The organism is Polyangium sp. 6x1 (assembly GCF_029946515.1).
Taxonomy (GTDB): domain Bacteria; phylum Myxococcota_A; class Polyangia; order Polyangiales; family Polyangiaceae; genus Polyangium.
In genome coordinates this window covers 1-57671 of sequence record NZ_JARZHH010000058.1, presented here as the reverse complement: position 1 = coordinate 57671, position 57671 = coordinate 1, and the positions used below count along the sequence as shown (strand labels likewise).

43 protein-coding genes and 1 pseudogene (1 of these 44 running past the window's edge) are annotated in these 57671 nt (G+C 67.8%); 26 read left to right on the top strand and 18 right to left on the bottom strand.

Features of this window, described 5'->3' with window-relative positions; all coding sequences use genetic code 11:
- Positions 1-579 carry the 5' end (the start) of an aldehyde dehydrogenase family protein gene (locus QHF85_RS37425; RefSeq protein WP_281332204.1) on the bottom strand. It extends 1056 nt beyond the left edge of the window, so the window shows 579 of its 1635 coding nt (coding positions 1-579); the start codon lies at positions 577-579; the stop codon falls past the left edge of the window.
- 444 nt (positions 580-1023) lie between these two features.
- Between QHF85_RS37425 and QHF85_RS37420 the strand changes: the two genes are divergently transcribed.
- A complete protein-coding gene (locus QHF85_RS37420) occupies positions 1024-1467 on the top strand; it encodes a hypothetical protein (RefSeq protein WP_281332203.1) in 444 nt (147 codons plus the stop codon).
- A 38-nt stretch (positions 1468-1505) separates the two neighbouring features.
- Here QHF85_RS37420 and QHF85_RS37415 read toward each other — a convergent pair whose 3' ends face one another.
- Positions 1506-2846, bottom strand: coding sequence for an MFS transporter (locus QHF85_RS37415; RefSeq protein ID WP_281332202.1), 1341 nt, complete (start codon positions 2844-2846; stop codon positions 1506-1508).
- A 49-nt stretch (positions 2847-2895) separates the two neighbouring features.
- Complete coding sequence (locus QHF85_RS37410; RefSeq protein WP_348652792.1) at positions 2896-3678, bottom strand: glycoside hydrolase family 6 protein; 783 nt, start codon at positions 3676-3678, stop codon at positions 2896-2898.
- A gap of 448 nt (positions 3679-4126) precedes the next feature.
- On the opposite strand from QHF85_RS37410, the gene QHF85_RS37405 reads away from it, so the two are divergent.
- From QHF85_RS37405 to QHF85_RS37375, 7 genes are all read left to right on the top strand, one after another.
- Positions 4127-6067 (top strand): hypothetical protein, encoded by a 1941-nt coding sequence (locus tag QHF85_RS37405; RefSeq protein WP_281332200.1) that lies wholly within the window; start codon positions 4127-4129, stop codon positions 6065-6067.
- Positions 6068-6237: 170 nt separating this feature from the next.
- Positions 6238-7821, top strand: a complete 1584-nt coding sequence (locus QHF85_RS37400) for a hypothetical protein (RefSeq protein WP_281332199.1) — start codon at positions 6238-6240, stop codon at positions 7819-7821.
- A gap of 48 nt (positions 7822-7869) precedes the next feature.
- Complete coding sequence (locus QHF85_RS37395) at positions 7870-9561, top strand: hypothetical protein (RefSeq protein WP_281332198.1); 1692 nt, start codon at positions 7870-7872, stop codon at positions 9559-9561.
- A gap of 8 nt (positions 9562-9569) precedes the next feature.
- Positions 9570-10337 carry a carbohydrate binding domain-containing protein gene (locus QHF85_RS37390; RefSeq protein ID WP_281332197.1) on the top strand — a complete coding sequence of 256 codons (768 nt, stop codon included), beginning with the start codon at positions 9570-9572 and terminating at the stop codon, positions 10335-10337.
- 26 nt (positions 10338-10363) lie between these two features.
- Complete coding sequence (locus tag QHF85_RS37385; RefSeq protein ID WP_281332196.1) at positions 10364-12724, top strand: glycoside hydrolase family 9 protein; 2361 nt, start codon at positions 10364-10366, stop codon at positions 12722-12724.
- A 132-nt stretch (positions 12725-12856) separates the two neighbouring features.
- Positions 12857-13645 (top strand): carbohydrate binding domain-containing protein, encoded by a 789-nt coding sequence (locus QHF85_RS37380; RefSeq protein WP_281332195.1) that lies wholly within the window; start codon positions 12857-12859, stop codon positions 13643-13645.
- An 8-nt stretch (positions 13646-13653) separates the two neighbouring features.
- Positions 13654-14841 (top strand): glycoside hydrolase family 5 protein, encoded by a 1188-nt coding sequence (locus QHF85_RS37375; protein ID WP_281332194.1) that lies wholly within the window; start codon positions 13654-13656, stop codon positions 14839-14841.
- Between the two features lie 132 nt (positions 14842-14973).
- Here the strand turns inward: QHF85_RS37375 and QHF85_RS37370 are convergent, their stop codons facing one another.
- The 7 genes from QHF85_RS37370 to QHF85_RS37340 form a co-directional block, all read right to left on the bottom strand.
- Complete coding sequence (locus QHF85_RS37370) at positions 14974-16344, bottom strand: GH1 family beta-glucosidase (protein WP_281332193.1); 1371 nt, start codon at positions 16342-16344, stop codon at positions 14974-14976.
- A gap of 15 nt (positions 16345-16359) precedes the next feature.
- Positions 16360-17367 (bottom strand): ABC transporter ATP-binding protein, encoded by a 1008-nt coding sequence (locus QHF85_RS37365; RefSeq protein WP_281332192.1) that lies wholly within the window; start codon positions 17365-17367, stop codon positions 16360-16362.
- On the bottom strand, positions 17364-18329 hold the full coding sequence (locus tag QHF85_RS37360; protein WP_281332191.1) for an ABC transporter ATP-binding protein: 966 nt from the start codon (positions 18327-18329) through the stop codon (positions 17364-17366). Before QHF85_RS37360 ends, QHF85_RS37365 begins: the two co-directional genes overlap by 4 nt.
- Entirely contained in the window at positions 18322-19221 is a 900-nt protein-coding gene (locus QHF85_RS37355) for an ABC transporter permease (RefSeq protein ID WP_281332190.1), read from the bottom strand. Before QHF85_RS37355 ends, QHF85_RS37360 begins: the two co-directional genes overlap by 8 nt.
- Before the next feature lie 19 nt (positions 19222-19240).
- On the bottom strand, positions 19241-20218 hold the full coding sequence (locus tag QHF85_RS37350) for an ABC transporter permease (RefSeq protein ID WP_281332189.1): 978 nt from the start codon (positions 20216-20218) through the stop codon (positions 19241-19243).
- Between the two features lie 28 nt (positions 20219-20246).
- Entirely contained in the window at positions 20247-21923 is a 1677-nt protein-coding gene (locus QHF85_RS37345; protein WP_281332188.1) for an ABC transporter substrate-binding protein, read from the bottom strand.
- Between the two features lie 264 nt (positions 21924-22187).
- Positions 22188-22466, bottom strand: a complete 279-nt coding sequence (locus QHF85_RS37340) for a hypothetical protein (protein WP_281332187.1) — start codon at positions 22464-22466, stop codon at positions 22188-22190.
- Between QHF85_RS37340 and QHF85_RS37335 the strand changes: the two genes are divergently transcribed.
- The 5 genes from QHF85_RS37335 to QHF85_RS37315 all read left to right on the top strand — a co-directional run bounded on the left by QHF85_RS37335 (position 22438) and on the right by QHF85_RS37315 (position 25556).
- Positions 22438-22884: a cellulose binding domain-containing protein gene (locus QHF85_RS37335; RefSeq protein WP_281332186.1), complete on the top strand. Its 447-nt coding sequence runs from the start codon at positions 22438-22440 to the stop codon at positions 22882-22884. The two genes, QHF85_RS37340 and QHF85_RS37335, sit on opposite strands and share 29 nt — an antisense overlap.
- Positions 22881-23933: a glycoside hydrolase family 5 protein gene (locus tag QHF85_RS37330; protein WP_281332185.1), complete on the top strand. Its 1053-nt coding sequence runs from the start codon at positions 22881-22883 to the stop codon at positions 23931-23933. The genes QHF85_RS37335 and QHF85_RS37330 overlap by 4 nt, the downstream gene beginning before the upstream one ends.
- Before the next feature lie 117 nt (positions 23934-24050).
- Positions 24051-24638: a biopolymer transporter ExbD gene (locus QHF85_RS37325; RefSeq protein WP_281332184.1), complete on the top strand. Its 588-nt coding sequence runs from the start codon at positions 24051-24053 to the stop codon at positions 24636-24638.
- Positions 24639-24693: 55 nt separating this feature from the next.
- Complete coding sequence (locus QHF85_RS37320) at positions 24694-25341, top strand: hypothetical protein (protein WP_281332183.1); 648 nt, start codon at positions 24694-24696, stop codon at positions 25339-25341.
- Between the two features lie 71 nt (positions 25342-25412).
- The gene (locus QHF85_RS37315) at positions 25413-25556 is read left to right on the top strand and encodes a hypothetical protein (protein WP_281332182.1); all 144 of its coding nucleotides are present in this window, start codon (positions 25413-25415) and stop codon (positions 25554-25556) included.
- Between the two features lie 8 nt (positions 25557-25564).
- Here QHF85_RS37315 and QHF85_RS37310 read toward each other — a convergent pair whose 3' ends face one another.
- Positions 25565-25906 (bottom strand): hypothetical protein, encoded by a 342-nt coding sequence (locus QHF85_RS37310; RefSeq protein WP_281332181.1) that lies wholly within the window; start codon positions 25904-25906, stop codon positions 25565-25567.
- Positions 25907-26020: 114 nt separating this feature from the next.
- On the bottom strand, positions 26021-28087 hold the full coding sequence (locus QHF85_RS37305; protein WP_281332180.1) for a response regulator: 2067 nt from the start codon (positions 28085-28087) through the stop codon (positions 26021-26023).
- A gap of 274 nt (positions 28088-28361) precedes the next feature.
- Here QHF85_RS37305 and glgB point away from each other — a divergent pair, with 274 nt between their 5' ends.
- The 8 genes from glgB (at position 28362) to QHF85_RS37265 (ending at position 39233) form a co-directional block, all read left to right on the top strand.
- Complete coding sequence (gene glgB / locus QHF85_RS37300) at positions 28362-30734, top strand: 1,4-alpha-glucan branching protein GlgB (RefSeq protein ID WP_281332179.1); 2373 nt, start codon at positions 28362-28364, stop codon at positions 30732-30734.
- A gap of 441 nt (positions 30735-31175) precedes the next feature.
- Positions 31176-32441 carry an NAD(P)-binding protein gene (locus QHF85_RS37295; RefSeq protein ID WP_281332178.1) on the top strand — a complete coding sequence of 422 codons (1266 nt, stop codon included), beginning with the start codon at positions 31176-31178 and terminating at the stop codon, positions 32439-32441.
- Entirely contained in the window at positions 32438-32917 is a 480-nt protein-coding gene (locus QHF85_RS37290) for an NUDIX domain-containing protein (protein ID WP_281332177.1), read from the top strand. The genes QHF85_RS37295 and QHF85_RS37290 overlap by 4 nt, the downstream gene beginning before the upstream one ends.
- Positions 32914-33600: an HAD-IB family phosphatase gene (locus QHF85_RS37285; RefSeq protein ID WP_281332176.1), complete on the top strand. Its 687-nt coding sequence runs from the start codon at positions 32914-32916 to the stop codon at positions 33598-33600. Before QHF85_RS37290 ends, QHF85_RS37285 begins: the two co-directional genes overlap by 4 nt.
- Positions 33597-35015 carry an MFS transporter gene (locus tag QHF85_RS37280; RefSeq protein ID WP_281332175.1) on the top strand — a complete coding sequence of 473 codons (1419 nt, stop codon included), beginning with the start codon at positions 33597-33599 and terminating at the stop codon, positions 35013-35015. The genes QHF85_RS37285 and QHF85_RS37280 overlap by 4 nt, the downstream gene beginning before the upstream one ends.
- A gap of 522 nt (positions 35016-35537) precedes the next feature.
- Positions 35538-35936, top strand: coding sequence for a hypothetical protein (locus tag QHF85_RS37275; RefSeq protein WP_281332174.1), 399 nt, complete (start codon positions 35538-35540; stop codon positions 35934-35936).
- Between the two features lie 247 nt (positions 35937-36183).
- On the top strand, positions 36184-36510 hold the full coding sequence (locus QHF85_RS37270) for a hypothetical protein (RefSeq protein WP_281332173.1): 327 nt from the start codon (positions 36184-36186) through the stop codon (positions 36508-36510).
- A gap of 65 nt (positions 36511-36575) precedes the next feature.
- Positions 36576-39233 carry a serine/threonine-protein kinase gene (locus QHF85_RS37265; RefSeq protein WP_281332172.1) on the top strand — a complete coding sequence of 886 codons (2658 nt, stop codon included), beginning with the start codon at positions 36576-36578 and terminating at the stop codon, positions 39231-39233.
- 343 nt (positions 39234-39576) lie between these two features.
- On the opposite strand, the gene QHF85_RS37260 is transcribed toward QHF85_RS37265, so the two are convergent.
- A complete protein-coding gene (locus QHF85_RS37260; RefSeq protein WP_281332171.1) occupies positions 39577-41403 on the bottom strand; it encodes a sigma 54-interacting transcriptional regulator in 1827 nt (608 codons plus the stop codon).
- Positions 41404-42400: 997 nt separating this feature from the next.
- Between QHF85_RS37260 and QHF85_RS37255 the strand changes: the two genes are divergently transcribed.
- Genes QHF85_RS37255 through QHF85_RS37245 form a run of 3 tightly spaced genes read left to right on the top strand, consistent with a single transcriptional unit; the run spans position 42401 to position 44967 of the window.
- A complete protein-coding gene (locus QHF85_RS37255) occupies positions 42401-43156 on the top strand; it encodes a hypothetical protein (protein ID WP_281332170.1) in 756 nt (251 codons plus the stop codon).
- Positions 43157-43186: 30 nt separating this feature from the next.
- A complete protein-coding gene (locus tag QHF85_RS37250) occupies positions 43187-44731 on the top strand; it encodes a hypothetical protein (RefSeq protein ID WP_281332169.1) in 1545 nt (514 codons plus the stop codon).
- 11 nt (positions 44732-44742) lie between these two features.
- Positions 44743-44967, top strand: coding sequence for a hypothetical protein (locus QHF85_RS37245; RefSeq protein ID WP_281332168.1), 225 nt, complete (start codon positions 44743-44745; stop codon positions 44965-44967).
- Positions 44968-45045: 78 nt separating this feature from the next.
- On the opposite strand, the gene QHF85_RS37240 is transcribed toward QHF85_RS37245, so the two are convergent.
- From QHF85_RS37240 to QHF85_RS37230, 3 genes are all read right to left on the bottom strand, one after another.
- Entirely contained in the window at positions 45046-48189 is a 3144-nt protein-coding gene (locus tag QHF85_RS37240) for a multidrug efflux RND transporter permease subunit (RefSeq protein ID WP_281332167.1), read from the bottom strand.
- Between the two features lie 35 nt (positions 48190-48224).
- Positions 48225-49421, bottom strand: a complete 1197-nt coding sequence (locus tag QHF85_RS37235) for an efflux RND transporter periplasmic adaptor subunit (protein ID WP_281332166.1) — start codon at positions 49419-49421, stop codon at positions 48225-48227.
- A gap of 993 nt (positions 49422-50414) precedes the next feature.
- The gene (locus QHF85_RS37230) at positions 50415-52691 is read right to left on the bottom strand and encodes an FG-GAP-like repeat-containing protein (protein WP_281332165.1); all 2277 of its coding nucleotides are present in this window, start codon (positions 52689-52691) and stop codon (positions 50415-50417) included.
- 498 nt (positions 52692-53189) lie between these two features.
- Between QHF85_RS37230 and QHF85_RS37225 the strand changes: the two genes are divergently transcribed.
- The gene (locus QHF85_RS37225) at positions 53190-53444 is read left to right on the top strand and encodes a hypothetical protein (protein WP_281332164.1); all 255 of its coding nucleotides are present in this window, start codon (positions 53190-53192) and stop codon (positions 53442-53444) included.
- A 98-nt stretch (positions 53445-53542) separates the two neighbouring features.
- On the opposite strand, the gene QHF85_RS37220 is transcribed toward QHF85_RS37225, so the two are convergent.
- Complete coding sequence (locus QHF85_RS37220; RefSeq protein ID WP_281332163.1) at positions 53543-56143, bottom strand: VCBS repeat-containing protein; 2601 nt, start codon at positions 56141-56143, stop codon at positions 53543-53545.
- A gap of 223 nt (positions 56144-56366) precedes the next feature.
- Positions 56367-57086, bottom strand: coding sequence for a hypothetical protein (locus QHF85_RS37215; protein WP_281332162.1), 720 nt, complete (start codon positions 57084-57086; stop codon positions 56367-56369).
- Positions 57087-57206: 120 nt separating this feature from the next.
- On the opposite strand from QHF85_RS37215, the pseudogene QHF85_RS37210 reads away from it, so the two are divergent.
- A pseudogene (locus tag QHF85_RS37210) lies at positions 57207-57671 on the top strand (transposase); the annotation flags it as partial.

Here is a 57671-nt window from a genome sequence, read left to right as displayed (position 1 = left end):
CGCGAGCAGCGCGATGATCGCGTCGCGGAGCGGGAGCTGGAACGGGTAGTTCCAGGGCGAGATCACGGCCACGACGCCGCGGGGCTTGTAGTGGATGAAGCTCCGGCGGTGCTTCATCAGGTGCAGCTTGACCTCGTGCGGCGCGAGCACGCGCGGCGCGGCCTTGGCGAAGAAGGTCGCGAGGTCGGCGGCGACCATCACCTCGTGGAGCAGGGCCTCGTGGCGGGGTTTTCCGCACTCGCGCACGAGGAGGTCCACGATCTCGTCGACGCGGTCGACGATGGCGTCGCGGAAGCGGAGCACGCGCTCGCAGCGCTCCTCGACGGGCAACGCGCCCCAGGCCTCCTGCGCGCGCCGCGCTCGCTCGACGGCGCGCTTGACCTCGTCGGCGGAGGTGACCTTCACCTCGCCGAGGAGCTCGCCCGTGGCGGGCGCGTAGCTCCGGATCTTCGTCGCCGCGTGTCCATTGGCGCCCGGACCGCTCCCCGCAACGCTCCCCGCTCCTCGGTCCATCACCACCTGGCCCATTTCATCCTCCATCCATCGCAGGAAAGCCGAGCGATCGGCCCGGCGCATCATGCTCGTCCGCGCATCCGCGCGGGCTCTCCGCCGGCACGGTCGTCGGAGAACGTAGCCAAAGGGGCGCCGTGCTTCAATCGGAGAACTCGCGCCTCGGACGGCGCCCGAGCGGCTGTCCGGAACGAAGGCGCCCGCGGGCAGGGGCGTCCCTGGCGCCGGGCAGCATTCCGACGCCCGCCCGGAGGTCGACGCCTCGGTGGATATCCGCGTGACCATTTCCCCTTTGCGCAATACCGATTTTCGCCCTCGCGTCCATCCCGGAAGGCCTTGCAGGGCGAGGGATTGTCCGGAACAAAGGATCCCGCGGGCCGTCCGGAGCAGGGAGGCGCCCCCCCGGCGGTTGTCCGAAACGCGCCTCTCGGGCATCCGGCGGCCACCTGATTTCGTGGAGGTGTCTTGCGTTCGAGGGCGCCGATCCGAATACCCAATGGCGGGGGAAGGAACATGAAACAGATGCTTCGCACGATCGGGGCGGTTCTTTGGCTCGCGGGGACGGCGCTGCCGCTCATGCCGAGGACGGCGCACGCGATGGAGGGGCTCTCGATCGAGATGGGCCTGAAGGCCCAGTTCCTGAATGGAGCGCTGCTCGGCATTCCGGTCGTGTACACGTGCCCCGAGGGCAGCACGTCCCCGAGCATTTTCGTGGAGCTTCATCAGGCGTCCGGGAACGAGGTCATAAGCGGGTTCGCCCTGGAAGACGCACTCGAATGCGACGGGGAACCGATGGAGACGCTGATTTTCGTGGTGCCGAACAGCTCGTCCGCCTTCCGCCGCAGCAAGGACGTCGTCGTCGACCTGAGCATTTCGGCCTGCGACGAGCTCACGCTCACCTGCGGAGATGTGTCCGCCGGGCCGGTGACGCTCTCGCTTCAGCGCGCGGGGGCGTGACGCGTTAGGTTTTTCAGCGTGTGGGGCGTGGGGTGGGCTCAATGCCCTGCGGGGACGGCGGCGTCCTTGGAGTCGTTGGAGGCCGCCTTGAAGGGCGCGAGGAACGCGAAGAGCACGGGCGGCACGGACGCGAAGAGCGCGATCGTGAAGAAGTGCGTGTGGCCCACAGCCGCCTGGATGGGCCCGCTGATCATCCCCGTCAACATCATGCTGAGGCCCATGATGCCGGTCGCGAAGGCATAGTGGGCGGTCTTGTACGGTCCGGGCGCGACCTGCTGCATCATGTAAAGCATGTGCCCGACCGAGCCGAACCCATACCCGAACTTCTCGAGCGTCACGATGGCCGTGATGATCTGGAGGTTGTCGGGGAGCGCGTGGCTCAAATAGAAATACGTGAAGTGCGGGACATTGAGAATGAACGCGAGCAGCACGAAGGAGCGTTTGAGGCCGAATTTCGCGCAAAAAACACCGCCGAGCAGCGCGCCGCCCATGAAGCCCGCCGTGCCGAGCGAGCCCATGTTGCCGAGCGCCTCGTTGTTGAGCCCGAGGCCCCCCACGTTGCGTTCGTCGAGCATGAACAGAGGCCCCATCTTTTCGATGAACCCCTCGCCGAAGCGATAAAAGAAGACGACGAGCAGCATCATCAGGATGTTCTTCTTCTGGAAGAACGTCGTCCATGCGTCCACGAACGTCTTCACCGCGTCACTCACGCTGGTCGGCGCGTCCCTTGCCGTGCCGCCGGTGGGCATCACATTCAGGTGCCAGGCGCCGGCGATGCCCATGATCGCCGAGAGCACGCCCATCACGACCATCCACGTTTTCGCCCAGTCGAGCCCGAGCTTGTCATGGAGCCAGCCCGTGAACGTCACGAGCAGGCCGGAGGCGATGATACGGCCGATGTTCCAGGCGATCCCCTGGACACCGACGTATTGCGCCTGTTCGGTCTCCGACGTCGAGCTGATGTAGACGCCGTCCCCGGCGATGTCCTGCGTCGCCGAGGCAAACCCCGTGATCCAGAAAAAGGCGAGCGTCGGGCCGAGATAACCCGGGAGCGAGAGCGAAAGCGCCACGCAGCCGAGCGTGACCATCATGATGAATTCCATGCACAGTACAAAAAAGCGCTTGGTCCTGAACATATCCACCAGGGGCGACCAGAGCGGCTTGATCACCCACGGCAGGTACATCGAGCTCGTGTAGAGCGTGATGTCCGTATTCGAGAGGCCGAGGTTCTTGTACATGATGGCCGCGACCACGGAGACCGTGATCATCGGCGTGCCCATCGCGACGTAGAGCGAAGGCACCCACAGCATCGGGTGCCGCCTCTTTGCATTCGACGGCGCGGACTCGGCGCTCGCCGGCGCCGCGTAGAGGTCGGTCATGCCGAGATGCTACGTGGAGGATCGGCCGCTTGTCTCTGAAAAACGACGCTCAGGGTTTGGCGCGCTGCGCGAGCCCGAGCGCATACTCGGGCCACCACGTGCCGGCGCGAGGGCCGCCGTTGCAGGCCCCGTCCGATTCGCCGGGCAGCTTGATCCACAGAAAGGCGTCCACGAGCGGATCCCCCGTCTCGGCCGTCGGCGGCTTGCCGAGCGCGCGTCCATCGGGGTTGCACCATTGTAGCTCCTTCGTCGGCCCGTTCCCGTTCCGGCTCGTGTCGACCACGAACGGCTTGCCGGAGAGCAACGCTGAAATTTGCTTGCCGTACGCGACGCTCTCCTCGGTGGTCACGAAATTGGAGACGTTCAGCGCGAACCCGCGCGCCTTTTCGATCCCCGCGGCGCGCAGGCGCTCGGCCATCACGGGCGGCGGCTGCCATTTCGCGTTGCCCGCGTCGATGTACACAGAGGCCGAGCCGCTCTGCCCGAGGACGGTCACCGCGTCGGCGAGGAGCGCGAGCCGCTCCTCTTGTTGCTCGGGCGTGAGACAGTCTTTCAAGAGCCCGAGCGCGTCCGGCTCCAGAATCACGGCCGCCCGCCGCGCGCCGATCCCCCGGGCGAACGCCCGGATCCACGTCTTGTATCCCTCCGCGGCCGAGGCTCCGCCCGCCGAGTGATTGCCGCAGTCCCGGTTCGGAATGTCGTATGCGACGAGGAGCGCCGTCGCCCCCGCCCGGTCGATCTCCGACATGCGCGCGTCCACGTCCGCTGTCACGTCCTGGTTCCAGTCGCCGAACCAAAAGGCCTGCGGCTCACGGGCGATTTTTTCGATCATCCCCGCGTCCCCGGGACGAGAATCGCGCCACTCCTCTATCTGTCTCCTTGCGGAAGACGCTGGGTCGATGTAAAGGCGTCCTTGTTTGAATGGGTTTTCACCCGGCGCGATTGACGCGGCGCTTCCTGGCGCGTCAATCGCGGCCCCTTGCGGCCTCGGGATACACGCACAGAGGAGCGCCGCAGTCGCGATCCAGCGGAGAACATGAAGACGAAGGGCCATCCTCCTCGTGTAGTGCGATTCGAGCTTCGGGCGCAACGGGCGTGTCGCGTTTCGCTCACGGTTCCCTGTTCGCTCGGCGCCGTGCGTGTCGCTCGGATGGATTTTTTCTCCGTCCCTGGGAATGGGGCGCGGCGCTCGGATTCGCAAAAAAACTCGTGGAGCCGACAGGCTCTCCGTGAGACTCTTCGATCCTGATCTCGATCTTTATATATAGAGGAGGCGAGCGATGCGGTTCATAGGGGCATCCTTCATCGTGGGCGTCGTCATGGCCGTCGGCTGTTCCGCGGGCGGCGGGGGTGAGAAGACGGGGGGTACGGGCGGCGCGGGCGCATCGGGCGGCGCAGGTCAGGGTGGAAACGGCGGCGACATCTTCAACCCCACGAGCGGGATGGGCGCGGCGGGGGGCAGTCCAGTCGGCGGCGACGTGATCGTGAGCGCGAACTGCCAGGCGAACTGCGACGATTTCCCCGCGGATCCGATCTTCGACGGGAATGCTCCCGCGAACGCGCCCGAGCTCTTCGGCGCGCCCGACAATTACACGCCGGGGCTCTGCATCGTCGAGCCGCACCTCGGAGACGCGGGCAAACCCGGCGCGTTGTTCCCGGCAAACTGGCTGCGCGTCCGGTTCCGCGTCAAACCCGCGAACAACGAGAACCTCTTCGAGATCCGCCTCAAGGCGCCGAACCAGACGAACGAGCTCGTCGCCTACTCGGCGAGCCCGATCTGGTCCATGCCGAAGGAGATCTGGGAGGCCATCGGCGTCAAGGGCGGCGCCATCGATCAAGAGATCAAAGTGACCATCCGCGGGGTGAACTCGCAGAGCCCCGGCACACCGACGGGCGCCACGGGCACATTCACGATCGCGCCCGTCACCGCGGGCGGCTCGATGGTGTACTGGGCCTCGACGTCGTCCGACGTCACGCCGACGACGAGCAAGCTCGTCGGTTTCTATGTCGGCGACGAGACCACGATCGACGCGCTGACGGTCCCGCAGGTCCAGCAGGGCAACATCCTCTCCGAGGGCGGGCGCGAGCTGCGCGGCAAGTACACCGATCCGAAGGGCGTCCCCCAGGGGCGCGTGCAGTGCATCGGCTGCCACGTCTCGACGCCCGATGGCAAGGCCGTCGGATACACCGATCACTGGCCCTGGAACAACGTCGTCAGTGGCATCGAGGAGGGCAAGGCGGGCGAGGTGCCGGCCTATTTCAGCCCGGGCGCACAGCGGCTCTTGAGCCAGCCGTGGCTCGGGATGATGACGTTCTCCAAGGCGATCTGGGGCGACGGCAATCGTATCGCGATCACGCCGTACGCGAACCGGAACGTGGACATCGGCTTCACCGATAGCGCCGGCTACGGCTCCGACCGGCTCGCGTGGTTCGACCTCGAGACGAACGCGACCATTCCCTGGACCGAGGGGCAGAGTGGCCCGACGAACGAGTCCATCAAGGGCCTGGTGGGCTCGGCGTGGGGTTTCCTCCAGACATCGGGCGAGTCGCAGGGCATCGTCGCCCCGAATTGGAGCCACGACGGCCAGACCATCGTCTACACGTCGGCAGGAAAATCGCAGGACGGCCGCATTGCCGACAACGTCGAGACGGACATCAAGACGGTCCCCTACAACAACCGCCAGGGCGGCGCCGTCGCGCCGGTCCAGGGTGCGGCGACGCCGGGTGTGTCCGAGTATTACCCGTCGTTCTCCGCGGACGACAAGCTCATCGCGTACAACCGCGCCGGAAACACGAGCGGGAAGATCTACTATCGACCGGACGGCGAGGTGTACGTCATCCCGTCGGGCGGCGGGACGCCGATCCGCCTCGCGGCGAACGACCCGCCGGCTTGCACCAACCAGACGAGCCCGGGCATCATCAATAGCTGGGCCAAATGGTCGCCCACGGTGCTCTCGGGCGTGCCGAATGGCAAGACGTATTACTGGCTCATCTTCTCTTCGGCGCGGGATTATCCGGGCGCGTTCATCGTCCCGCCGAACCAGTACAGCCCGCCGGACACGCGCTCGTCGCAGCTCTACATGACGGCCATCGTGCGCGACGCGCAGGGCAACTACGAGACGTACCCTGCCGTCTACATCTGGAACCAGGATGCAAAAACCAGCAACCTGACGCCGGCCTGGGACATCTTCGACATCCCGCCCCCGCCCCCGCCCAAGTAACATAACGAGGAGACCGACCGGGGGTTTCATCCGCACCCGAGGTAAAACTTTTGGATACGTGTAAAACCCCCGCTCCGCCGAATGATCGCCGTACCTCGTCCATTTTTTTTGCGGTCGACCCGCATTGATGGTTGCGAGAGTTACCGGTTATCGAGTAGTATACCTGATTGATGAACCGCCGCTTCTCCGGCGCGCTCCCGCGCATCGCGTCCGTCGCCTTGTTCCACCTCATCGTCGCGACCGGGCAGGTGGCGAGCGCGGAACCGAATGACGCAGCCGCCCTCGACCTGGCGAAGAAAGCTATCGAGGCGGATTACCTCGGAACGAAATTCGCCGAGGCTGAAAAGAAGCTCAAGCAGGCGCTCACGCTCTGTGGTCCGAAATCCTGTTCGAACAAAGTCGTGGCGCGGCTGCACCGGGACCTCGGCGTCGTTTATGCCGGCGGCATGAACAAGGTCGAGGACGGCAAGGCCGAGTTCGTCGCCGCGCTCAAAGCTGATCCCGAGATCACGCTCGACCCGGATCTCACCTCCGAGGAGATCGAGGCCGTCTTCAAAGATGCGAAGGCGGCGGCCGGCGGTGGTGGTGGTGGTGGCACGCCCGAACCTGCTCCGACTCCGCCGCCGAACCCCATGCCCGCCGCGCCTGCGCAGGGCGATCTCGTGCACACGCCCCCGACCGAGCAGGCGGTGATGACGCCGGTGCCTCTTTATACGGAGCTGCCCGAGGGCGTGGAGGCCGTGAAGGTCGTGCTCCAGTATCGGCCGTTCGGCGCCTCGGCGTGGAAGACGCTCGAGATGTCGAAGGTGCAGAAGGGGTATGGAACGGAGGTCCCCTGCCTCGACGTCGGGAGCGTGACCGGGCAACTCAAGTATTTCATTCAGGCTTTCGACAAGGACAACAACGTCGTCGCCTTCGCCGGCACTCGCAAAGAGCCGCTGAGCGTGGAGATCAAGCTCCAGATCGAGGGCGCGTCGCCTTCGCTGCCTGGGCAGGCGCCGCCCGCGAAGTGCTCCGAGGCGGCGGATTGCCCGCCGGGGCTCCTCGGGTGTCCCAAGCCGGGCGAGGAAAAGACTTGCCCGGAGGGGGAGCCCTGCGACAAACCCCCGGAGACGCCGTCGGTCGCGAAGAAGAACTGGGTGACCCTCGGCGTGCAACAGGATTTCCTCGGGCTTTCGGGCACGACGAACACGTGTTCCGGCGGCAACGAGTATGCGTGTTTTTCGGGGGACGTTTTCTACGAGGCCATTCCGTACGACAAGTCCGGCGGCGAGCTCGCCGGGGGCCTCACGGCCGCGACGACGCGGATCTTCGTGGGATACGAGCGGGTTTTCGGGAAAAACATCACGGCCGGGCTGCGCGCCGGGTTCGTGTTCCGTGGCGGGCCGCAGGCGCCGGGCGGCGCGGCGTTCGTTCCCATTCACGCCGAGGCGCGGGCGGCCTACTGGTTCGGCTCCGATCCGTTCGCCAGGGCGGGCTTTCGGCCCTTCTTGACGCTCGGCGGTGGTCTCGCGCAGGTCGACGCCTCCGTCGAGGTCACGGTGTACAATACGCAGCAGGACTTCATTGCGGACAAGAGGCTGGTCCTCGACGCGTGGAAGAAGTCGGGGCTCGCCTTCATCGCGGCGGGCGGGGGCGCGATGTACGCGATCCAGCCGAATACGGGGCCCATCGCGGAGCTCCGGGTGATTCAGCTCTTCGGCGCCTCGGGCACCGCGCTCGGCGCCACGTTTGGGTATTCACACGGCTTCTGATCGGCCGGGTGTTCAAAGATTGTTTCGGGGGTAAGGAGAGGAACTCCGATGCGTTTGTCGTCGTTGACCATTCTGCTCTGTGGTGTGCTCGCGCCCATGCAGGCGCTCGCGCAGGGGGATCCGAAGCCTGCCGAGGAGGACGCCCCGCCCGTGCAGATGTCGAATACGAGCGCGGGTGGCTCCGCGCAGGCCGCGCCCGCGAAGCCCGCGCAGTCATCCCAGAAGCCGGCCGCCCCCGATGTCCAGACGCCGCAGGGCCCTCCGCCGGCCTTTGGTAACTCGAGCCCCGCGGTCTCGGGCATTTCCGGGGGCAAGGGCGGCGACAAGTCCGAGGGCTTCGAGTTCCACGGTTACTTCCGCGCGCCGATGCGGATCGGCATCGGCGCCCGCGACAATCCCCTGCCGGATCAGAGCCGGACCACCTTGCACGCGCCCGTCGTGCCGGACGATCAATACCTGAACTGGCAATACAGCGGCCACCAGGCGCGCGACTGGGCCGAGCTCTACTTCAGCTACTCGAAGGGGTGGGCCAAGGCCACGGCGGGCATCCTCGCCTTCAATTTCACGGACGCCGCGTGGAAGGAGAACCTCGCGCAGTTCGGCATTGCGCAGGGCTGGGTCACGATCACGCCGGAGCTGCCGTGGACGAACGTCCGGCTGGAGGCGAAGGTCGGCAGCTTCTGGGGTCGGTATGGAATGGCGGGCCGGTACGATGCCGGGTATTACGACACGTTCCTCTTCGGCCGCACGCACACCCTGGGCGAGACGCTCCGTATGGAGATCGACGTCGGCGACTGGACGTTGTGGGGCGAGCAGGGCTTCGGCGTGCGGCGCCCGAACCCGAGCATTTACAACGACGCCCGCTTCACGCTCGTGAACCACCTGCACGCCGGCGTGAGCTGGAAGAAGACGGTCGACGTCTCGGCGCACCATTTCTACACCTGGGCGCAAGAAGAGGATCGGCCCGGCTCGGCGCTGACGAACGTACCGAACGGCAACATGAGCGTGATCGGCGCGGACGTGCGCGTCGACGCGAACATGTACGGTTATCTTTATGCAGGGTTTTCCCGCGTCTCCGCGGAGAACGCGCGCGTCGTCGGCCCCGCGGTCGAAGTGATCCACGCGAACGGCGGCGGTGAGTTCGCGCTCGGCATCACGAGCAACTACCTCGACGACGCGACCCCCCAGAGCAACGGCAACGGCGCGGTGAACACGCTGCTCGCGCAATACGAGCTCAGCATCGCCAACATCCTCTCGAACATGAAGACGCCGGGGCAGCGGTACTGGGGCGAGGGGCCCGACCTCAAGCTCGCGGCCTTCACCATGGCGAACTTCATCTCGAGCGAAGACCCCGACATGGATGGCGTCCGGAAGTTCAAGTACGGCTTCGACCTCAACGGCCGCATCAAATCGTGGCTCGGGCTCGGCCTGCGCTTCGACCGCTTGCAGCCGAACTCGAAGATCCCCGAGCAATCGTTCGCGATCCTCTCGCCGCGGATCGTCTTCCGGTCGGACTGGCTCGCGCACGAGGAGATCACCCTCCAGTATTCGCGGTACTTCTTCAATCAGCGGGAGTGCGATCCGGCCTTCCCGCTCCTCTGCACGCAGCCGCCGGCGGCGCCCACGCTCCCCGACGGATTCGGCGCGACGACGACGAACCAGGATCCGGGGACGCGCGGCGCGCCGGCGACCCGCCCCGATCTCAACGTCATCCGGCTGCAGGCCTCGATCTGGTGGTGAAAACGAACATGAACAAGGCGATCTCGTACACGGTGGGGGCCTTCGTCGCGCTCTGCGCGTTCGTGCCGGCGATCTCCGGATGCATTCCTCGCCCGCCGGGCGGTGGTGGGGGCGCGGGCACCGGCGCGGGCACCGGCGCGGACCTCGAGAATTCGCCGGAGGCCAAGGTTTGTCCGGCTGATGGATTGCTCGACGACGGCGAGGACAACAACAACCAGGTCGCGATGCACAAGGGCCGCGGCGGCTACTGGTACACGTTCGCCGACAAGGCTGGCTCGACGATCACGCCGCAGGCGGGCGCGCTCGGCGGCACGTTCTCGATGAGCCCCGGCGGCGCGAACGGCTCGCAGAGCTCGGCGCGCATGAACGGCAAGGTCGGCGGATCGGGCACGGTCTTCGCGGGCATGGGCTTCAACTTCGTCGATCCGAAGGCGCCCTTCGACGTCTCGCAGTACAAGGGCATCTCGTTCTGGGCGAAGCGCGGCGAAAACTCGGCGGGCAACGTGCGCATCAAATTGCCGGACGTGAACACGGATCCGGAGGGCAAGGTCTGCACGGAGTGCTTCAACGACTTCGGCATGGATATTCAGCTCACGACGACGTGGACCAAGTACGTCGTCCTGTTCAGCGCGGCGCAGCAGCAGGCCGGGTGGGGCCAGCCGCGCCCCGCCGCGAGCGAGAGCTCGAAGATGTACGGCGTCCAGTGGCAGGTGAACACGCCCGGGGCCGACTACGACATTTACATCGACGACATCCAGTTCACCGGCTGTCCGTGACGCGGGGACCTTCGGCGAGGTTTGTCATGCGCAACCCCACCTCATCGTGCACTCTTCTCGCGGCGCTCGTGCTCTCGAGCTGCGCGCCCGGCGCGGCGTCGCAGGACCCGAACGCGCCCGGCGATCCGGGCGCTGCGCCCGTGGCGAACGGGCCGCAGGTGGCGCCGCAAGGCGGCAACAACCTGCTCAAGAACAGCGATTTCGAGGACGGCACGAGCCTGCCGTGGACCACGTCGTTCAGCGCGCCCGCGACGGGCAAGGCGCTGGTCGAGAACGGCGCGTTTTGCCTCAAGATCGACGATAAAGGGGCGAACCCCTGGGACGCGCAGGTCCGCCATCGCGAGATGGTCGTCAAGCGCGGCCACACGTACACCGTCCGCTTCAAGGCCTGGGCGAGCAAATCCACGCGCGTGCGCCCCAAGGTGGGCATGGCAGGGCCGCCTTATGCCGAGTACTGGTCGAGCACGATCGAGCTGAAGACGAAGCCGCAGCGCTTCGAGGGCGCGTTCGTCATGGGCCATGGCGACGATCCGACGGCGGAGCTCGCCTTTCACATGGGCGGAGGCCTCGCCGCCGAGGGGGGCGTGACGGTTTGTCTGGACGATGTTCGTCTGGACGACCCCGAGTTCAAGGCGCCGCCCCCGCCGCCGCAGGTGAAATTGCCGAAGGTGCGAGTCAACCAGATCGGCTACTTCCCGGGGCTCGTGAAGAAGGCGATCGTGAAGGCCGCGCCGAACAAGCCGCTCGCGTGGGAGATCGTCAAGGAGGGCAAGGAGTCGGTCGCCAAGGGCACGACGGCGGTCTTCGGCGATGATCCCGCGTCCGGCGAGCACATCCACGTCGTGGATTTCACGTCGTTCGCGAAGCCCGGCGACAAGTACGAGCTGCGCGTCGAGGGCGAGACGAGCTTTCCGTTCGACGTCCGGAAGGATCTCTACGGGAAGGTCAAGTACGACGCGCTCGCGTATTTCTATCACAACCGCAGCGGCATGCCGATCACGATGCCTTACGCGGGCGAGGAGAAATGGACGCGACCCGCCGGTCACACGAGCGACAAGAGCGTGCCGTGCGCGCCGGGGACGGGCTGCTCGTATTCGCTCGATGTCTCCGGCGGCTGGTACGACGCGGGAGATCACGGCAAATACGTGGTCAACGGGGGCATCTCGGTCTGGACGATGCTCGCGCAGTACGAGCGGGCGAAGCACCTCGGCACGAGCTCGGCGGAGTTCGGCGACGGCAAGCTCGCGATCCCCGAGAACAAGAACGGGGTCCCGGACATCCTCGACGAGGCCCGTTACGAGCTCGAATGGATGCTCAAGATGCAGGTGCCGGACGGCCAGCCGCGCGCGGGCATGGTGCACCACAAGGTCCACGACGAGAAATGGACCGGGCTCGGGCTCGCGCCGCACGAGGCCAACATGAAGCGCTTCTTGCGCCCGCCGAGCACCGCGGCGACCTTGAACCTCGCGGCAAACGCGGCGCAGGCGGCGCGGATCTGGAAGACGCTCGATCCGGCGTTCTCGGCGAAGGCCCTCGGCGCCGCGGAGAAGGCCTGGGCCGCGGCAAAGGCGAACCCGGCGGTATACGCGCCGGCGAGCGACAACCAGGGCGGCGGTCCGTACGACGACATCGACGTGAGCGACGAGTTCTACTGGGCCGCGGCCGAGCTCTTCATCACGACGGGCAAGGACGAGTACCAGACGGCCCTCACCAAGTCGAAGCATTACATGTCCGTCCCGCAGACGGGCGCGGGCACGGCCGGCGGCGCGTCGACATCCATGACGTGGCAGATGACGCAGGCGCTCGGCACCATTTCGCTCGCCGTCGTGCCGAACAAGCTCGACAAGGATCTCGTCGCCGCCATGCGATCGAGCGTCGTCGCGGCCGCGGACACGTACCTCGGCCTGGTCGACGCCGAGGGGTATCGTTTGCCCTTCAAGGCCGGTGGGTCGCGCAAGTACCCCTGGGGCTCGAACTCGTGCGTGCTCAACAACATCGTCATCCTCTCGCTCGCGCACGATTTCACGAGCAAACCGAAGTACCTCGGCGGCGCGGTCGAGGGGATGGACTATCTGCTCGGCAAGAACCCGATGGTGCAGTCGTACGTGACCGGGTACGGGTCGAATCCGCTCAAGAACCCGCACCATCGATTCTGGGCGAACCAGGTCGACGGGAAGTTCCCGGTGGCGCCGCCCGGCGCGGTCTCGGGCGGCCCGAACTCGGGGCTCGAGGATCCGTATGGTCAGGCCGCGGGGCTCGCTGGCTGCGCGCCGCAGAAGTGCTTCATCGACCACATCGAGGCCTGGGCCTTGAACGAGATCACCATCAACTGGAATGCGCCGCTCGCCTGGGTCGCCGCATTCCTCGATGAAAAAGGTCGAATCTAATTTTCTCGAACGAATGAAGCGAAAACGGAACCGCGCGCGACGCATGGTGGTCGCGCCGCGGCTCCGCTACGATGATCCCATTCCTTGCGAGCGGCTCCGCACTCCGCTCCCCCCGAAAGGTCCGGTGCACCCATGAAATTCGTCAACAAGAATCGTGCTCTTTTCGTCGTCGTGATGGGCTTGCTCGTGGTCTCCGCCGCCGCGTGCGACGAGGGCGCGACGAATCCCGGCTCGGGCGGCGCGGGCGCGAGCGGCGGCGGCGGCCCCGGCCCCGGCCCGGGCGGCGGTGGTCCGGGCGGCGGTGGCCCTGGCGGCGGTGGCAGCGGGACAAAGCTGACGCTCATCGACGACATGGAGGACCAGAACGGATCCATCATTTCGAACGCGGGCTTGCTGGGCGCCTGGTACACGTACAATGACGAGACGGCCGGCGCGACGCAGACGCCGATCGTGGGGGATCCCTTCGAGATGACCGCGCTGTCACCCGCGCGCGGATCGAGCATGTACGGGGCGAACACGAAAGGAAACGGCTTCACGACGTGGGGCGCCGGCTTCGGGTTCGACCTCAACAACGACGGCGTGGCGAAGAAGGCGTACAATGCGTCGCAGTTCGCGGGCATTCAGTTCTGGGCCAAGGTCGGGTCGGGGACGGGCGCCGTGCGCTTCAACGTCGGCGACTCGCAGACGACGCCCGAGGCCAACAACTGCGGCATGACGTGCAGCGACGACTTCGGCGCGAACGTCACGCTCACGGCCGACTGGCAGGAGTTCAAGTTCAGCTTCGCGGAGCTCAAGACCGTGAACTGGTCGAAGCAGAACCTGACGGCGATCAAGAAGGACGCGCTTTATTACGTCCACTTCCAGTCGGGCCAGAACACGACGTTCGACATCTGGGTTGACGACATCGCCTTCTACGAGTGAGGGAAACCATGCAATCACGACGCGGCTTCGTGTTTCTCGGTTTGTCGCTCTTCGCGATCTCGCTCGGGGCGGCTGGGTGCGACGTCGGCCAGACGTCGAGCCCCACGGGCGGTGAGGGCGGCCAGGGCGGCGCCCAGGCCTCCATGGGCATGGGCGGCTCCACGCCCGGCGCGGGCGGCACGGGCGGCGCGGGCGCGTCGGGAGGGAGCGGGCCGGGGTCGTCGAGCTCCGGCAGCTCCTCCGCCTCCGGCACGGGCGGCAGCGGCGGCGCGCCGCCCGTGACCCCGGGCGGGTACTACGTCCAGGGGAACAAGATTTACGACGAGAATGGAAGCGTCCACGTGTTCCGCGGGCTCGCCCGGCCCTCGCACGAATGGACGCCGCAAGGCGAGAACATCTCGCTCGCGGATTTCCAGAAGATCAAGGGCTGGGGCGCGAACGTCACGCGCCTCTCCTTGAATCAGGGGTTCTGGCTGCCGGGGCACGTCCGTTACGACGGGCAATACCAGCAGAACATCGACCAGGCCATCCAGTGGGCGCACCAGGCCGGGCTCGACGTCATCCTCGATCTGCACTGGTCGGATCGTGGGGACATGAACAACTGGGACACGAAGCAGCAGCGGATGGCCGATCAGAACTCCGTGAAGTTCTGGCAATCCGTGGCCGAGAAATACAAGAACGACGGCCGGGTGCTCTTCGAGCTCTACAACGAGCCGCGGGACGTCTCCTGGTCGGTGTGGCGGAACGGCGGCGACAGCGGCGAGGGCTTCCAGGCCGTGGGCATGCAGCAGCTCTACGACACGGTCCGGGCCACGGGCGCGCAAAACCTCGTCCTCGTCGGGGGTCTCGACTGGGCCTTCGATCTCTCGGGCGTGGCGCAGAACCGCGTTCAGGGCAGCAACATCGTGTATGTCACGCACCCCTACGATTTCGAGAACAAGCAGCCGGGGACGTGGGAGCAGAAGTTCGGCTACCTCGCGGCGACCGATCCCATCTTCATCACGGAGTTCGGCAGCTTCGATTGCTCGACGAACTACACGAGCCAGCTCCTCGAGTACGCGAAGCAGCGCGGCTTGTCCTGGACGGGTTGGGCTTGGTACGCGAAGGACTGCGCCTTCCCGTCGCTCATCGTCAACTGGAACGGCGATCCGAGCGCGGCAGGGCAGGTCGTGAAGTCAGCGCTGCAAAATCCCTGAGAGCGTTTCCACAGCGTGGCGCCGGGGTTTCACCCCGGACCCGACCAGGGGCTCTTCGCCCCTGGACCCGAACCAGGGCCAGCCCTGGACCTCCATGCATCGACCGCGATGCGGTCGATGCAAGAACCCCTCTCAATCCTCGACGGCGTTCGCCGCGATGACGTCGCGGAACCAGAGCGCGCTGTCCTTCGGGATGCGCTTCTGCGTCGTGTAGTCCACCCACACGATGCCGAAGCGCTGCGTGTAGCCGCGATCCCACTCGAAGTTGTCGAGCAGCGACCACACGAAATACCCCGCGAGCGGCACGCCGGCGTCCATCGCGCGGCGCGCCGCGATGAAGTGGTCGCGCAAGAAGCGCGTCCGCCGCTCGTCCCGCACGCGCCCCTCGGCGTCGGGCCCGTCCGAATAACTGGCGCCGTTCTCCGTGACGTAGAGCTTCGCCGGCCCGTATTCGAGGTGCAGGCGCGTCAAGAGCTGGCGGAGCGCGTCCGGATAGACTTCCCACCCCATCTCGGTCCACTCCTCGCGCGGCGCGAGGTGCACGGTCTGCGGGAGGTTCTGCTCCTCGGGCACCTTGTCGCTGCGCGCGACCGTGCGGTTATAGTAGTTGACGCCGAGGAAATCGCAGGGGGTGGCGATGGCCGCGAGGTCCCCGGGGCGCACATCCGAAAAACCTTCGGGGGGCAGGTGCCCGGCCGCGATGTAATCGGCGACCATGTCGGCCGGATAGTGGCGGCCGAAGAGCGGATCGAGGAACCAGCGATTGAAGTAGCCGTCATGGTGCCTCGCCGCGTCGAGATCCGCCGCGCTGCGCGACGCGGGGAACGTGGGCGCGAAGTTCAGCGTGATGCCGACCTCGGCGCCGGGGCTGTTCTTGCGCAGGACGGGCACCGCGAGGCCGTGCGAGAGGAGCAGGTGGTGGCTCACGGAGAGCGCGGTGCGGAAATCGCGGAGCCCCGGCGCATGCAGGCCGATCTGGTTGCTGAGCAGGGCCGCGCACCAGGGCTCGTTGTGCGTGATCCACTTCTTGACGCGATCGCCGAGGCGCCGGCTGACGACGTCGGCGTACGTGACGAACGCCTCGGCCGTCGCGCGGTTCGCCCACCCGCCCTCGTCCTGCAGCGCTTGCGGGAGATCCCAGTGGTAGAGCGTGACGAACGGATCGATGCCCGCCGCGAGGAGCGCGTCGACGAGCCGATCGTAGAAGTCGAGCCCCTTCGCGTTCACCTCGCCGCGGCCCTTCGGCAAGACGCGCGGCCACGCCACCGAGAAGCGATAGGCGTGCACGCCGAGGTTCTTCATGAGCGCGACGTCGTCGCCGTAGCGATGGTAATGGTCGCACGCGACGTCGCCGTTCGAGCCGTCGTTCACCTTGCCCGGGGTCTTCGAGAACCGGTCCCAGATGGACTCGCCGCGGCCGTCCTCGTGGGCCGCGCCCTCGATCTGGTACGAGCTCGTGGCCGTACCCCACACGAAATTGTCAGGAAAAACGTACTTGGACATGGTGCCTCGCTGGGTTTACTCGCTTCGGGTCCGAGAGGGCTCGGGGTACAGGTGACAGCGGACGACGCGCCCCTCGTCGAGCGCGACGGGGCGCGGGGTTTCGCGCCGACAAACATCGGTGACGTCCGGGCAACGCGCGGCGAAAGGGCATCCCGGCGGCGAGTCGACGAGCGCGGGCGCGCCGGATCGCGCCGGTAGCTCGCGGCGGAACGAGCCTTCGAGGTCGGGGACCGCCGAGAGCAAGAGCTTCGTGTACGGGTGCTGCGGGCTTTGCAAGATCGCGTCGCTCGGCCCCGATTCCACGATGTGGCCCGCGTACATGACCATCATTCGATCCGCGACGTAGCGCGCGCTCGCGAGGTCGTGCGTGATGTACAGGAACGAGATGCCGCGCCTCTCCTTGAGGTCGAGCATCAGGTTGAGGATGTCCGCGCGGATCGACACGTCGAGCATGCTCACGGGTTCGTCCGCGAGGATGAGATCGGGCTCCACGGCGAGGGCGCGCGCGATGGCGACGCGTTGGCGCTGCCCGCCGGAGAGCTCCTGCGGGTATTTCGCGGCGACCTCGGGCGCGGGGACGAGGCCCACCGTGTCGAGCAAGGCATGGACGCGGGCGGAGAGATCGGCGCGCGTTTTCGCCTTGCCGTGCAGGCGGAGCGGGCGTTCGAGGTGCTGGCCGATGGTGCGCGCGGGGTTCAGCGAGCCGAACGGGTCCTGGAAGATCATCTGCACGCGGCGGCGATATGCGAGCGTCGCGCGGCCGCGCTCCTCGCGGAGGACGTCGCGGCCGTCGAGGAGGATGCGCCCGCTCGTCGGCGCTTCCAGCCGCACGCAGAGCCGCGCGATCGTGCTCTTGCCGCTGCCCGATTCGCCGACGAGCGCGACGATCTCGCGATGGCCGAGCGTGAAGGAGGCGTCGTGCAAGGCGCGGAGGTGCTTCGGGCGCAGCCATCCTCCGACGCGGTAGAGCTTGCCGAGGTGCTGCGCTTCGAGGAGCGGGGGCGTTCGATCGGGCTCGCTCATGGGGACACGAGGTGGCAAGCGGTGGGGTGGTCCTCGGCGATCACGCGCAGCACGGGCGCTTCCGTCGCGCACCGATCCGTGGCCTCGGCGCAACGCGCGCGGAAGGCGCAGCCCGCAGGCAAACGACGCAGATCGGGCGGAGAGCCCGGGATGCCGGCGAGCCTGCGGCGCGGGCCGTGGATGGAGACGAACGAGCCGAGCAGGCCCTTCGTGTACGGATGACGTGGCGCGCGGAAGAGCTCGCGCGTGGGCGCCATCTCGACGAGCCGCCCCGCGTAGAGCACGCCGATGCGCGTCGCGAACTGCGACACGATCGACATGTCGTGCGTGATGAAGAGGACCGACAAGCCGAGCTTCTCCTTGAGCTCGGCGATCTTCGAGAGCACCTCGTGCTGGACCACCACGTCGAGCGCCGTCGTCGGCTCGTCCATGATCACGAGCGGCGGATCGAGGGCGAGCGCGAGGGCGATGCCAACGCGTTGACGCATGCCGCCCGAGAGCTCGTGCGGATGACTCGCGAGCCGCGCGGGGTCGATGCCGACGAGCTCGAGCAGGTGCGCTGCACGCTCGCGCGCGGCGCGCGTGGTCGTCCGCTCGTGCGTGACGAGGACGTCGATGATTTGATCCCCAATCGTCAGGACGGGCGAGAGCGCGTTCATGGCGCTCTGAAGGACGAAGGACATCTTGCGCCAGCGAAAGCGGCGCAGCTCGTCCTCGGTCATCGCGAGGACGTCGTTGCCCTCGAAGAGCACGCGGCCGCCCGTGATGATCGCGGGCGGGCCGAGGATCCTCGCGAGCGCCTGCGCGACGGTCGATTTGCCGCTGCCCGACTCGCCCACGAGGCCGAGCACCTCGCCGCGCTCGAGCACGAACGAGACGGCGTCGACGGCGCGCACCGGGCCCGAGGGCGTCTGGTACTCGACGACGAGATCTTCGACCGAAAGGAGGGGCGCGCTAGGCATGATCCCTCACGACCGGGGTCGACGCGCCCGGGCGGATGCCACGGGCGGCGAGGACGCGGGCCGAGGCCGCCGCGGCGCGCAGGCGCGGGTTTGTGATCTCGTCGAGGGAGAAGCTCACGAGGACGAGCGCGGTGCCGACGAGCGCGACGGAGAGCCCCGTCGGCAGGAGCGTCCACCACGCGCCGAGGAGGAGCGCGGCGTCGTTGCTGGCCCAGTAAAGGTTCGTCCCCCACGTCACGACGCTCATGTCGCCGAGCCCCAGAAACTCGAGCCCGACCTGCGCGCCGATCGCGTACACCGTCGCGCTGATGAAGCACGACGCGAGGACCGACGTCATGTTGGGCAGGATCTCGCGAAAGACGATGTGGAGCCTGCTTTCGCCCGTGACGATCGCCGCCGCGACGAAATCCTTGTTGCGGAGCGAGAGTACCTGCGAGCGGACGACGCGCGCGTTCCAGGCCCAGCCCGTCGCGACGAGCACGACGAGGAGGGCCTTCGTGCCCGCGGGCAGGTACGCCGCGAGGACCACGGCCAGGGGCAACCCGGGGATGACGAGGGAGACGTTCGTCAGGAGCGAGAGCGCGTCGTCGACGAGCCCGCCGAACGTGCCCGCAATCGCGCCGACGATCGCGCCGACCGAGGTCATCACGAGCCCGGCCGCGAAGCCGACGAGAAGCGACGTCCGGGCGCCCGCGATCGTTTGAGACCAAACGTCCTGCCCTTGCCCCGTGGTGCCGAGCAGGTGCGCGCGGGAGGGCGGTTGCAGCGGGACGTCGACGAACGCTGATGGATCGTAGGGCGCGGCGAGGGGCCCGACGATCGCCATCAGGAAAAACACCCCGAGGATCACGAGGCCCACCATGGCCTTTCGAGGGATCTTCGTGTTCGTCATCGTGCGCGCTCCCGAGCCCCTAACGACCGCGCGTCCGCGGGTCGAGCCATACGTAAAGCACGTCCACCAGGAAGTTCGCGGCGAGCACGGCCATGGTGATCGTCAGGAAGATGCCCTGCATCAGCGGATAGTCCTGGCTGCGAACGGCCTGCACGAGGAGATAACCCTGGCCCGGGTACGAGAAGACGATCTCGGTGAGCAGAGACCCGCCGAGGACGAACCCGAGCGCCATGCCGAAGCCGGTGACGTTCGGCAAGAGCGCGTTGCGCGCCGCATAATGGAACATGATCCGGAGGGGCGACAGTCCCTTCGCGTGCGCCATCGTGACGTAATCCTCGGCGAGGACGCCGATCATCGAGCTGCGCATGGAGAGCATCCAGCCGCCCACGCTCGCGAGGACGATCGAGGTCGCCGGCAAGAGAAGGTGCTCGGCGACGCTCGCGACGAACGCGAAGCTCAGCGAAGGCGCGAGCGTGTCTTCGTACGCGTGACGCAGCGGCAGGGCGTCGAGCGTGAAGCCGAAGCCATAAAGCAGCATCATCGCGAGCCAGAAATAAGGAAACGCGCCGAGGAACACGAGCAGCGGCGGCAGCGTCGCATCGAAGGCAGAGCCCCGGCGCCACGCGGCGACGACGCCGAGCAGCGATCCCAGGGCGAACGCGACGACCACGGACGAACCCGTGAGCAGCGCCGTCCAGCCGAGCCCCATCGCGAGGACGTCCGTGACCTTGGCCGGAAAGTACGCGACCGATACGCCGAGGTCGCCGCGGAAGAGGTGCGCGAGGTACGCCGCGTATTGCTCGTGCAAGGGGCCGCCCGTGAAGCCGAACGCCTCGCGCAAAGCCGCGAGCGCCTCGGGCTGGAGCTGTCCCTTGTACCGCGCGAACATCGCGGAGGCGGGATCGCCGGGCGCGAGGCGCGGGACGATGAAATTGAGCGTGAGCGAGGCCCAGGCCGCGAGGACGTAGAGGCCGAGCTGTCGCAGGAGGTATCGCACGCGTCCTTCTCCTCTCAACCTTTCGTCCTCACGCCCCCCGCGGCCGGAGCCGCGTGAGGACGAGCAAGCACTCCGGCGCGCTGTACGGCGAGGGTTTGGCGTACGGATCCCGCGCGCTCGGAAAACCCTCGAAATGGCGCGTATTGAACGCAGCCCAGGACGGGTTCGGGAACAGCGGGAGCACCGGCGCGCGCGCGGCGAACAGGCGCTCGAGCGCGTGCGAGAGGCGCATCTCTTCGCCCTCGTCGGATGCCCCCTCGAATTCCGCGAGCAGGGCGTCGGCCTCCTCGCTGCCGAACCTGTGCCAGTTGCGCGCGGCGGGCTCGCCGAGGGGCCGGAGGGTCGCCGTGCCCATGAGATCCCGATAAAAATGATACGGCGTTGGCTCGTCCGAGGACCAGCCGAGCGAGAGGTCGAACGCGCCTTTCTGGAGCTTCTCGAAGAACGCGCTGAAGTCGTAGGCGCGCGCCGCCGAGGTGACGCCGAGCGCGCGCAAGCCCTGGGCGATGATCTGCGCGGCGCGGATCCAGTCGGACCAGCCCGTGACGACGTGGACGTCGAGCGTGAGAGGAGCGCCGTCGGCCGAGGCGCGCAGGCCATCGGCGCGGCGCGGATATCCGGACTCGTCGAGCAGTCGCCCGGCGCGATCCATGTCGCGCGTGATCCAGTCGCCGGCCGCCGCGGCCTCGGGGCTGCGAAAACGCGCGTATCCGTCGTGCAGGCCGGTCGCGTCCGCGGGGCGGGTATAGCCGTACATCGCGACCTTCGCGAGCAGGGCGCGATCGATCGACATGCTGATCGCCTTGCGCACGCGCTCGTCCGAGAGCGGGGCGCGCGCGGCGTTCGGATACAACATGACGGTCCCGCCGACGAGCGGGAACCAGTAATGGTGGTGCGCCGGATCCTTCGCGACGAAGATCCGCTCGACGTCGGGCACGAAGTTGCCGGCCCAGTCCACCTCGTCGTGGAGGAGCGCGAGCGTCGCCTGATCGTTGCCGGGATACGCGGGGAACCGGAGCCCGCGGAGCGCGGGCTTGCCCGGCTGCCAGTACGTCGGGTTTCGACCGAGCTCGTAGACCTGATTTTGAAAGACGGTGATTTCGGTGAACGGCCCGGTGGCCACGGGGCGCTCGTTCGTGAACGTGACGGGGTCGGGCACGTCCCTCCACACGTGCCGCGGCACGATGGGCTGGTGGCCGAGGTAAACGAGCCCCGGGACGTATCGCTTTTTCAGGGAGAACACCACGGTGAGCGGATCCGCGGCGCGGACGTCGTCGAGGAAGGACCAGACGCCGAAGAGATCGAGCGCCTTGTGGCGCGCAAGGATCTCGAACGTGAACACGACGTCTTCGGCCGTGAAGGGCTGGCCGTCGGACCAGGTGACGCCGGGGCGGAGGGGGCAATGGAGCGTCCGTTTGTCGGGGCTCCAGGTGGCGCCGGTCGACAGCCACGGGACGAGTTTTCCGTTGATGGTGTCGTAGATGAAGAGGGGCTCGTAGATTCCGGCGCGCGTGGGCCAGCGGATGTTCCCCGGCGCGAGCAGGGGATTGAAGTTGCGCACCCAGGAGGCCTGCTGCTCGGTCGACACGGTGAGGACCCCGGCGGGATCGGGCCGCGCGCCGCGACGCCCGGAGCACGCGGCCCCGAGCGGGGCGAACAGCGTCGCGGCCAGAAACTGCCGGCGGGGCCATCGCAATCGTGTCATCGAGGAATCTTTCAGGGCCATCGAATTCGTTTCACCTCGACGCTACCCGCATTTTTCGCCGAGCGTCAAGGTCGCTTCGACGCGGCGGGCGGCGTCGATCTTTTGAGACGACCATGATATGGCATTGACGATGCCTCGGTCCCGCCGGCGCGTGTTTGCTCGGGACGAGGAGAGGGAGCTCATGATGCGAACGAGAGGCTTCGATGTGTCGTCCGCGAGGATGGGGATCCTCGTTTCGGTCGCCGCGCTGCTGGCGGCCTGCGCTTATGGGGTCGATCCGGACAGGAGCGGCCTCGAGCCCGGAGCGGGCGGCGCGAGCAGCAGCGTCGGTCCGGGAGGGCCGGGCGGCGGCGGCCCGGGCGGGGCAGGAGGCGCGAGCAGCTCCAGCAGTTCGAGCGCGAGCAGCTCGAGTGCAAGCAGTTCGAGTTCGAGCAGCGCGAGCAGCTCCAGCAGCTCGAGCTCCAGCAGTTCGAGCGTGAGCAGCTCGGGCGCGGGCGGCCCGCCTCCGACCGGCGTGTACGTTCGGTACAAGGCGTCGGACACGAACGCGACGAACAACGAGATCAAGCCTCATTTCAACATCGTGAACGGGGGCGACACCGCCGTGCCGCTCGCCGAGCTGACGATTCGTTATTACTACACGCTGGAGCCGAACGGATCGCAGACCGAGGTGTTTCACTGCGATTATGCGTTCGTCGGCTGTGGGAAGGTGTCGGGCGCGTTCCTGACGACGTCGGGCGCGAACGCCGACCATTACCTCGAGGTGACGTTCACCGGCGCGGACATGCTCGGGCCCGGCGAGCAGAGCGGTGAGATCCAGGCGCGCTACAACAAGATGGATTACGCGACGTACGACGAGACGAACGACTATTCGTTCGATCCGACGAAGACCACGTTCACGGAGTGGGATCGGGTCACGCTCTATCACAATGGCGCGCTCGTCTGGGGGGTGGAGCCGTGAGTCGATATGCGTGGGTCCTCGGCGCGTGCGGGCTCCTCGCCGCGGGGTGTGATCCCGGGGGCGCCCCGAGCCCCTCGGCCACCATCGATCCCAGAGACATGGGCTCGGACGACGACGTCGGCGCGGGAGACATGGGCCCGACGCCGGTCGAGCTCCATGGGCAGCTCGAGGTGGCTGGCACGGAGCTGCGCGACGAGCATGGAGAGCGCGTGCAGCTCAAGGGCCCGAGCAGCATGTGGCTGAACTGGGAGAATGACGGCTTTGCCGAGAACGTCGAGGCCCTGCGCTGGATGCGGAACAACTGGCGCGCGACCGTGATCCGCGCCGCCATGGGCGTCGAGCCCGACGGGGCGTACCTGACGAACGCCGCCAAGGCGAAGAGCCAGGTGGAGAAGATCGTCGACAATGCGATCGCCGCGGGCGTGTACGTGATCATCGACTGGCACGATCACAACGCGCAGAATCACAAGGACCAGGCCGTCCAGTTCTTCAGCGAGATGGCCGAGAAATACGGCGACAAACCCAACGTGATCTACGAGCCGTTCAACGAGCCGCTGGATCTCGACTGGCAGAGCACCCTGAAGCCGTATCACGAGGCCGTGGTCGCCGCGATCCGCGCGAAGGATCCGGACAACGTGATCGTGCTCGGTACGCCGAACTGGTCGCAGGACGTGGACCGCGCCGCGGCGTCGCCGGTGGCAGGGACGAACCTTCTTTATACGCTGCATTTCTATGCGTGCACCCACACCGCGGGGCTCCGCGGCAAGGCCGACGGCGCGCGCGCCAAAGGTTTGCCCCTGTTCGTGACGGAGTGGGGGGCCACGCACGCGGACGGGGGGACCGACGGGCAAGTATGCCTGGACGAGGCCCGCCTCTGGCACGAGTGGATGAATGCGCACGGTGTCGGATGGACCGCCTGGAAGCTCGATAATTGCGGTCAGGACTCGAGCTGCATCCTCGCGCCCAATGCACCCCCCGCGGGCGGGTGGACGAGCACGTACCTGAAGGGACACGGCGTGTTCGTACGGGCGCGTATGCAAGACGAGTGAAACGAAGGTCGAGGCCTCCGGAACGTGACGCTCCGGGCGGAAGGCGTCCCCGTGCCTCCGTTCGCTGCTCGCCGGGACCAATCTTTCACGGCCCCGCTCGTCCTACCCTCCGGCTGTATGCTCCGACTTCTTCGCCGCCGCCCCGACCCGGACGCCCACGTCATCCGTCCCCCTGGCCCGCGCCTTCTTCGCCGCATCGCCTTGCGCTTCTTTCAGTGCCCTCCACGCGCGTGGCGCACGCTGCCCGGCGTGCGCGCGCCCGTCGTCCTCGCCTTCATCTTGCCGCTCGCCTGCTACGCGTTCGGCCTGTTCCCCGCGTTCTCGGCCTCGGGAGAGTGCTGCGGCCCGTTACGTCTGCCCGGTCTTCCGGCCGCATTCCACGGCGAGGATATTGTGGACGCTCCCATGGTCGTCGTCGATCGCCACCACGTGACCGTCGACGGCGTCGTCGTGGCCGAGACGCCCGAGATCATCGAGGCCGTCGAGCCTGTCCAGCTCGACGAGCTTCGCGCGCTGCTCGTGAACAAGAAGGAGCTCTGGAGGCAGGTTCGTCCCGACGCTCCATTTCCTGGGGAGGTCCTCATCGCGGCCGGCAAGGATTTACCTGCCTCCGCCGTTTTGCGCGTGATGGCCAGCGCCGCCGCCGCGGGGTATCCGCGGGCGAGCTTCATGGTCCAGAAGCTCTATCCCCCGCTGCGCAAGTGATGTGCGTGGCTCGATCGGGTGGACGGATTGCCCGCCCATGCCCTAGCATCGCCTCATGCGTGCCCGGCCCATTGTAGCACTCGCCCTCGCGCTCTCCATCGCGGGGATCTGCTGCGGCCCGAGCCGCGCGCGCCACGCTGCGCCCGACGGCGCGCCCGAGCCGCCGGAGGGCGAGGGGTGGTTCTGTGCGCACGCGATCACGCCGCACGAAGTCTCGTGGTGCAAGCGAGAGCGTAGCGCGTGCGACAAGGTTCGCGCGAAGATGATCAAGGCGAAGGAAGCGTTCCCCGTGGTGCCGGAGAGAATCCCGGCGACCTCCCGCGTGCGCCCGGAGAGCGCCCCCGTCGCCGGTCCGGGCGGAGGAGACGACGTCGAAGGCGAGGGCGGGGGAGACGACGCGGCGCCCTCCTCCGAGATCCCCGAGGCACCGAGCGGGAATGCGTTGGAGTCGCAGAGCATCTGCTCGATCGATCCCAGCGCGTGCCCGAGCCGATCGTATGGCGACTCGGTCCCCACCTATTCGAGCTGCGGCGCTCGATCGAGCGCGTTCTGCTCGGCGTACTACCACGAGTACAATTCCTATCGCCGCGACAAGGACAACGAGTGGCGCCATTTCTGCGCGGAGACCAAGGAGGATTGCGAGGCGTGGCGCGCGCTTTGGCACATTCACCTGGTGAAACGTCCGTGCGAGCCGGTGCCCTGATTCTCAAAACTGTTCGGCGTGGTCGCGCACGAATTGCTTCACGGCGGGTCGCGCGCGCCGCCGGGCTCGCCGTGCGCGCATTCCCGCCCCCGGTGGAGCTCCCGGGGTTTTATGTACGCGCGGCGTGGCACGAGCGGCGGCAGGGGGACCCCGGGGTGAGCTGGCTGCGCGGCCTGCTCATCGAGCTAGGGGAAGAGCTCGACAGGGCTTCGTAGCGTGTGACTCATTTACAGGTGCCCTTGCTATCCGTCGTCGACTTCTCGTCGGGGGCGTGCAAGCAGATCTTGCTGATGCATGATGCGGGGCCGTTACACGCCGCGCCGGGGCCGCCCTTCGGCTTGCAGGTGCCGACCACGTGGCTCTTGTCGCGGGTCAGCCCGTAGGTGTGGCGTCGCGGGTAGACGCCGTTCACGTGATCCCCGGGATCGCAGTACGACGCCGGGCCGCATGCGGTCTCGTCCTTGAGGACGTTACAATCGCTCCCGTCCGCTTGATTCGGACCGATCTCCGAGCCACAGCCGCAGACGAGGGTCAGCGCCGCGAGCAGCCAGCCGATGTGTTTCATGGGCCGAGGGATACCAACGGCGCCCCTTCGCGGCAACTTCCGGGGCCTCGTGGGGTACGCGTCCTGTCTTCCTCCCTGGGAAAGTGCGAGGCCGGCCCCGCGCGTCCCTCCCTTTCAAGCCTGCGCCCGCGCGTCCGATGGCACGGCCTCGTCCCGCCCGCGCACGATCCGCGCAATCGCCGCCACGAGGTGCGCCGGATGGATCGGCTTCGCGACGTACCCGCGAAACCCCGCCGCGAGCGCCTGCCAGATCTGATCCGCCTCGCCCGCCTCCAGCACGGCGATCGCCGGCAGCGCCCTTCCATCGCGCGCCCGCAATCGCTCCACGAATGCGAGGCTGTCTCCCCCGCGGAGCCCCAGATCGCTCACCACCACGTCCGGCGCCGATTCCGCCGCGAAGCCCACCGCCTCCTCCGTCGACGCCACCGAGAACACCGCCGCGCCTCGCCTTTGCAGCACGTCCGCGGCGAGCCCCTTCGCCTCGGCGTCCGGAAGGACCAGGAGCACCCGCGTCCCCTCCAGGAGCCGCCGCTCGTAATTCGTGACGCGCGGCATTTCGGCCGCGAGCCCCGCGCCCTCCGGCGCCTCGCGCGACGGTAACGACACCGTGAACGTCGCGCCCGCCCCCTTGCCCGCGCTCGTCACGGAGGCCGACCCGCCGTGCATCTCCACGAGCTTGCGCACGATCGCGAGGCCGAGCCCGAGCCCGCCATGCTTGCGCCGCGTCGAGCCGTCCTCCTGGCTGAAATAGTTGAACACCTGCGGCAGGAGGCCCGGCGCGATTCCCTCGCCCGTGTCCGACACCGTCAGCATGAATCGCTTGCCGAGGTGCTCGAACCGCACGTCGACGCGCCCGCCGGACGGCGTGAATTTGATCGCATTGAAGACGAGCTTCCACGTGATCTGCCACAGCCGATCGGGATCGGACATCATCACCTCGTCGCTCGATTTCACCTCGCATTCGAACGTGACCCCTTTCGCCTGCGCGAGCGGCCGCAGGGCGTCGATGGCCTCGTCGATGATCGCCGTCGGATCGATCGGCGCGAGGTGGACCTGGAGACGGCCGGTCGCGATGCGCGAGGCGTCGAGGATGTCCTCGACGACCCGCCGCTCCGCCTCGGCGCTCCGCGCGATCGTGGCGAGCCCGCGCTCGGCGATCGGGCCGTCGAGCGCGCCCGCGCGGAGCAGGCTCGACCAGCCGACGATCGCCGTGAGCGGCGTGTTGAGCTCGTGCGAGACCGTCGCGAGGAACTCGTCTTTCATGAGCTCGCAGTTCGCGGCCTCGGCCTCCTTGCGCGCCCGGTGCGCGGCCTCCTCGGCGCGCTTCTGCTCGTCGATGTCGGTCGCCGTGAGGATCCACCCCGTCACGCGGACCTCGTCTCGCTGCGGCACCGCGCGGGCGATGTGCCAGCGATAGACCCCGTCCGACCGCCGCAGCCGCGCCTGCACGGTCACCCCGAGCCGCCGCCCGAGCGCCTTGCGCCATACCGAGAGCACGGGTCCCCGATCGTCCGGGTGCAGCGCTTGGAGCAGCCCGCGCCCCACGTTCCTCCGGCCGCCGCGCCCCGCGTACCGGGACCACGCGTCGTTCGCGTAATGAAAATGCCCGCTCCCGTTCGCGGTCCACACGCAGATGGGCATGGCCTCGATGACGCCTTGATAGCGGAGCTCGCACCGTCGCTCGAGCGCCTCGCGCTCGCGCGCGCGGAGGAGCGCGGCCTGCCGCTTGACGATTTCCTTCTGCCGGAAGAGCTCGACGAGGACCGTCACCTTCGAGCGGAGGATGCTCGGCTGGCAAGGCTTCAAAACGTAATCGACGGCGCCGGTCTCGTAGCCCTCGAGGATGAACGACATGCTGCGATGCACGGCCGTGATGAAGAGAATCGGGATGTAACGGTGCCGCCGGCTCTGCTTGATGAGCTTGACGGTCTCGATGCCGTTCATGTCCGGCAATTGCACGTCCATGAGGACGAGCGAGACATCCATCGCGAGGAGGTATCGCAGGGCGTCGCGCCCGGACGCCGCCTTGATGATCTCGTAGCCGAGCGGATCCAGCGCGACCTCGAAGGCGAGCAGGTTCGCGGGCGTGTCGTCCACGATCAGCACCTTCGGCGTCGGGAGGTGGAACTCCGTGCCCTCCTCCTCCTCCCAAGGGCCTGCGCTCGTTCGTCCGTCGCCCATCCGCGCTCGTTCTCCTGCGTCGCTCGAACAGCGGGATATCGTGAACGCAGGCCGCCTTGGGCGAACTCGGACCGTCCCGGCTTTCCGTGTAGGGAGTCTCCGCCCTTCGTTCATCCGGCCCGGGCCGTACGTGGGCTCCTCCGCGGACGGCACGAGGAGCGGACGGCCCAGGGCGGGCTCGCGGCGGTGGCGATCGCCTCGCCGCGAGCGGCTGGAGGGGGTGCTGCTCGACGAGATTGGCTTGCCCGGGAAAACCGGGTACGAGGTGTGCCGGATGATGCGCGAGCGAGGGCCGATGGGAGCAGATGATTTCGATCGCATCGCAGCGGCGGACTCCACGGATCCGCACCGTTCGCTCGGACCTCATCGCGAGGACGGGCGGCTCGTCGTGCGGGCGTTCCGGCCGGAGGCGCTCGCGATCGTCGTGCGTCCCGACGATCCGAACCTCAAGCCGCGCGCGATGGCGCGCGTGCACCCGGGCGGCATCTTCCAGGCCGCATTCGAGGGCGCAGAGGGACCGTTTCCGTACCGACTCGAGGTGCGCTCGTCGCGCGGGACGACGATCGGGCGGGACGCGTATGCCTTTCCGTCGTCGCTCGTGGAAGGCGAATTCGATCCGGCCGGGGAGGGGGCGGCGCGCGAGCTGCCGCGGCGTCTCGGGGCGCACGTGGGGGAGGTGCGCGGCGTCTCGGGGACGGCGTTCGCCGTGTGGGCGCCGTCGGCGCGCCGGGTGAGCGTCGTCGGCGATTTCAATCGCTGGGACGGCAAGCGCCACACGATGCGCCGCACGACGGCCGGCGTCTGGGAGGTCTTCGTGCCCGACGTGCGCGCGGGAGCGACGTACAAGTACGAGATCAAGACGGCGAGCGGGCTCGTTTTGATGAAGAGTGATCCCGTGGCGTTTTCGGCGGAGCTTCGGCCGAGCCACGCGTCGAAGGTCACGGAGCGGTCGTTCGTGTTCACCGACGGCGACTGGATGGCGGCGCGGCGCGAGGCGGATCCGCACGCGCGGCCGATGAGCATTTACGAGGTCCACCTCGGCTCGTGGCGGCGCAAGCGCGCGCCGGGGAAGGGGGACGGGCCGGGGGCGTGGCTCACGTACCGCGAGCTCGCGGACGAGCTCGTCGAGTACGTGGTTTCGCTCGGCTTCACGCACGTCGAGCTCTTGCCCGTGATGGAGCACCCGTTCGACGGATCGTGGGGCTACCAGGTGACGGGGTATTTCGCGGCGAGCTCGCGCTTCGGCACGCCGGACGATTTTCGATATTTCGTCGACCGCTGCCACGCGCGCGGGCTCGGCGTCTTGCTCGACTGGCCGCCGGCGCATTTTCCCAAGGACGCCTTCGCGCTCGGCCGTTTCGACGGCGAGCCGCTCTACGAGCACGCGGATCCGCGCAAGGGCGAGCACCGCGAGTGGAGGACGTTCGTCTTCGATTACGGCAAAAAAGAGGTGCGCAATTTCCTGATCGCGAGCGCGCTCCACTGGCTCGACGCGTTCCACGTGGACGGGCTGCGCGTCGACGCGGTCGCCTCGATGCTGTACCTCGATTACGGCGCGCGGCACCCGGACGAGTGGACGCCGAACGAGCACGGCGGCCGGGAGAACCTCGACGCGGTGCGGTTCTTGCGCGAGCTGTCGGACGCCGTGCACCACGATTTCCCGGGGGCCGTGCTCTGCGCGGAGGAGTCGACGACGTGGCCGGGCGTCACGCGGCCGACGTACGTGGGCGGCCTCGGCTTCGATTTCAAGTGGAACATGGGGTGGATGCACGACACGCTCGATTACTTCGCGCTCGACCCGATCTTCCGCGCCTTCCACCACACGAAGATCACGTTCGGCTTGATGTACGCGTTCTCGGAGCGGTTCCTCCTGCCGCTCTCGCACGACGAGGTCGTGCATTTGAAGCGCGCGCTGCTCTCGAAGATGCCGGGCGATCGCTGGAAGCAACACGCCAACCTGCGGGCGCTCTACGCGATGATGTGGGCGCACCCGGGGAAGAAGCTCGTCTTCATGGGCGGCGAGATCGGGCAATGGCGAGAGTGGAACCACGACCGCGCGCTCGACTGGGAGCTCGTCGCGGAGCAGGACCACGCGGGGTTGTCGAAGCTCCTCGGGGATCTGAACGGCATCTACCGCAAATACGAGGCGCTCTGGGAGCTCGACGAGAGCCCGGCGGGGTTCACGTGGATCGACGCGAATGACGCGATCCAGAGCGTGGCCTCGTTCGTGCGCTTCCCGCGGCAGCCGGACGGCTCGGAGGAGCCGTGCCCGAAGCGCATCCAGAAGGGGATTTTTGTGGTGTTCGTCGGTAATTTCACGCCATTACCGCGATATGGGTATCGGGTCGGCGTGCCGCGGCGGTGCCGGTATCTCGAGGTGCTGAACACGGACGCGCGGGTGTACGGGGGGAGCGGGGTCGGCAATCTGGGGAGCGTGGAGTGCGAAGATGTGCCTTCGCACGGGTTCGCGCAGTCGATCGTGCTGACGCTCCCGCCGCTTTCGGGCCTGTTTCTGGTGCCGGAGCTCGCGGAGGATCCCGTGGAGGTAGAGGCGGAAGCGGGCGCGGAGGCGGAAGCGGAAGCGGTCGCGGAAGCGGAAGCGGTCGCGGAAGCGGAAGCGGTCGCGGAAGCGGCACGCGAAATCTGAATCTCGCGAAAACCACGTTCCTGAGCTGACTGCCGGCCGCGCGAGGTCGTGAGAGACGCTCGTCCCGAAGGCGCGGCGACGTCGCGTCCGCTCGTCCTGCACGCGTCTGCGTGATTGCGCAACGCGCGTGCTTCCCTGGCGGACCGCGGGGAGGCGAGGTCGGGCGCATGCGCCGCCGCAATACCCCGGGAAAGCCCGCAGAAGTGCGCTGGCACGCGAGCTGCAAAACCTCCCGCTCGAAGCGAGCTCCACCTCGTCGGGCTCGATACCGAGCCGTACGGGGTGGCAGGCCGCGATCACGACGACGCGCGCGCCGCGACCCGAGCGACATCCACGAGGGATGCCTGCCTTCCGCAGGACGATCCACGGCCGGATGCGCTCCATCGAGCCGCCACGCCGCTCGGCGACATGCAGCCAAAGAGGAACGCCAACCGAGGGGATATGAACGAATTCGATCTGACCATCGTCGGCGCCGGGCCTGCTGGCCTGGCCGCCGCACAGCGCGCCACGGGCACCGGGCTCCGCGTGGCCATCATCGACGCCGGCAAGCCGGTGAAGAAGCGGGATCGCAATGCCACGGACGACATGACGCATGGCCATGGGGGAGCCGGCCTGTTCTCCGACGGAAAGTTCTCCTTCTTTCCCTCCGCCACCGAGCTGTGGACCCTGCCGCGCGCGTCGGATCTCCGCGCCGCCTACGAGTGGGTATGCAGCATCCTGCGATCCTCGGGCCTCGATACGCCGCCCTTCCCGCAGAATCCCGCCATGTACACGGTGGGCTCCGGGGAGTGGGTCCTCAAGGACTACCCCTCCGATTACCTGTCCCTGGAGGACCGGATCTCCCTCACGGACGACATGGTCTCCAGGGTCGACGCATCGGTGCTGAGCGAGATGGAAGTGGCGTTCACCCAGTACAACCCTCTGGCGGACTCCTTCTGTCTCGGGCTGCGCGACGCGAACGGCAACGAATCCACCCTGCGTACCCGTCGGCTCCTCGTGGCGAGCGGCCGATTCGGCCCTCTGCGGCTCCGGGAGCTCACCCGGCAGCGCTCGTTCCGCCGCCTGGAAGTCGGGTTCCGGATCGAGCAGCCGGCGCAATACGCGTTTTTCCGGGACATGAAGCAACTCGACCCCAAGCTGCGCTTTCGCGCGCAGGACGGCGGCGTGGAATGGCGCACGTTCTGCGCGTGCCGCAACGGCGAGGCGGTGCTCACCAAGACCCAGGGATTGTGGACCGTGTCCGGACGCTCGGATTGCCCTCCCACCGGACGATCGAACGTTGGATTCAACACGCGCATCCTGAATGAATCCGTGGCCGCGCGGGCCATGGCCCCGGCGCTCGCCGCGATGACGCACGAGGACTCCTACTTCGCCGTGGACATGCGCGATCTGATCGATGGCGAAGCATCGGCGCTCCGGACCTTCGACCGCGTCTATGGCCCCGAGCTTCGGCAGATCATGGTGCGAGGCCTGTCCCACCTCGCGTCCGCCTTTCCGGCCGTCGTCGACGGGGGGACCCGGCTCATCGGCCCGACCTTGGAAGGGGTCGGCTGGTATCCCCGGGTGAACGGCGACCTGCGGCTGCTCGACGCCCCCGCGTGGGTGGCCGGAGATGCCTGCGGGCTTTTCCGTGGCATAGTGGCGGCGATGATCAGCGGCCACTATGCAGCGGCGTCGGCGGTCCGGGACCTGGGGTCCGCCGCGTGACGCATTCTCCTGAAAACCTCGGGCGTCCCGTCGTGGGCGTGGGCGCCCTTCTCTTCCGAGCGGACGGGGCCGTGCTCATCGGTCATCGGATCAAGCAGGGCGAGCCGGAATCGTGGTGTCTGCCGGGTGGGCACGTCGAATCGAGGGAATCCTTCGAGGAAGCCGCCCTCCGGGAGCTCGCGGAAGAAACGGGGATTCACGCCGCAGAGGACGCGGAGGTGTTCGCCCTGGCGATCGACATGCAGGGCGGCCGAATGACCGCCGGTGTGGCGGCGCGCGTCGAGCAGGCCGACGCCGTCACGCGGGAGCCCGATGTCTTCGACCGGTGGATCTGGGCTCGGCTGGATGACCTGCCGAGCCCGCTTTTCCCGGCCAGCGCGGCGCTGCTTCATGCCTGGTGCGACAGGCCTCCCGCGCCGGGATGGGTGCTGTATTCGATGACGAGGTCGTCCGTGGATTTCAAGGTTTCGCGATGAGCATGCTCCACGTATTCGACATGGATGGGACGTTGCTGCGTGGCACGACGGCCAGCATGGAAATCGCCCGCAAGATGGGGTGCCTGCCGGAGCTCACGCGCCTGGAGTCGTTGTTCGGCTGCGGAGCGATGACCACGCGCGACTTCGCTTCGTCCATCTGTCGAATGTGGGGCACCTTGACGCTCTCCATCGTGGACGAGGTCTTCCGCGGCGCCCCCTGGATCCACGGGCTCCCCGAGGTGATGAGGGACATCCGGGCCCGGGGGGAGCGGTCGCTCGTGGTCACCATGTCGCCCGATTTCTTCGCCGAGCGGCTCCGCTCGTTCGGCGCGGACGAGGTCGTGGCCTCCCGATTTCCTTCCCTCCCGTTCCAAGAGGCGCCCGATCCCGCGGGCATTCTCTGCCCGGCGGACAAGGTGACGGCCGTGGATCGCGCGCTCTCTCGCCACGGCCTTCGCCGCGAGCAATGCATCGCGTATGGCGATTCTCACTCGGACGCGCCGCTCTTCGACGTGCTGCCGCACACGGTCGCGATCAACGCCGACGCGTACCTGCGCGCTCGCGCCAGGCTCCAGTACGAGGGTTCGGATTTGCGGGAGGCGTACGGGATGGCCAGGCGGCGGCTCGTGGATGAGCGTCACGCAGAGGAGGAGCCCCCCGCGGATCGAAGGGAGACCCGATGAACATCCGGCCCCGCCAGGCAGACGCACGATTCGATCGGAATGCCTGGACCCGCCTCGCGCTCTTGTGCACCGCGATTCTCTTCGAGGGGATGAGCCTGTCCGGGATCAACGTGCAGCTCGCCGAGATCCAGCGCGATCTGGGGCTGCCCGTGGATCGACTCCAGCTCGTCGCGAGCGCCTTTCTCACGGCGTATGCGGGTTGCCTGCTGGTGGGCGGTCGATGCGCGGACCGGTGGGGGCGAAGGCGCGTGTTTCTCCTCGGCGTCGCCATCTTCGGCGCTGCGTCGCTCGGCGCCGCCCTGGCGCGGGGCGCGCTCGAGCTCATTGCGGCCCGGGCAGCGCAGGGCGCGGGAGCCGCGATCACGGCCCCGGCGGCGGTCGCTCTCATCGTCGCCGAATTCCCGACCGTGGCCGCTCGCAATCGGGCGCTCGGCATCTTCAGCGCCATGGGCGCGGCAGGGTTTTCGCTGGGCGTCGTGGCCGGGGGCTTCGTCACGACGAGCTTCGGGTGGCGCTGGGCATTCGTCCTTTACGTGCCCCTCTGCGTGGTCGTCCTCGCCCTCGCGCCTCGCGTCCTGACCCGAGATTCGAACGAGGAACGCGGCGCGGTCGCGTGGCGCCACGCGCTGCTCGTCACGACGGGGCTCATCCTGCTGGTGTATGCGATCGGCCGGGCGTTCGCGGCTCCGCCGGGCGAGGTGATCGCCGTCGGGGGAATCGGGCTTTCGTGCGTGATCGCGTTCCTGCTGCTGCAATCCAGGACAGCGGAGCCCCTGCTCCCTCTGCCGCTCCTCTTCGACCGCTCGATTGCCGCTGCGAGCATGGCCCTGGCGGGCGCCTTTGCGGGCATCACGGGCGCGATGTTCCTGGTCTCCACCGCGCTGCAGGAGCGCGATGGTCATTCGCCGCTGTTCGCCGGCCTCGCATTCCTCCCGCAAGGGCTCGCCGTGGGGCTGCTCTCCGCGCCTGCCACGCGGCTCGCCGCGCGCTGGCCCGTCACGCGGGTCCTCCTTGCCGGGCTCGGGGTGCTCGTGCTGGGCCAGCTTCTTTATACCGGTGCGACGGGCGGTGGATATGTCGCGCATCTCCTGCCCGCCGCCATCCTCGTGGGCACCGGCATTGCCCTCATTTACCCTGCGGCGACGATGATGACCGCTGCCGCCGCGAGGATGCACGAACAAGGCGTGGCCTCGGGCATCCTGACCACTTGCCAGCAGGCGGGCGGCGCGCTCGGCGTCGCAGCGGTCACCGCGATTCAGGGCAGCGCTTTGGCGAACGAGGGAGGCACGTCGGGATTGTGGGCATGCGTGGCCTTCGCCGGCGTGGCGCTCGCCGCATGCGCCTTCCTGCTGCTCGGCCGTCCGCAGGTATCGTCACGACGGGACGGCGTCTCCGTGGGAGGACGCATTCCATGAAGGAGCTGTCGCAACGATGCGGGTCGATGGGCTATCCTGGAACCCGCCATGACCCTCAAAGCCCGGCCGCCTCGTCGGTCGGGCGGAGGCGGGCGAAAAGGGCGCGAAGAGGGGTCTGCGCGCGGGGAGGTCGGCTTGGAGGGGGCGCAATGCGAGGTCCACGCGCGGGGAGGTAGGCTTGGAAGGGGCGCAACGCGAGGTCCGCGTGCAGGGACGTAGGCTTGGAGGGGGCGCAACGCGAGGTCCACGCGCGGGGAGGTAGGCTCGGAAGGGGCGCAACGCGAGGTCGGCGCGCGGGGAGGTAGGCTTGGAGGGGGCGCAACGCGAGGTCCACGCGCGGGGAGGTAGGCTTGGAAGGGGCGCAACGCGAGGTCCGCGTGCGGGGAGGTAGGCTTGGAGGGGGCGCAACGCGAGGTCGGCGCGCGGGGAGGTAGGCTTGGAAGGGGCGCAACGCGAGGTCGGCGCGCGGGGAGGTCCGCCTCCGCGTCGATGCGCGCGTGAGGGCGTGGTATTCCGCACCCGATGTCCATGCCCCCCTCCAAGCTCCCGCCCACGTTGCTGCCGTTCGCGGACGCGCTCGATGCGGTTCCGGCGCGCCCGATCTGGGACATTGGCTGGACCCCGCACCGGTACGATCAGGCGCCTAGGCACCCGCTGATCCCTGATGCTCCCCCCCACGACGGCGTGTACCGAGGGAGCTGGGTCTCCCCGGGCATGTGCGTGCGGCTCGACCTCATGCACGCCACGGTGAGCGCACGATTGCGCGCATGGCTCCGCTCGCGCTTCCCCGAGCAGCTGGGCGGCGACGACGGCTTCTACGAGTATGGAATCGAGAGCCGCTCGCAGCGCACGAATCTGGAGCAAGCCCTGGCGCGACTTGCAGCCAAGATAGAGGAGGGCGAGCAGGATCCATCCACGTAGACGCGCGCGGCGCCGCCTCCGGAGCTCCATGTATGCGATCCTCGCAGGACATGCGTCGCACGCCGCAACACCCCGCTCCCCACGTTCTCACGCTCGACGGGTTCGGCGCCGGGCTACCCGCTGAAGTACCGATTTTCCGAAGACTGGCCCGCAATGAACAGCTGAAGACGCTCGACATCGTCGCGCAGTAGTCACCCTCGCGCAGGCTCGATCGGGCGAGGGTCGATGGGTTATCCTGAGACCCGCCATGACCATCGCGCGACGAGGAAGCCACCGACTGAGCATCGACGGCCACGAGCTACGCTGGTGGGTGCGGCGCGCGGGGGTGCGCGGCTGCCCCGACTGCGACTCGCTCTCCATCGTGATTGCAGCGGCCTCCCGAAAAGGGGGCGCTGTGCAGGTCTACCTCCCCGAGCCCTACGGGCCCGATCGGCCGATCACGCCCGCGTTGGTCGCGCGGATCGCGCGCCTCGCCCTGGACTCGGGCTGGGAGCCCGGCGTGGAGAGCGGGCCTTTCACGATATCCACGGGGGACCTCCTCGCCGATTTTGCGCGATCCAGCGCGTCCAGGTAGGCAGACGCGTCGGCTCGAATCCGCAAATTTGTCCGGATCGGCTCCGCCATGACAGGGGGGCTGGCATGAGCGAGAAGCATGCTCGGCAGCCATCGGGTGCGCTCACGGATCCGAGTCCGCCGCTGCTCTTCCGCGAGCCGAGCGCCCCGGTCACCCTCGGACAGGTGATCGCCGGGCGTTACGAGCTCCGTGCTCGCCTCGGCGCTGGAGCCATGGGCGTGGTCTTTCGCGCTCATGATCGTGAGCTCGAGGAGGAGATCGCTCTGAAGGTCTTGCTCCCGTGGCAGCTCGGGGAAGACAGAACGCTCGCGCGGCTTCGAAGCGAGGTGAAGCTCGCTCGGCGGATCACCCATCGCAATGTCTGTCGGGTGTTCGACCTCGGGGAGGATGGCGAGCTGAAGTTCTTGACGATGGAGCTCGTGCAGGGTGAACCCTTGCGAGAGTTGCTCGGGCGCGGCCGGGTGGAGCCGGAGCGGGCGTTTGCCATTCTGCAGCAGATCATCGCAGGGCTCGGCGCGGCCCACGCAGAGGGCGTGCTTCATCGGGACCTGAAGCCTGAAAATGTCATGATCTGCCGCGAGGGCCGCGTGGCGCTCGTCGATTTCGGCCTGGCGCGCAGCTTCACGCACGAGCTCGACGCCTCCGCGTCGCGCGCCGGAACGCCGGCGTACATGTCGCCCGAACAGATACGAGGGGAATCACTCGATGCGCGCAGCGACGTGTTTTCGCTGGGCATCCTGGCGTTCGAGCTGCTCTCGGGCGAAGGGCCGTTCGGACAGCGGGCGACGCCGCAGATCATCAGCGCGATTCTTCACGCGCCCCCTGTGCGGCTGGTCGTGCCTGGATTGTCCCCCGACGTGGTGGAGGCCCTCGAAGCCGTGCTGGCGCGGGCGTTGGCAAAACGAGCTGCCGATCGATTTCGCGCGATCGAGGAGCTTGGCGCGGCCCTCGCGGCAGCGCGGCGCGGCCTGTCCCCCAAAGAAGCCGAGGTTCCTCGCGAACGAGAGAGCACGGACGGGCTCGCGACGGCAGCGAAGAGGCGGCACGGGGAGCGAGGTTCGGTCGGCGCGGTGGCCGTCCTCGGTCTTTGCCTGATTGCGGGCGCGACCCTCTCGTTGGCGAGCATCGTCGATGGGTCATCCAAGATCGAGGAGGGACGTGCATCCGTGGCGCCTGTCGACAGTCCGAGGGACCTGGCTGCGCGAGAGGATCGCCTGACCATGATCGTGGTGCCGTTCGAGAATCGTACCGGTAATCCCCAGTGGGATGGCCTGGCGCAAACGGCGACCTCTGTGGTGCAGGCGGAGCTCCAGCGGGAGCGCGCGATTCACATCATCGAAGGGTCCCCTGCAGTGTCGTCCGTGGCAGCGGCAGTCCCCGATACGACCTGGTCGCTCGGCGGAGCCCTGCAGCTCGCCGGGAACCAGATTCGCGTCACAGCCCGCATCCGCGCGCCGGACGGCTCGCTCGCCGGCGACGCCATCCACGCGGAGGGCGAGCCCGACCGCAAACGAGACGTGCTGGAGCGATTGCGCGTTCACGCGATGGACGAGGTACGTCTGCTCCAGCGCGACCATGAGCGGCGGCTCCGGGCCGAGAGAGGGACATCGAACAAGACGGCTCGTGAGGAGCTGCTCCGCTATTATGATCTGATTGGCCCCGGCCCGCGCATCGAGGTCCTCGACGCCGCGAAGCGCCTCGTCGCCGGCGCGCTCGCGGCCGATCCTCGGTATGTGCCTGCGCTCCTGGAACAGGCCGAGCTCTTGACGTTCGAAGCCCTGGCCACAGCCGACAACCAGAAGCACTCCGAGGCGCTCTCCGTCGTGGAGAGCGCGCTCGCGATAGCTCCCGACGATCCGCGCGCCCAGCTGCTGCGGTGCCAGCAAATGCAGCGCGACATGCTCCACAATGGGTACCCCACGGACGAAACGCTCTCCCACGCATTGACCGCCTGCGGCGCCGCGGCGAGAGCGCTCCCTCACTCCGCGGAGATGTTGCGAACCATGGCTCGGTTCAGCGACCTCACCTGCCAGGACGACCTGGCCGTGACGCAGCTCAAACACGCCCTGGAAATGGACAGGAGCCTTTCAGGACCGATCCTCCGGCACCTCATCGCGCTGGCCTTGCAGAACGGACGGCTGGAGCTCGCCGATGAAATGTCACGGCAGTTCGTCGAATTTTCGGACGAGGAGGCGGAGCTCGGAGCGCGGGCGTTGAGCCGCCGCGCTGGAGCACCGGGCGCCGAAGGGGCCCATGGCACCCGCGCAGATGTGCTCCTCCGACGCGGCAAGCTCGACGAGGCGCAGGTTCACCTGGAAAAGGAGCTCGGGTACATCACCGCGGGCCTGGGAAACAAATGGGTCGAGCCGAAGGCGATCCGCGGCTTGTTCCAGATCGCGACGCAGCGGAGGGAGCGTCCGCCGCCCTGGCTCGTGCGCCGCCTCTCGATCATCGAGAACGAGTATCGCGCTGCCACGGCGCGTGATCCCAGCACCGCGTGGGTCCTTGCTGGCGCGTACCAGTTCGTGGACCCCGAGGCCGCGCTGGTATGGATCCAGCGGCTCGGGCCGCCCTCCAACTACCGCGAAGTGCTCGCGCGCGTCCTCTTCCACCACATGGCCGGTGACGACGCGGGCGCGCGTCGCACGCTCGACAAGCACGAGCCGGCTCATGAATGGGAGCGGGGATGCCTGACGTGGTTACAGTCCTTGCTCTCCGGATGAGACCATCGGGTCGGTCGAGGGGGGGTCAATCGTGCCGCAGACTGGATCGTTGGGATCGCAAGACTTCGGGGGCAGCTCGGGGTCGCTGCACCAGGGCGGGATACACCCGCCTGAGAAATCGACCGTTTCGACCGGTTCCTCTTCTTCCGGCGGCTCGCAGTCGTCCTCCGCGCAAGCCCCCTGTTTGATGTCGTCGGTCGCGTTTCCGGCTCCGCCGCAGGCCGAAAAAGCCACGAGGGCTCCGAGCAGGAGCGCTCGCCACGCCCACTTCCATTCATGATGCATCATCATGACTCGATCTCGCCTCCAATAGAAGTTGATCCGACCCATCTCGAATTTCGCCTTACCTGTCCGTGTCGGCGTGCTTGATCGAGAACCGCTCCACCCGTCCTCGCATCATCTGTCGGGTGATTCCGAGGAGCCGCGCGGCCTCCGCCAGGTTCCCTCCCGCGGTCTCGACCGCCTCCACCACCAGCGCGCGCTCCTGCTCTTCCAGCGACGAAAAGCGCGCGGATAGTGATGGATTCACCGGGCCCCCCGGTGCATGGGGGCGCTGCCGCTCTCCCGCCGTTGCCACCCGGGACCGCAGATCACAGACGTCGATCCAGCCTGACGCCGCATTGAGCGCCGAAAGCTCCACCTCATTCTTCAACTCGCGCACGTTGCCAGGCCAGCGATAACGCCGGAGCGCATCCAGAGCGGCCGGCGTGAAGCCGAGAAGGCGTTTGCCCATCTTCGACATCTGTGCCTCAAGCAAGACGTGGGCCAGGGGTTCGATGTCCTCGGTCCGCTCGCGTAGAGGCGGCACCATGAGCTCGATCACCGCGATGCGATAATAGAGGTCTTCCCGGAATCGCCCGGCCTCGATCTCCCGCAGCAGATCCTTGTGCGTCGCCGCGATGATCCGTACGTCGACGCGGACGAGCCGCTCCGAGCCCACCGGCAGGATCTCGCCCTCCTGAATCGCCCGGAGGAGCTTGGCCTGGGCCGGGAGGCTCAGATCGCCGATCTCGTCGAGGAACAACGTGCTGCCGCTGGCGAGCTCGAAGCTGCCTTTTCGATCCCGCAAGGCACCGGTGAACGCACCCCGGACGTGGCCAAACAGCTCGCTTTCGATGAGCGAATCAGGGATGGCGGCGCAGTTCACGGGGATGAGGGGCCGAGAAGCCCGCGGCGAGGCCGCGTGCAGGGCCCCTGCGACGAGCTCCTTGCCCGTACCGCTCTCGCCCCGGATCAGCACGTGCGTGCCGGTCGCGGGGCCGTATTTGCGGATCTCCGCCTGCAAGGCGACGATGGGCTTGCTCTCGCCGAGGATGCCGTGCGCCGCGGCGGCCGCCTTCGTGAGGGCCATGTCTCGCTGGCGCTGCTCGGCGCACTCGAGCGCTCCCACGACGAGCCGCGCGATGGCGATCAGGTAGTCGAGGTCCTGCTGCACGAACGGCGCGGCGCGCCTTCGATCATCGACATAAACGAACCCGAGGACCCGCCCGCCGGCTTCGAGCGGCGCGCCCATCGCCGACGATCGCTGCGGGCCGCGGGCCGTGGCCCGACCACGTTGCTCGCCGAGCAGGACCGCTTCGCGCGCGACGAGCATCGTGTGGAGCACCCCGCGGCTGAGGACGAGGTCGTCCGGCCCCACCTCCGCACCCTTTCGCACGATGCGACGCAAGCCGCTCATTTCGCTGCCGAGGCCGATCATCGCGCGCTCGCAGCCGAGCGCCCTCGCGACGGCATCGAGCATGCGCTCGAGGAGCTCTTCGGAGTCGTCGAGCGCGCGCAAAGCATGCGCGAGCTCGTAGATGACCGCGAGGCGGCGCTCGGCCTCGCCCTCCCCGACCGACGAAACGGACGCGGTGGACAGGCTGTGGAGGACGCTCTGGACCTCCTCCGCGGTCGTCACTTCGAGGAGGACATTCCCGAGCTGGATACGATCCCCATCGCACAGGCGATGGCGGCTCGTGCGCACGCCGTTCACGAACGTGCCGTGGGTGGAGCCCTCGTCGGAGACGATCCAGGCGTCCTCGACCGGGGAAAACCTCGCATGGCGCCGGGAAATCCGGTGGTCCGCGAGGACCAGATCGTTCTTCTCGTGCCGCCCGACGCACATCTCCGCCAGGAGGGGGATCGAGAATGGGACGAGGCCGGTTCCGCGGACGACGAGGTGCATCATGGCCGACGATCAAGGTGTGTCCTGCCATGCTCTTCCGGTGAGGGCCAACTTCTGCCGTGGGCCACGAATGGCTGGGGAGGTCCCGCGATGGTTGCTTCCAACCACGCCGCGGTCCCTCGATGGTTCTTTTCAACCACGGAGGGGCGTCGGGAGGGTGGAGAGAGCGCGCGCCGAGCCGCTCGACGCAGGGGGGCGTGATGAGCTGGGCTGGCACGTGGATTGCGAACCCGGATTTCTCGAGGAGGTTCAAGATGCTTCGTCGATTCGCAACGTTGATCCAATCGTTCGCCGCGCTCGCGCTCTTCTGCGCTGCCCCGGCCGCATGTCTCATGGAGAGTCCCGACCCGCAGGAGAATGTCGAGGCGAACACCGACGAGGCGAGCAGCGAGCTGCTGGGAGTTGGCGCGCCGTGTTCCAGGGACTGTCAATGCGCGCTGGGCACCGCCTGCAAGTCGTATGAAGGCGCGCCAAAGGTATGCACGCCGATCGGTAATTTCAGTCCGCCCCCGCCGAGCCCCCTTTGCGCAGCCACATGCCAATGTGGTGATTCCAAGACCTGTGTTTTCCCCGCCGGGGCACAGTATGGTACCTGCGAGGCGCCGAAGGAGCCTTGCAGCAGCGATTGTGATTGCGGCGTCTACAAGAGGTGTTCGAGCGGTACCTGCACCCCTGACTTCGGGCCCTACCCGGCGTGCCGTTGCAACAAGCACTGTGCCTCCGGGAAGACCTGCGTCAGCGGCAACTGTCAATAGCCGCGTCCACGGGCAGCCGCTGGCGTCGCGTCCGATGGGGCGCGGGGCAAGGCGATTGCGTGGTCGAGCTCGACGCGAACGGCGACCACCGCCTCGGCCCCATCGGGAAAGCGGATGACCTGACCATGTTCGTCGCCAAGCTGCGCCCCTGACCTTCTCTCCCGGCTCCCTGCGCCTGGTTCGTGCCCGTCAGGGAGTCGTGGATTGCGTCCGCGGTGGGACCGAATAGTATCGCCCCTACCGACATGAACCTTCGCACCTCGCTCGTGCTCCTCGCGCTGCTCCCAGCCTGTGGCGGGGAACCTCAGCCGCCGGCCGGCGCGCCCGAGGTGACGGTGGCGTCGGCGTCTCCGGCGCCCGTCGCGAGCGTCGCGGCCGCGCCTGCAGCGGCGCCGCCGCCCGTCGCCGCGGGGCCGAAGTTGGCATGCCCGCCGGCGTTGCCGGTGCTGAAGACCGAGAGCACCGTGTGGGGCCCGCTCGTTCGCCTCGGCGCCTGCTGGACGCTGCTCAATCACACGAAGGGAGCGCCCGACTACGACGACACGCTGCTCGTCATGGTGTCGGACGTGCACAAGGTGGGCAAGGCCGACGTCGCCCGTCTCAAATACACGCTGGGGCGCAACAGCAGCGTTTACGAGACCCCGGACGACGTGCTCCCCAAGCGGGTCGCCGTCACGGACGAGGGCGTGTGGTTCCTCCCCGCCGACGCCGACGACGCAGCCATCGCTGCCGCGCTCCGCAAACCTCCCACGCGCGCGGCGAAGCCGAAGACGTTCGAGCCGACCCAGGAGAATGGCTACACATTCGTGCGCGAGGCCAAGACGTCGGGTGGCCCGATCGTGTGCACCGGCCACGCGATTCCGCCGGCACAGGACAAATGCGGGGACAAGTGCAACGCGATGGTCTGCTTCTCGGCGTCGAACGGCGTGGTGAGCGTCGAAGGCGCGGCGGCGCCGGCGTCGGGCGCGTATGCGCAGCAAGGGTTTCGGATCGGGCCGTAGCCCACCGCTCGGCCGATCAAATGCAGGGGCGTGTCGATTTCCCGTTCCCTCTTGCCTCGCCGCACATTGTTTGGTCTAACCGCTTTCCCCGAAGATGCGGGGGAGGAGCCAGGCGACCATGCGAAGGTGCGACCGCCGCAGCGATTGTCTCAACGGGCGCGGAACGAGCCGTTCGTGAGCGTGCCGACGAGAGGACCCATGGATTCCACCGACGAGACGCCACGCACTCCGCTCGAGTGCATCGACGGCGAACCCTTCGTGTTTGCGGCCGTTTCGCCCATCCCCGGCCGCTCGCCGCGTCTCGATCTCCCGCTGGCGAGCGTGGGCCCCGCGATCCATCACTACTCGTCGCAGCACGCGCCGCAGGGGCTCGTCGCGTATCGTCTGCGTCGGGGGGACGTGGCGGTCCTCGATGACGTGACGCGCGCCCTCTCGCGTGCGCCTGCAGCGGAAGGCAGCGATGTCGGCACGGCCTACGGGTATCGCGTGTGCGCTTCGCTTTGCGACGATTCGATCGGGCCGAAGGTCGTCTCTTGGCTAGAGAGCTGCTTTGCCGACGCGTCCATTCCACGCGCGGGGCGCGCGGCGCTGGCTCGAACGATCGCCTCCCATCCGCGATGCGCTTCGCCCACGCTCGACGCACTCTTCGCGTCGGCCGTCGTCGACGACGAAGCACGAAAGACGTATGCAGCGCTGCGCAATGCGGGGCAAGGCGCACGCACCGAGCCCTCCGAGCCGGAGCCCGACGAAACGCGGCGCGCGCTGCTCGCGAATCCGTTTCTCGCGGTGCGTGAGCTGAGGGATGGCGCGCGTGAGGTGCTCGCGGTTCACCCCGAGCGTCGCGGGGATGTGCTCGCCGCTCTCACGGTCGTGGTCACGGACGAGACCGAGCAGCATTACGTCCGCTTTCACGCGCTCGAGCAGCTCGCGGAGCTCGATCGCGCGTACGCGGTCGCCATCGCCGAGATGGTGCAGGACCCCGGGATGGCCCCGCGGGTCGCGCCACTCGTGAAGTTTCCGGAGCCCGGCGCGCTTGCGCGCTACGCGCATGACGTCGGGCTTCTCCCTGGGATCACCGACGGCGAGCTTCGTGCGGTCACGATCGGAAGCGTCCTCGGATCGCGTACGGCCCTCTTCGCGAAGGAGACCGACGTGTACCCGAATCACTACGACGACGTGCTCGCTCGCTTGGCGCGACTCGTGTCGCCGGTGCTCGACGACGTCCTTTTCGAGGAGGTGCCGCACCATGAGTTCTTCGATGACGACGAGGACGAGGACGACGACGAGGACGCGTATCGGCCGGTGAACGACCCCGATCAATTGCGCGACGCGTACAGGCTGCGCGCGTTCTTGCCGGATTGCGCCTACGAGATCGTCGCCGGCGACACCACGGATTGGATCGCGGTGGAGCCGGTGCTGGGGCTCCTGAACACGCTGTGCGAGGCGCGCGGATCGGACCTCCGCTTCGTCGAGCTGCCGACCGGCTCGCAAGACGCGTGCGTGCTCGCGGCGCCAGAGCGGGCCATTCGGACCGCCGTCGACGATGGCGTCCTCGTCGTGATTTGGCCAAGCTGAGAGGTGAGACGATGACGAAAGACATGACGGGATGCGCGTGCAAAGCCTTTGTCGACGCGCGCAACTACAGATTCGTGCGCGAAGATGCAATGGGCTTCTGGCTCGCCGATCTCGAGCAGGGCTCGTCCGGCATGGGGGGGTATCAGCGGACGTATGGCCCCGCGATCGCGTTCTGCCCGTTCTGCGGCACGAAGCTCGTGACGGCGCCGCGCGACGCAAGCGGTCCGCGCGGCTGAGACCGGCCTGCCGCGGGCGTGCTCACCGTGCTGGAGAGATCGCCCGCGGGCGCGGGGACGTACGCCGCGCCTTGACGCTCACTCGGCAGGTTGAATGGAAGGCGCAGCCTCCGGGCGGCGGCCAGCGGCTCCAGGCGAGAGCCGCTTCACCACGCTTCTCACGACGACGTAGAACGCGGGGACGAGCAAAAGTGCAAGCACCGTCGCGCTGATCATCCCGCCGAGGACACCGGTACCGAGTGCCCGCTGTGTTTCCGCGCTGGCGCCACTTGCGATCGCGAGGGGGACGACGCCGAGTGCGAATGCAAGCGACGTCATGAGGATGGGACGCAAGCGCAATCGTGCTGCCTCGATGGCCGCGCTCGCCGCCGAGCGTCCTTCCTCTTCGAGCTGCTTGGCGAACTCCACGATGAGGATGGCGTTCTTCGCGGAAAGCCCGATGAGCGTGATCAGACCGACCTTGAAGAACACATCGTTCGGCATGCCGCGCAGCTTCACCGCCAGGAGCGCGCCCAGCAAACCGAGGGGAACCACGAGCATGACGGACACGGGGATCGACCAGCTCTCGTAGAGCGCGGCGAGCACGAGGAACACCACGAGCAGGGAGAGCGCGAGGAGCGCGGGCGCTTCGTTGCCCGAGAGACGCTCCTGATACGAGAGCCCCGTCCATTCGACGCCGTAGCCCGGGGGGAGCTGCGAAACGAGACGCTCCATCTCGGCCATCGCTTCTCCGCTGCTGAAGCCGCTCGCTGCGGTGCCGGAGAGACGCATCGCGGGATACCCATTGTAGCGAACGAGCTGCAGCGGGCTCCGCTCCCACCGAGGTGTGGCCACGGCAGAGAGCGGGACCATGCGACCTTCCTGGTTGCGCACCGGCAGCGCGAACACGTCGTCGAGCTGCATCCGCACCCCGGGCTCCGCCTGGAGGATCACCTGCTGCAGACGCCCCGCGTTGGGGAAGTCATTGACGTACATCGAGCCGAGCGCCGCCGAGAGCGTCGCGTTGATCGACGCGAACGACACGCCGAACGCCTCTGCGCTCTGACGATCTATCTCCACGCGCACCGACGCACCGTCGGGCAAACCCTCCGGATAGACCCCCTGCACCACGCGGCTCTTCGCGGCAGCGGCGAGGAGCTGATTGCGTGCTGCGAGCAGACGAGCTTGCCCCTGGTTGCGTCGATCGACGAGGCGCATCGCGAACCCGGCGCTCGTGCCGAGCGAATCGATGGAGGGTGGAATGACGTTGAACATCATTCCGTCGCGGAGGCTCGCGAAACGCTCGTTCGCGGCTTGCACCTCTCCCTCGGCCGTCGCGCCTTCGCGCGCGTCCCAGTCTTTGAGGATCGTGAACATGAGCGCCGCGTTCGGGCCCGAGCCGGAGAAGCCGAAGCCTTGGATGGCCACCACCGAACGCACGCCCGGTCGCTCGCGAACGTAGGCTTCGTACGAGCGGATCACCTGATCGGTACGTTCGGCCGTCGCATCCGAAGGCAGCGCGACGCTCGAGATCCAGTAGCCCTGATCCTCCTGGGGCAGGAACGAGCCAGGCAACGCGCGGAAGAGCCATGCCGCGCCGGCGCCGATGGCAACGAGCGAGACGAGCGCGACCCAGCTCCGCTTCACCACGCGCCCGACGCCCCGGCCGTACCGCTCGGTGAGCCACGCGAAGCCGCGATTGAAAGGCCCAAACACGCCGCGGTTTGCATCGTGGTGCGCGTGCACCGGCTTGAGCAGGGTCGCGCAGAGGGCGGGCGTCAGCGAGAGCGCGAGGAACGCCGAGAGCAGGATCGACACCGCCATCGAGAGGCTGAACTGCCGGTAGATCGTCCCGACCGAGCCCGACGCGAACGCCATCGGAATGAACACGGCCGACAGCACCAGCGTGATTCCGATGACCGCGCCGGTGATCTCCTTCATCGCCTTCTTCGTCGCCTCCTTGGGCGAGAGGCGCTCGGTCGCCATGATGCGCTCGACGTTCTCGACCACGACGATCGCATCGTCGACGATGATGCCGATCGCGAGCACCATCCCGAACATCGTCAGGACGTTGATCGAATACCCCGTCGCATACATGACGGCGAACGTGCCGAGCAGAGCGATCGGCGCGACGATGGCGGGTATCAGCGTGTAGCGGAGGTTCTGCAGGAAGATGAACATCACCACGAACACGAGCGCCATGGCCTCGAAGAAGGTCTTGAAGACTTTCTCGATCGAAATGCGAACGAAAGGCGCCGTGTCGTACGGAATGCCGACCTCGATCCCATCCGGGAAGCCATCGGCGAGCTCGGCGACGCGCGCGCGAATGAGCGCTGCCGTCTCCACCGCGTTCGCCCCGGGCGAGAGCATCACGCCCGCGCCAGCCGAGGGGGAGCCGTCCGTTCGCGTCGAGGTGCGGTAGCTCTGCGCGCCGAGCTCGATGCGGGCCACGTCCGACAAAAGGACACGCGAACCGTCCGAGCGTGCGCGCAGCACGATGGCGCCGAACTCCTCGGGCGTCTCGAGCTCACCCTTCACCACGAGGGGAATCGTCACGCGTTGTCCCGGGACCGTCGGCGCGTCGCCCACCCGGCCCGGCGAAACCTGCGCGTTCTGCGCGCGGATGGCGTTCGCCACGTCCTCGACCGACACCTCGAGCGCCGCGAGCTGCGCGGGGTCGAGCCACACGCGCAAGGCGCGCGCGGCGGCGAAGACCTGCACGCTGCCCACGCCACGAATGCGCTTCAGCTCTTCGACGAGGCCCCGCGAGAGGAAGTCGCCGAGCGTCTGTTCGTCGTAGCGGCCATCGCGCGAGCGCAGATCGACGATGCAGAGAAAGTTCGAGGTCGAGGCCTCGACGGCGAGGCCGATCTGCCGGACCGTCTGCGGCAGTCGTGGCTCCACGGTGCGCAGACGATTCTGGACCGCGACCTGGGCCAGCTCGGGATCGGTCCCCGGCTCGAACGTGATCGAGATCTGCGCGACGCCCGATGTGTCCGAGGACGACTCGAAGTAGAGCACATGCGGCACGCCCGAGATCTCGCGCTCGATGGGCGCGAGGACGCTCTCGCTCATCGTGGAGGGCGTCGCGCCGGGGTACACGGCCGTCACGTTCACGCTCGGGGGCGCGACGCTCGGGTAGCGCTCGACCGGCAGGCGCCCGAGCGCGAGCACGCCGAGCAAAACGATGAAGAGGGAGACGACCCACGCGAAGACCGGGCGCTCGATGAAGAAACGCGGCATGATCTCGTTATTCGTTTGCGGGCATGCGCGCCGCGTCAGGGGTTGGGTGGCGAGGAGCTCGGCGCGGCCGTCGCCGCCGGAGCTTCGGAGGGCGCGCTCGGCCGGTTCGGCGGCGGCTTCCAGTTCGAGGGACGCACCGACATGCCGGGCTTGAGCTGCTCTTGTCCCTCGACGATGACGCGGTCGCCCGACGCGAGCCCGGTGCGGATGATCTGCTGTCCCTCGACGATGCGACCCGTCGTCACGGAACGCGCGACGACGCGGTCGCCCGGGTCGACCACGAGCACGCTCTCCCCGAGCGCGGGATCGTGGAGCACGGCCTGCTGCGGCACCGTGATCGCCTGAGGCTCTCGGCCGACGGGGATGCGCGCCCGGACGAACATCCCCGGCAGAAGGTGGAGGTCCGCGTTCTTGACGAGCACGCGGAGCGTCAACTCGCTCGTCGACGGGTCGACGTTCACGTCCGTCGAGAGCAGTCGTCCTTGCTCTGCGTAGGGTTCGCCGCGCATCGAGAGCAGCGTGACCGGGAGGCCCTGGCTCGTTTCGATCTCGCCCCGCGCGAGGCGCTTGCGTAGCTCCTCGTAGCGCATCACCGGCTGACGGATGTCCACGTACACGTCGTCGAGCTGCTGGATCGTGACCATCGGCGTCGGATCGGCGGTCCCCACGAGCGCCCCCTCGGTGACGCGGGAGAGACCGATACGTCCGCTGATGGGGGCCGTGACGGTGGCGTAGCGCAGGCTGACCCTGCTCCGCGCGAGCGAGGCCTCGGCGATGGCGAGGTCGGCCCGTGCGATGTCGACCGTGCTGCGCGCCGTATCGGCCGCCTGGCCCGCGATGGCGCCGGTCGTTTCGAGGCGCTGCGCGCGCTCGGCCTCCCGTGTCGCGACCGCGAGGGCGGCGCGTTGCCGCTCCGTCGTCGCGGCGGCGCTCGCGACCTCGGCCCGGAAGACCGTGGGGTCGATGCGATAGAGCGTCTGCCCCGCCTTCACGGTGTCGCCCTCGGTGAAGAGCCGCTCGCGCACGATGCCGGACACGAGCGGCCGGACGTCGGCGACCCGCACCGGCACGACGCGGCCTGGAAGAACGTCCTCGAGCACCACGGCGTGCGGCGTCACGGACACGACCGAGACTTCGGGGGGCGGCGGCGGAGGCGGCGGCGTGCTCGTCTCGGCGGACGCGCAGGCCGTGAGGAGCGCCACGCACAAAAAGGGGAGACGAAGGTGTCGCATGTCGTTGTTCTATCGGTCTTTCGCGGGGTTTGCCCGAAATGGCCGCCGATGGATGCCCCGGACGAACGCGAGCGGGCTCGCGCGCAGAGGAGGCAATGGCGAAAGGCCCGTGAGCCCCCCGACGCCTCCCGCGTAGGGTGGTCACATCAGGACGGGAATTCGCCCTTCTTCACGCCCAAGCGCAACGGGGGCGCAGCGATGCCGTTCCTGTCATGCCGCCGTGGTGAAGGGAGGGGGAACCTCGGAGCCAGAACGAGAGACATGCGCGGCTCCTGGGTCGTGGCGCCCCACACGGCCTTCCTTGGTTTACGGGTCCATCTCGTTCAAAACGGAACGAGCTTTACCACGAACAATATGAGGTGCAAGGGTCCGGGCGAAGAGCAAGCCATGGGGTCGGTCTTCGCAAGCTCGGATTCGAACCCAAAGAGCTGTTCGGAAATCTTCGTTGACATACCACCTGGCACGTGGACCGCGCCGGTCAGGACGAAAGAGGTTCGCCTGTGGGCCATGTTGTACACGCGTCCAAGCCGAGAGGAGGCTCCCGTGGGAGTGGACCCGACGATGAAGCACGATTCCCACGGCAACGGCCCCGCGCAGCGAGGCGGGGGTGATCCGTGCGCCGCGATGAAATGCCCGCACGAGCAGCAGTGGAAGCCGAGCCGTGGCGGGCCTCCCGGAGCCCCAACATGCAGGGCCCTCGCTGGCCACGAAATCGAAGGAGGCCGCTCGTGCCAGGTACGCGCGTCTTGCCGTGTGGAGGTCGACCGTATCCTGAAACGATCACCGGCACGCATTCGGGGCGGCGGTGCAGCGCCGGTTTGCTTTATGTGACGATGTACCGAGGGGGGCTCGAGGGAGCGTGGTGGATAGGACACCCCTCGGGATGAGCGGTGAAGAGCTCGGCAGGGTGCACCGATTCCCCTGCCGAGACCGCGCTGAAATCAGGGCATACCGCCCTATCGCGCCCGCTTGCCCGGTATCGCGGGCACCTGCTCAGAGTCCGTTGGGGACCACGGTCACGGTGCCAGAGCCCCGGTTGGTCAGGATGAGGTCGGCGTACCCGTCCGCGTCCATGTCGGCGGTGGCGATGGCGTTGAGGCCAGGCGAGGCGCCGGTCGTGACGACAGCGCCCGAGGTGAAGCTTCCAGTGCCGTTGCCGGTCATCGGGCGGACGCCGCCCGAGGCCGTCGTCACGAGGATGTAGGCGTCGAGCTTGCCATCGCCGTTGAAGTCATCGGCCACGACGCCCAGCGCCGAGTTGGCGACCGCCGTGGCCGAGGCGGTGGACTGAACGCCGTTCGCGAAGGTGCCATTGCCGTTCCCTTTGAAGAAGAAGAGGAACCGGCCGGCCGCGCCGTTCGAGAGGATATCGAGAATGCCGTCGCCGTTGGCGTCGCCGAAGGCGATGCCCGCCGTCTGGCCGTTGGCGGAGTTGGCGTAGGCGACAGGTGCGGCGAACGAGCCGTTGCCCTGGTTGATGAGGACCGACAGGCGTGCGCTGGCGGGGCTCGTCACCACGAGATCGGAGAAGCCATCGCCATTCAGATCACGGCAGGCGATCGTCGACTGCACGCCGCCGGTGCTCGGGATGGTAATGAACGAGGGCGCGCCGAAGCTGCCCCCGCCGGTGCCGAGGATCACGCTCACCTGGCTCAGGGTCACGCTTGTCGTGGCGATGTCGGCCACCCCGTCGTGATCGAAGTCGGCGGTGCAGAGGTGGACGGAGCCCGGGGTGCCGGTGGTGAAGCTCGTCGGCGCGCCGAAGGTTCCGGGCGCGCTCGGGCCCAGATTCTTGTAGACGCTGATGGTTCCGTTGACGAGGGGCAGGTTCGTCTGGCCGTCGACGGTGACCGCGTCGAGCCACCCGTCACCGTCCACGTCCGCGGCCACGACCGCGTTGCTGGAGAGCGAGGCGCCCGCGTAGTTGGCCTCCGCCTGGACGCTGGCGTCGCCGTTGCCGAGGAAAGCGGAGAACGAGCCGGAGGGGGTCACAATTGATCCGGATTCGGCGTTGGCCACGAGGATGTCGAGCTTGCCGTCGCCATTCACATCGGCGACCGCCGGAGCCAGCGGGTTGTGGTTCGCGGCGGAGCTGACCGGCGTGCCGGGGACCTGGCCGGTGGGCGCGGCCTGGCAGGTGCCGTTCGAGCAGATTTCGCCCGTGGCGCACGCGCTGCCGCAGGCGCCGCAGCTCTCGGTGTCGCTCTGGAGGTTCACCTCGCAGCCGTCGGACGAGTTCCCGTTGCAGTCCGCGAGGGTGCCTGTGCAAGCCTCGCAGTGGGTCCCCTCGTAGGTGGGCGCGCATTCGCAGGTGTAGCTGCCCACGCCGTCGGTGCAGGTGCCCCCGTTCAGGCACGGGCTTGCGGCGCACGCGTCGATGTTGGTCTCGCAGTTGGTGCCGGCGAAGCCGGGCGCGCACGCGCAGGTGTAGCCATTGATGCCGTCGGCGCAGGTGCCGCCGTTCAGGCACGGGCTTGCGGCGCACTCGTCGATGTTGGTCTCGCAATCGGTGCCGCTGAAGCCGGGCGCGCACGCGCAGCTGTAGCTATTGATGCCGTCGGCGCAGGTGCCGCCGTTCTGACACGGGCTTGCGGCGCACTCGTCGATATTGGTCTCGCAGTTGGCGCCGGTGAAGCCGGGCGCGCACGCGCAGGTGTAGCTGCCCACGCCGTCCGTGCATGTGCCGCCGTTCTGACACGGGCCTGCGGCGCACTCGTCGATATTGGTACAGCTCACGCCGTCGCCCTCGTACCCCGCATTGCAGGCGCAGGTAAAGGAGCTCGCGGTGTTGGTGCAGGCGGCGTTTTCGTCGCAGTTGTCGGTGCCGGCGGCGCACTCGTCGACGTCGACGCAGGTGCCGCTCTGGCACGTGAGGCCGTCGCAGCAGGGCACCGTGGCGTCGCACGGCGCGTTCACGGGCAGGCAGCCCATGCCGCCGCACGTCGGGTCGAAGAGCGGCGAGGTCGGATCGAGGCTGGTGACGTAGTCGCCGTTGTGAGCGCTGTGCGCATTGACGCACGCCTGCTCGCTGACACGGATGATCGTGTAGGGATGAATCGTCGAGCTGGTCTTGTGGCAGAGCTGGACCGTGCCGTTGACATCGAAGTAGTTGCACTGCTCGGCGGTGAGCGCGTCATGAGCCTCGCCCACGACCTCGTCGCCTTCGTGGCTGTCGGCCTCGGAGGGGTCAGCGCTGGCGCAGCCCGCGAGGAGCAGGGCGGAGAGAGCCGGGATCGTCAAATTGGAGAGCGAGCTTTTGAGATAACGCACGTCGAGTCCTCTGTTCTTGTAAAAGCGTGGGGTGCCGCGCGCCGAGCCGGCGCCGACGGCGATGTGTCAGGTCGTCAATTCAAGATCGATGCCACCGTGGAACGCGGCTTCGGGAGGTGATGTCGAGGCAGGCCCCTGCCCGTATTTCGGCGCGCCAGCCCGGTTTCGCGGGCATCGCGACCCTGAGGACGACGTACCGCAGCCCGAGTTACCACCTGCCGCTGCTGCTGCTGCCTGAGCGCCTCAGCTGCGGAGAATGAGCATCAACATCCCGAGCGATTGCGGCTGCTCCGCCGAGGGCGAACCTCCGTCCGGGGCCCGGCTCGTCATCGGACTGCTGCTCCGCGTCGTCTTTCTCGGTCGCCTCGTAGCCGCTCGCCAACGTCTCATGATAGGGACAGAAGGAACATGAACAGCGCGGTCCTTGTCGTCCTCCTCGGCGTAGGCGTTGCCGTTGCTCTGTGGCTTTTCCGCGACGGACGGCGATTGGGAGTGAACATGGCAGAGCATTCACCCCGCTTCGACCTCGAAAGCCTCGTCCCTCTCCTGCCAGAGGAGCTCCGACAGCAGCCGTTCATCGGCGTACGCGAGCACCATCGGGACGGTCGAATCTTCGTGGGCCTCTTGCTTCCGTTGCCTCCGGGCGCCAAACGTCATTGTGGCAACCCGGCGAACGTCGGCCTCGAATTCGACGCCGAAACGGGACGCCTGATCGCCGTCCACCCCGAGGGTGTCGCGCTCGGCATCAAGTAGACGTCATCGCTCGTGAAGGGACCGACGCGGGGCGCCGCCGGCGGTTCACGTCCAGGCCGGCGGCGTGACCCCGCGTTCGGGGTAGAAATATCTCGTTTTCAGGGCAAGCAGACGTTCTTGAGGACCACCAGGTTCGTGGCCTCGAACGCGAGGTCGGGCCGGCCGTCGCCCGAGAAGTCCGCCGCGATGACCGCCTGCGCATTCGGGCCCACGGGGTATCTCGCCTGCTCGCCGAACGTACCGTCCCCGTTGCCGAGCAGCGCGCTGACCGTCGCGTTGTCGCTGTTGGCCACCGCGAGGTCGAGCTTGCCATCGACGTCGAGGTCCGCGATCGCGATCGACCACGGGCTCGGGCCCACGAGATACTCCACCGGCGCGGCGAAGGTGCCGTCGCCCTGGTTCAGGAAGACACGGACGCGGATGTCGGAAAACCCCGTCGCCGCGAGGTCGAGCTTGCCGTCGCCGTTGAAGTCCGCCGCCTCGACGGACACGGCGGACGGGATGCCAGGATAATCGACCTTGGCGGCGAAGGTGCCGTCGCCCTGGTTGAAGAGCACGCTCACGCTGTCGTCAGCCGTATTCGCCGTGGCGAGGTCCGGTTTGCCGTCGCCATTCAGGTCCGCCGCGATCACCCACCGCGGCGAGCCGCCCGTGGCATACGTGACCGCCGCACCGAAGGTGCCATTGCCCTGGTTGAACAGCACGGCCACCTTGTCGCTGCCGAGATCGGCGACGGCGAGGTCGTTTTTCCCGTCCCCATTCAGGTCCGCCACCGCGGGCGCGTAGGCGTCGGCGCCCACGGGGTATTCGACCGGGAGGCCGAACGTACCATTGCCCTGGTTGAGGCGTACGCTCACGCTGCCGACGATGTTCGAGATCACGACATCGGGTTTGCCGTCGCCGTTCAGCTCGCCCGCCTTGACCCCCGTGGAGCCCAGGGAGGCGCTGTAGACATCCGGGAAGGCGAAGGTGCCATCACCCAGGTTGCGGAAGACGGCCAATTGCCCGGGGCTGACGTTCTGCTTGCCGAAATTCACGACGGCGAGGTCGAGCTTGCCGTCGCTGTCCACGTCCGCCGCCGTGAGCGGCTGCGGCTCAAGCTCCGTCGAGTAGACCACCGGGCCGAAGGCGCCCTGGCCCTGGTTGAGCAGCACGGTCAGGTCGTCCGGGCTGTTCAAGTTGGTCGTTGAGCCCGCGATGGCCAGATCGGGCTTGCCGTCGCCATTGAGGTCCGTCGAGACGAGCGCCTGGGCGCCCTCGCTCGCCGGGTGTTGTTTGGTGGCGAAGAGCAGCTGGTTGCCATCGTATTTGTTGAAGAGCAGCGTCACGTCGGCGGCGCCGCTGTACCCGATATTATTGGTGACCGCGAGGTCGATGAGGCCGTCGCCGTCGAGGTCCGTCGCCTGGATCCCCGTGGGTTCGTTGCCTACGGGCACGTGGACGGCTGCGGCGAACGTGCCATTGCCCTGGTTCAAGAGCACGCTCACGTTGTCGCTGCCGTTGTTGACGACGGCGAGGTCGGGTTTGCCGTCGTTGTTGATGTCCCCCGCGGCGATCGCCCGGGGATCCGCGCCCACCGGGTACGAGACCGGCGCCGCGAAGGTGCCGCCTCCCTGGCCGAGGAGCACGTGCGCCTGGTTGTTCGCGAGCCAGTTTGCGACGGCCAGGTCGAGCACGCCATCGCCGTTCAAGTCCTTGACCACGAGCGCTCGCGGGCCCGTGCCGGCGGGGTAGTTGACCGCGGGGTCGAAAGAGCCATTGCCCTTGTTGAGCAGCACGCTGACGTTGTTGCTGGTGGTGTTCGCGGCGACCGCGTCGAGCTTCCCGTCGCCGTTCAGATCCGCCAGCGCCACGGACCGGGGGCCCGAGCCCACGGGGAGGTTGACGGCGGGGGCGTAGCCGCCGAAGTAATTATCATCCTGCGCGATGAAGCTCAAGTTGGGGCTATTGGTGCTCGCGACGACGAAGTCGGGTTTGCCGTCGCCGGTGAGGTCACCGATCGCGACCGAGTGAGGAAACGAGTTGACGGTGAGCGACAGCGGATAAGGGAAGGTTCCGCTGCCTTGGTTGAAGTAGAGCTTGAGGCTGGCCCCGCCGTCCGTGAGCGCGAGGTCGAGCTTGCCGTCGCCGTTGATGTCCGCCGAGGCCACGGAGGTCGCATCGCTCACCGTCCGCGACTGCGGAGGCCCAGGGAGCCCGAGCGAACCCATGCACGCGGCCGGGACGCAGGTGCCGGCCATGCAGGTAGCGCCCCCGTTGCAGAGGGGTTTGCCCATGCACGCGCCGGCCTGGCAGGTGTCGCCTTGGGTGCACGTGTCCCCGTCAATGCAGGCAGCGCCGGAAGCGGGGAGGTGGACAGGCTCGTTGTTTTCGCAGACGTCGTCGGTGCAGGGGTCGTTGTCGTCGACGGGGACACAGGCAGCGCCGCCGCTGCCGCCCACGCCGCCGCTGCCGCCCATGCCGCCGCTGCCGCCCATGCCGCCGCTGCCGCCGGTTCCGCTCGTCGAGGACGAGCTCGTCATCATGCCGCCGGCGCCGCCGCTGCCGCTCGTGGACGAGCTGGAGGCGTCTGCGGTGGAGCCTCCGCTCGCCGCGCTGGGCCCTTCGGCCTCGCAGCCGAAGGGCCCCGCGAGGCACCCGAGGAAAAGCGCCGTGACCACGAAGCCCGACGTGGTGCGGCGCATGAAGAGGGAACGCATGTGAAACTCCTGGAAAGGAAAGGGGCCGCGCAGGTCGTTGCCGGAGCGGCATTTCGTGAGCCGCTCTTTTACGATGAAACGACGCGAATGGCATCGAGTTCAAGACCCGGTCAGGACGTAGCCGCGGGCGTCGCGCAGGCGGCGTGCGCGGGGGCCAGGCCGAGTGCTTTGAGGACGTCGCGATGGCGTGGCGGCACGCCCATCTACACCACTGACGCGCGGCTCACAGGGCGCCGGGGGTGCCCATGACGCGGCGCTCGACGAAGACGAGGCCGATGCCCCAGACGAAGTAGAGCGCGACCGCGGTAAAGAACTGCCAGGCCGCGACGTCGAAGTGGCGCTGCACCAGCGTCACGAAGCCGATGACGGGCGGGGCGACGAGGAGCGGCAGGAACAAGCCGTAGTAGAAGCCGTAGACGCGGCGGCTGCGCGGGCGGTCGACGGGGAGGCGTTCGACGGTCTGGATCGCGGCGGTCTGCCAGGTGACGACGAAGGGCAGGCCGTGCTGCTTCTCGGGGCCGAGGAAGCGCAGGCGCTCGCGACGGACCGGCGCGACCGGCAGGAAGGCGACGGTCAGCCACAGGGTCATGGTCAGGACGCCGCTGCCGCTTTGGTGCGGGTCGAGGTAGCGCAGGCCGAAGCCGTTGAAGCTGAGGGCGCTCTCGAAGAGGCCGGGGTGGGCGAGGGCGTAGCGCTCGAGGAAGCCGCGGGTCTCGGTGGTCTCGCTGCGCGGCGGGCGGGTCCGGCGCCAGGCCTGGAAGAGGCGGAGCGCGCCGAAGGACGAGAGGGCGATGAGCACGGCCAGGCCGATGCACGTCGGCAGTGCGGTATCGTCGACGACCAGCCTGCCGGCCGCGTACTCGACGGCGAGGCCGACGGCGGCGAAGCACAGCGGGAAGGTGACGAAGAGGGCGATGACGAGGCTCGCAAAGAGGCGCCACATGGGCGCACGGTACTCCAAACTCGAGTCAGCGCGTCAAGTTGCCGCGGCCGGGGAGCCACGTGATCCTCCCCCACTTCCGTGGACAAACCCAAAGGCGCGGAGATGCGCTAGGAGAGTTCCATGGCGAGGCGGAAGCGGAGATCGTTCAGCGCGGAGTTCAAGGCAGAGGCGGTTCGGCTCTGCCAGATCGGGGATCGGAGCATCGCGAAGGTCGCGAAGGATCTGGATCTTACCGAAACGGCGCTACGCGAGTGGGTGAGAGCTGACGAGGTCAACGTCGCCGGGGAGAAACCCCCCGAGACCCTCACGGGCGCCGAGCGCGAGGAGCTCGTGCGGCTGCGGCGTGAGGTCAAGCGGCTGCAGATGGAGCGGGAGATCTTAAAAAAAGCGGCGGCCTTCTTCGCGAAGGAGAGCGAGTGAAGTTCGCGTTCATCACCGCGGAGAAGGCCATCTTTCCAGTCACCGTGCTTTGCGACGCCCTCGGCGTTTCGCGCAGCGGCTTCTACGCCTGGTGCAAGCGCCCCGAGCCGCGGCGGAAGGCGTCCGACGCGCAGCTCGCGGCGGAGATCGCCGCAGCTCACCGCC

What these genes read in the sequence shown, in the direction of transcription:
- QHF85_RS37275 (WP_281332174.1), top strand. Translation starts at nt 35,538, where the DNA reads ATGTCCATGCCCCCCTCCAAGCTCCCGCCCACGTTGCTGCCGTTCGCG.
- QHF85_RS37410 (WP_348652792.1), bottom strand. Translation starts at nt 3,678, where the DNA reads ATGATCGAAAAAATCGCCCGTGAGCCGCAGGCCTTTTGGTTCGGCGAC.
- QHF85_RS37270 (WP_281332173.1), top strand. Translation starts at nt 36,184, where the DNA reads ATGACCATCGCGCGACGAGGAAGCCACCGACTGAGCATCGACGGCCAC.
- QHF85_RS37365 (WP_281332192.1), bottom strand. Translation starts at nt 17,367, where the DNA reads ATGAGCGAGCCCGATCGAACGCCCCCGCTCCTCGAAGCGCAGCACCTC.
- QHF85_RS37280 (WP_281332175.1), top strand. Translation starts at nt 33,597, where the DNA reads ATGAACATCCGGCCCCGCCAGGCAGACGCACGATTCGATCGGAATGCC.
- QHF85_RS37325 (WP_281332184.1), top strand. Translation starts at nt 24,051, where the DNA reads ATGCTCCGACTTCTTCGCCGCCGCCCCGACCCGGACGCCCACGTCATC.
- QHF85_RS37265 (WP_281332172.1), top strand. Translation starts at nt 36,576, where the DNA reads ATGAGCGAGAAGCATGCTCGGCAGCCATCGGGTGCGCTCACGGATCCG.
- QHF85_RS37405 (WP_281332200.1), top strand. Translation starts at nt 4,127, where the DNA reads ATGCGGTTCATAGGGGCATCCTTCATCGTGGGCGTCGTCATGGCCGTC.
- QHF85_RS37310 (WP_281332181.1), bottom strand. Translation starts at nt 25,906, where the DNA reads ATGAAACACATCGGCTGGCTGCTCGCGGCGCTGACCCTCGTCTGCGGC.
- glgB (WP_281332179.1), top strand. Translation starts at nt 28,362, where the DNA reads ATGATGCGCGAGCGAGGGCCGATGGGAGCAGATGATTTCGATCGCATC.
- QHF85_RS37395 (WP_281332198.1), top strand. Translation starts at nt 7,870, where the DNA reads ATGCGTTTGTCGTCGTTGACCATTCTGCTCTGTGGTGTGCTCGCGCCC.
- QHF85_RS37285 (WP_281332176.1), top strand. Translation starts at nt 32,914, where the DNA reads ATGAGCATGCTCCACGTATTCGACATGGATGGGACGTTGCTGCGTGGC.
- QHF85_RS37375 (WP_281332194.1), top strand. Translation starts at nt 13,654, where the DNA reads ATGCAATCACGACGCGGCTTCGTGTTTCTCGGTTTGTCGCTCTTCGCG.
- QHF85_RS37215 (WP_281332162.1), bottom strand. Translation starts at nt 57,086, where the DNA reads ATGTGGCGCCTCTTTGCGAGCCTCGTCATCGCCCTCTTCGTCACCTTC.
- QHF85_RS37370 (WP_281332193.1), bottom strand. Translation starts at nt 16,344, where the DNA reads ATGTCCAAGTACGTTTTTCCTGACAATTTCGTGTGGGGTACGGCCACG.
- QHF85_RS37255 (WP_281332170.1), top strand. Translation starts at nt 42,401, where the DNA reads ATGAACCTTCGCACCTCGCTCGTGCTCCTCGCGCTGCTCCCAGCCTGT.
- QHF85_RS37385 (WP_281332196.1), top strand. Translation starts at nt 10,364, where the DNA reads ATGCGCAACCCCACCTCATCGTGCACTCTTCTCGCGGCGCTCGTGCTC.
- QHF85_RS37260 (WP_281332171.1), bottom strand. Translation starts at nt 41,403, where the DNA reads ATGATGCACCTCGTCGTCCGCGGAACCGGCCTCGTCCCATTCTCGATC.
- QHF85_RS37345 (WP_281332188.1), bottom strand. Translation starts at nt 21,923, where the DNA reads ATGACACGATTGCGATGGCCCCGCCGGCAGTTTCTGGCCGCGACGCTG.
- QHF85_RS37420 (WP_281332203.1), top strand. Translation starts at nt 1,024, where the DNA reads ATGAAACAGATGCTTCGCACGATCGGGGCGGTTCTTTGGCTCGCGGGG.
- QHF85_RS37360 (WP_281332191.1), bottom strand. Translation starts at nt 18,329, where the DNA reads ATGCCTAGCGCGCCCCTCCTTTCGGTCGAAGATCTCGTCGTCGAGTAC.
- QHF85_RS37415 (WP_281332202.1), bottom strand. Translation starts at nt 2,846, where the DNA reads ATGACCGACCTCTACGCGGCGCCGGCGAGCGCCGAGTCCGCGCCGTCG.
- QHF85_RS37225 (WP_281332164.1), top strand. Translation starts at nt 53,190, where the DNA reads ATGGCAGAGCATTCACCCCGCTTCGACCTCGAAAGCCTCGTCCCTCTC.
- QHF85_RS37320 (WP_281332183.1), top strand. Translation starts at nt 24,694, where the DNA reads ATGCGTGCCCGGCCCATTGTAGCACTCGCCCTCGCGCTCTCCATCGCG.
- QHF85_RS37390 (WP_281332197.1), top strand. Translation starts at nt 9,570, where the DNA reads ATGAACAAGGCGATCTCGTACACGGTGGGGGCCTTCGTCGCGCTCTGC.
- QHF85_RS37305 (WP_281332180.1), bottom strand. Translation starts at nt 28,087, where the DNA reads ATGGGCGACGGACGAACGAGCGCAGGCCCTTGGGAGGAGGAGGAGGGC.
- QHF85_RS37295 (WP_281332178.1), top strand. Translation starts at nt 31,176, where the DNA reads ATGAACGAATTCGATCTGACCATCGTCGGCGCCGGGCCTGCTGGCCTG.
- QHF85_RS37220 (WP_281332163.1), bottom strand. Translation starts at nt 56,143, where the DNA reads ATGCGTTCCCTCTTCATGCGCCGCACCACGTCGGGCTTCGTGGTCACG.
- QHF85_RS37235 (WP_281332166.1), bottom strand. Translation starts at nt 49,421, where the DNA reads ATGCGACACCTTCGTCTCCCCTTTTTGTGCGTGGCGCTCCTCACGGCC.
- QHF85_RS37380 (WP_281332195.1), top strand. Translation starts at nt 12,857, where the DNA reads ATGAAATTCGTCAACAAGAATCGTGCTCTTTTCGTCGTCGTGATGGGC.
- QHF85_RS37400 (WP_281332199.1), top strand. Translation starts at nt 6,238, where the DNA reads ATGAACCGCCGCTTCTCCGGCGCGCTCCCGCGCATCGCGTCCGTCGCC.
- QHF85_RS37240 (WP_281332167.1), bottom strand. Translation starts at nt 48,189, where the DNA reads ATGCCGCGTTTCTTCATCGAGCGCCCGGTCTTCGCGTGGGTCGTCTCC.
- QHF85_RS37245 (WP_281332168.1), top strand. Translation starts at nt 44,743, where the DNA reads ATGACGAAAGACATGACGGGATGCGCGTGCAAAGCCTTTGTCGACGCG.
- QHF85_RS37355 (WP_281332190.1), bottom strand. Translation starts at nt 19,221, where the DNA reads ATGACGAACACGAAGATCCCTCGAAAGGCCATGGTGGGCCTCGTGATC.